This is a genomic window from Bacillus cereus group sp. TH152-1LC, from assembly GCF_027710505.1.
Classification (GTDB): domain Bacteria; phylum Bacillota; class Bacilli; order Bacillales; family Bacillaceae_G; genus Bacillus_A; species Bacillus_A mobilis.
The window spans coordinates 288,356-344,354 of record NZ_JAQFNK010000002.1; the positions used below are offsets into that span (position 1 = coordinate 288,356).

Below are 55,999 nucleotides of genomic sequence, written 5' to 3' on the forward strand. Positions count from 1 at the left end.
TACGTGTTACTTTCGTAACGAACGTCCATTTTTGAACGCGGACACGAGTACATTTCGTAACAAATGTCCACTTTTTAACGTGAGTACATTTTGTAACGAACGTACAATGTTTCACGCGAGTACACCTTGTTCTTGGGCATTTACAATCTTCGCTACACTCTATTTTTGTTGTGCAATCATCATCGCACTCAAATGTACTTGGATCTTGATGTAAGAAATCTTCCATCCCCGCACTTTTGATTTCCTCGACAGCTTTTCTAATATCACGTTTCATAGAAATCCTCCTTATCATGTATTCAGGTGAAAAGGTATTCTTTTTCCTTAACATGATATGAGATATGACGTCTTTCTGAACAGGACAAGAGTGTAATTTTATATAAATAGATGATAGCGGATGTATGGACAAGGCAAGGTGCATACATTGAATGAAGAGAACTGAGAAGGGATGAGAAAATATGCTACCTTCATATGATTTTTTTATTCATCCAATGTACTTAGTGGAATTAAAAAAAGACATTTGGTCAGATAGTCCAGTGCCAGCAAAATTAACTTATGGAAAAAAGAAGTATGACATTGATATCGTATACCGAGGGGCTCATATTCGTGAATTCGAGAAAAAGTCTTATCATGTTATATTTTATAAACCGAAAAAGTTTCAAGGTGCAAAAGAGTTTCATTTAAATTCTGAGTTTATGGATCCGTCTCTCATACGAAATAAATTATCTTTAGATTTTTTTCATGATATTGGTGTACTTTCACCAAAATCACAACATGTATTTATAAAAATTAATGGTCAAATTCAGGGTGTATATTTACAGTTAGAATCAGTAGATGAAAACTTTTTGAAAAATAGAGGATTACCAAATGGTTCTATTTATTATGCGATCGATGATGATGCGAATTTTTCTTTAATGAGTGAGAGAGATAAAGATGTTAAGACCGAGCTCTTTGCGGGTTATGAATTTAAACATTCGAATAAAAATAGTGAAGAACAACTGAGTGAATTTGTATTTCAAGCGAATGCTTTGTCGAGGGAAGCTTATGAAAAAGAAATTGGGAAGTTTCTACATGTTGATAAATATTTAAGGTGGTTAGCGGGCGTTATTTTTACGCAAAACTTTGATGGTTTTGTTCATAACTATGCGCTATATCATAATGATGAAACGAATTTATTTGAAGTGATACCGTGGGATTATGATGCGACTTGGGGGCGTGATGTACAAGGAAGGCCACTAAATCATGAGTATATTCGTATTCAAGGCTATAACACGTTAAGTGCAAGATTGTTAGATATACCTGTATTTAGAAAACAATACCGAGGTATTTTGGAAGAAATATTAGAAGAACAATTTACCGTTTCATTTATGACGCCGAAAGTTGAAGGGTTGTGTGAATCGATTCGTCCATATTTACTTCAAGATCCATATATGAAAGACAAATTAGAAACATTTGATCAAGAAGCTGAAATGATTTATGAATATATAAATAAAAGAAGAAAGTATATACATGACCACCTACATGAATTGGATTAATTTTGAAAGAGATTGGGACATTATCAATCTCTTTTTTTGTATAATAAAGATGTATCAACAGAACTGGCTTAATATTCAATTAAAAGAGGATGGGAGATGTGGAAACATGACGGTAAAATGGATTGATTGGGTAAAACAAATACAAGCTATAGCCCAAGCGGGTTTAACGTATTCTAAAGATGTGTATGATATAGAGCGTTTCCAACAATTACGGGATATTTCCATTTCGATAATGTCACATTATACAAAGACAGATTGGGAAGTTGTAGAGAAGTTATTTGCAAATGAGACAGGCTATCAAACACCAAAAGTTGATATAAGAGCAGTCGTTTTTCAAAATGAAAAGTTATTATTTGTGAAAGAAAAAAGTGATGGGAAATGGGCATTGCCGGGTGGATGGGCTGATATCGGCTATACGCCGACAGAAGTAGCTGCAAAAGAAGTTATAGAGGAGACGGGTTATGAAGTAGATGATTTTAAACTACTCGCTATATTTGATAAAGAAAAACATCAACCATCACCTTCAGCAACACATGTATATAAAATTTTTATTAGCTGTAAGATTATTGGTGGCGAAAAGAAAACGAGTATTGAAACAGAAGATGTGGAATTCTTTGGCGAGAATGAATTGCCTAATTTATCGATTGCTAGAAATACAGAAGAGCAAATTAAAGAAATATTTTCCTTCATGAAAGAACCTCAGAAAGAAACTTTACTAGATTAATAGATAATATTGTTGGAATGAAGATATTGGCAGAATGCAACCTTTATGTAATAATGGGATGGTATGTGAAGAAAAAAGGAGATAGAAAATAAAATGTTAGCAAGCATAATAGATCAGTTATTGCAATTTTTTGCAAGCTTAGGTTACTTTGGAGTAGCGCTAGCTTTAATGATTGAAATTATCCCGAGTGAAATTGTACTTTCGTATGCGGGCTTTTTAGTTGCAGATGGTAAAATTAGCTTTGTCGGTGCAGTCATTGCTGGAACAATCGGTGGTACGTTAGCTCAAATATTTTTATATTGGCTTGGATACTATGGAGGACGTCCAGTTGTAGAGAAATACGGGAAATATCTACTTATTAATAAACACCATTTAGACATAGCGGAAGGTTGGTTTAAGCGTTACGGAGCAGGAGTAATCTTTTCTGCGCGCTTTATCCCAGTCGTACGTCACGCAATCTCTATTCCAGCAGGATTAGCTAAAATGCCGTTAAAACTATTTACACTGTATACTGTAGTTGCGATTATTCCATGGTCAATACTATTTATATACTTAGGTGAAAAGCTTGGTGGAAATTGGAGACACATTAAAGAGTATGCATCTGATTACACACATTACATAATTATAGGAGCTGTTCTCTTTGTTGCTTTATACTTCGGTTTAAAGTATTTCAAAAAGAAAAAAGCAGCGCGTTAAAGTCAATGATTTTTCATTGGCTTTTTTATTTGTTTCGGCAAGAAGACTCCATCTGATTTGTGTTACGGGTGAAACCCAACAATTCAGGGGGAGTTGACTTGTTTTCGGTTCTAAAAAAACAGAGTTGTCCATAATGTATAATAATAAAGCGTAGCGGAGGAATGTGATGAAAGGGTCACCGTTTATACGTGGAACGATATTTTTAACGATGGCAACGATGATATCTAAAATGTTAGGATTTATATATGTTATACCATTTACAGCCATGGTCGGTACGAGTGGGTACGTTTTATACACCTATGCATATCGTCCGTATACGATTATGCTCAGTATTGCGACGATGGGACTACCGCTTGCAGTTTCAAAAATGGTATCAAAATATGATCAACTAAATGACTACCATACAGTTAAGAGAGTATTAAAGAGTGGCATCTTTTTTATGTTAATAATGGGAGTAATCTCATGTTTAACCCTATATATATTAGCTCCACATTTAGCTACACTCGTAATCGACGGAAATGATCAAACAGGGAATAGTGTAGCGGCGGTCACAACTAATATTCAAATTGTAAGCTTTGCGTTAATACTTGTACCGGTAATGAGTTTATTAAGGGGTTTCTTTCAAGGATTCCAATCGATGGGGCCTTCTGCTTTAAGTGTAGTGGTAGAACAATTTTTCCGAGTCTTAACCATTTTGATAGGAAGCTTTGTCGTGTTATATATTTTAAAAGCTTCTATCTCTCTAGCTGTTGGTATTTCAACGTTCGGTGCCTTTATGGGAGCGATAGGTGGATTAACGGTTTTAAGTGCGTATTACATTAGAAGGAGAAAGCACTTAAAGAAAAAAGAAATGGCAAGTATTCCGCAAACAACGAAATCTTTTTTCTCGCTATATAAGGAGCTCTTTACATATTCAATACCGTTTGTTGTCGTTGGTTTAGCAATTCCGTTGTATCAGACGATTGACACATTTACAATTAATAAACTACTTATACAAATAGGATATATGCAAGGAGAAGCGGAGAAGATTAATGCAATAATTGGTCTTGTTCAGATGGTTGTACTTATCCCAGTTTCCGTTGCGACTGCTTTTAGTATGTCTCTCGTACCTGAGATGACGAAAGCCTATACAGCAGGAAATGTGAAGTTACTGTACAAACATTTTACGAGGACGAATGTATTAGTGGTAGGTATTACGGTACCAGCAGCAATTGGGATGATGTTACTAGCAAAACCAGTATATACTCTTTTATTTGGTGCCGGCAATGACCCGGAGATGGGGAGAGTTATTTTACAGTATTACGCTCCTGCTTGTATACTATTTTCCCTTTTTACAGTAACAGCTGCGATGTTACAAGGAATTAATCAACAACAGAAAACAGTGCTAGGATTAGTGATTGGTATTATTGTGAAGATAGTTTTAAATATTGTATTGCTTCCGTATTTCGATTATGTAAGTTTTATCATTTCAACATACGCTGGTTATACGATTTCAGTTGGCTTTAACTTGTGGATGCTTTCTAAATATGTTATAAAGGCAACATAAGCTTTTTAAGGCAGAGAGCACTCTGTCTTTTTCTTTGTTTAGAATATTTTTCTTATAAAAACGTTTTCAAAATAATTTTTCTATTGAAATTTAAACGTATGTTTCATATGCTGAGAATGGCGGTTCAAAAACTGTTATGTAAGAGAGGTAGATTCCTACATGTAAAAAGAATCGGGGTGATAGTATGTTAAATATTTATTTAACAGACCGAAACGGAAAACTACAAGAGGTTGAGGAAATGCAAAAGGGTTGCTGGATTAATGTACTTCATCCAACGGAAGAAGAAATTCAATATCTAGTACAAACTTTAAATGTAGACTTAGATTTCATTAAAGACCCTTTAGATGATGAAGAACGCTCTCGTATTGAAAAGGAAGACAATAATACTTTAATAATCGTGGATATTCCAACAGTTAGACATGATGAAGAAGGAAATTCGATTTATGACACGATTCCAATAGGTATGATTGTAATGCCAGATTGCTTTGTGACAATTTGTTTAGAAGAAAACCCAATTTTTGAACGTTTTATTAATCAACGTATTAAAGAATTTTATACGTTTAAAAAGACACGCTTTGCACTTCAGCTCTTATATACGATTTCTACTTATTATTTAAGATACTTAAAGCAAATTAACAGAAAAACAATCGATTTAGAGCATCAATTAAATAAGTCGATGAAAAATAAAGAGATTTTCACATTGCTAGGCCTTGAAAAGAGTTTAGTTTACTTTACAACATCATTAAAGGCGAATAAAATTGTAATTCAAAAATTAATGCGTAACAGTACATTTTTAAAAATGTATGAAGACGATCAAGATTTGTTAGAAGATGTATTAATTGAAAATAAACAGGCTATTGAAATGGCGGAAATATATAGTCACATTTTAAGTGGAATGATGAATACTTTTAGCTCCGTTATATCAAATAATTTAAATAGTGTTATGAAGCTGTTAACATCTATCACAATCATTTTATCGTTACCAACGATGGTTTCTAGTTTCTTTGGAATGAACGTAAAGGTCCCGTTTGAAGGGGAAGCACATGGTTTTGTAATTGTACTCATAATATGTGTAACACTATCTTTCACATTAGCGTTTGTTTTTTGGAAGAAACGTTACTTTTAACGAGAAGAAAGCTGCTCTAGCATAGTTGTGTAACTGCGCTAGAGCAGCTTTTTTGCTATGAAATCCAAAGTTTTGAATAGAATATAACTTATAAAATGTAATGTATAGGAAGGGGGTGTATTCCGTATAAGTCTTGTCCAATTAATAAAATGGGGTTAAAATTACATATTGTTAATGAAAAGTTGGAGGAAATACATCATGGAATTGTTTCAATTACCGAAAGCATTCCTGCAAATGAATACAATCTTTATCTCTATTTTGATCGAAGCACTTCCTTTTGTGCTCATTGGTGTATTTATTTCAGGATTCATTCAAATGTTTGTGACAGAGGATATGGTAGCAAAATGGATGCCGAAAAACCGTTTTCTGTCTGTTTTAATGGCTACTTTTTTAGGTATGATGTTTCCAGGTTGTGAATGTGGGATTGTTCCGATCGTAAGACGATTAATCGGAAAAGGGGTTCCACCATATGCCGGGATTGCATTTATGTTAACTGGGCCGATTATTAATCCGGTCGTATTATTTGCAACATATGTTGCCTTTGGAAGTAGTATGCACATGGTATGGTATCGTTCTATTGTAGCGATTATCGTAGCAATTATCGTTGGAATTATATTATCATTTAAGTTTAAAGAACATCAATTAAGAGATGATCACTTCCCAGAAGTGAATCATAAGCGTCCATTACGTAAAAAAATGTGGGATGTATGTACGCATGCTGTTGAGGAATTTTTCTCGATGGGAAAATATTTAGTATTAGGTGCGTTAATTGCAGCTGCAGTTCAAACGTTCGTACAAACTTCAACACTGCTTGCTATAGGACAAGGGCCGTTTTCTTCACCAGCTGTTATGATGGGACTTGCTTACATTTTATCACTTTGTTCAGAGGCGGATGCATTTATTGCTTCGTCATTCCAAAGTACATTTTCAACAGCATCACTTGTCGCGTTCCTCGTATACGGACCGATGGTGGATATTAAAAATATGTTTATGATGCTTGCAACATTTAAAACGAAATTTGTAATTGTCGTTACAGTTACAGTTACACTTGTTGTTTATGCAAGCTCACTACTCATTTATGCGATGGGGTGGTAGGTTATGTTTCGAGCATATATATTATTAGGGTTTACAATCTTAATCGCGCAGCTTCATATTTCAGGTAATATTACGAAGTATATCAATATGAAGTATGCCTATTTATCAAAAACAGCAGCTATTATTTTAGGTTTTTTAACGGTCGTTCAAATTATTATCGTTTTCCAAAAAGAACATCAAAAAGAAAAAGAAAAAGAACAGCACAATTGTGGTTGCGATCATAGCCATTGTGGGCATGATCATTCAAAAGATGAGAATACATGGTGGAAAAAAGCATTTTCGTACACATTGTTTTGTTTTCCGATAGTCTCAGGATTGTTTTTCCCAATTGCAACATTAGATTCAGATATTGTTAAGGCGAAAGGGTTTCATTTTCCAGTGGCACAAGCAGAAAGTAAAGATCCATTTATGACAAGGCAATTTCTAAGACCTGATACGAGCATTTATTATGGGAAAGAAGGATACCGTGGTGTAATGGAAAAAGGGAAAAAAGAGTTCGTTACGAAAGATAGTATTACTTTAAAAGATGAAGATTTCCTAAAAGGGATGGAAACAATTTATAATTATCCTGGCGAGTTTACTGGGAAAAAATTATCTTTTAAAGGGTTTGTTTTCAAAGATGATTCTTCTAAAAAAGAACAATATTTCTTATTCCGTTTCGGTATTATACATTGTGTAGCGGATTCTGGTGTATATGGTATGTTAGTGAAAAAACCAGAAGGGGTAGAATGGAACAATGATGATTGGATTCAAGTTGAAGGAGAAATAGCAACGGAATTTTATCAGCCGTTCCATGCGAACATCCCTGTTTTAGAAGTAACGAAATGGAATAAAGTTGAACAGCCGAAAGAACAATATGTATTTAGAGGAGCCGATTGATCACATCGGTTCTTTTTTGTGGACTAAGAGTTCTGAATGTTGTTAATATTAAACGTGTAGTGATAGTAAGTTCATACTGTTCTAATGTTAATGGGAAATGGAACTCTTACCGAACTTCTTTGCTCCAGCCGAATTTTGTGGTGGGTAGTTCACTGTCTGCAAATAGTGGATTAAATAATCAAAGAGGTGATAATAATGACTGAAGTAAAGGGAAAAACAGCTAATGAATCCAGAGTGTTTAAAACGAGCCGAGTATTTCCAACAGATTTAAATGATCATAATACGCTATTTGGTGGAAAAATATTAGCCGAGATGGATATGGTTGCTTCTATTTCAGCAACGAGGCATGCAAGAAAAGAATGTGTCACTGCATCTATGGATTGGGTAGATTTCTTACATCCTGTTCGCTCTTCAGATTGTGTTAGTTATGAATCTTTTGTAATTTGGACGGGTAGAACTTCTATGGAAGTATTTGTGAAGGTAGTAGCAGAAGATCTAATTTCAGGTGAGAAACGTATAGCAGCAACTTCATTTGTTACATTCGTTGCACTTAGTAAGGAGAATAACCCGGTTCCAGTTCCTCGAGTAATCCCTGAAACAGAAGAAGAGAAAGAATTACATCGCATTGCTGTGTTGCGTGCAGAACAACGTCATATACGTAAAGCAGAGAGTAAGAAAGTAGCCACATTACTAACTTTTTGAGTTGAATATGTAGTTGTTAACGGTATTATAACGAACTGAAATGTTTTTCATATGAAAAGCGGACACCTAAAAATAGGTGTCCGCTTTTATAGTTTTTTCATCCACATATCATATGACGATAACTACTTAGCAGAAGCAAGCAGCACCGACGATGATTAAGAGGATAAATAATACGACTAATAGCGCGAATCCATTACCATGTGCGAAGCCCATTGTTATTTCCTCCTTTTATTTTAAGATACAACATACAATATGCAAATGAGCTATCGTTTGCTATGGACATATATCATGTAATGACATATTTTCTTGAATGATAATGTATTAAAAAAGGGAAGATATAGAAATAACAGTAAGTGGAGAAAGGAAAATATCCATGAAACACTTTTTCGCTGTACTCCTTTTTTTAGTAGGTGTATTCATTTGGATGAACATCGATGTGGAAATGGGGAAAAAAATGGCTAGTGAATATGAATTAGGACAAGTTCGATTAGGTGATTTTCAACTATATACGAACGGCGAAGAGTTATATAAGAATTTATTTGAGGATATACGTAATGCTGAAAAGTACATATATATCCATTTTTATATTGTAGGTAAAGATGAAATAAGCCAAGAATTTTTGCAGTTACTCGAGAAAAAGGCATCGAGTGGAGTAGAAGTGAAATTGTCAGTTGATCGAATAGGTGGATATAAGCTGAAGAAAAAGGTAATTCGTCAACTAAAAAGAAACGGTGTCCAGTTTACGTTTAGTAAAAAGCTTAAACTGAAACATGTATTCTATTCATTGCATCAACGGAATCATAGACGCATTGTTACGATAGATGGGAAGGTATCATACGTCGGCGGTTTTAATATTGGAAAGGAGTACCTTGGACAAGATCCGAAATTTGGTCCGTGGCGTGATTATCATGTACGAATCAATGGGAATGGTGCTACGGATATGGAAAGAAAATTTGCTGCTGATTGGAAAGAAGATACAGGAGAAATAATGCCTGTACATGAAAGTTTATCTGCAATAGGGAATGTGAAATATCAATATTTATTTTCAGATGGAAAAGGTTTATGGGAGAAATATGGAGCGTTTTTAAAGAAGGCTAAAAAGTCGTTAATTATTGCTACGCCTTATTTTGTACCAAGTAAAGAAATGATGGGTGAGTTAAAAGATGCATTACATCGCGGTGTCAATGTAAAAATTCTCGTGCCATTTAAAAGTGATGCGGTATTGTTAAAACAAGCGGCTTATCCGTATTTGAAAGATATGAACGATGCTGGAGCAGAAATTTCTCAATATCGGAATGGTTTTTTTCACGGGAAAGTAACAATCATTGACGGAGAAATTGTCGATATAGGTACAGCGAATTTTGATAATAGAAGTTTTTATTTAAATTGTGAATCTAATTGTCTCATATATGATAAAAAAGTTGTTGCTGACGTATGGAACCGATTAAAAGTAGATTTTCATAAATCAAAAAGATTTTCGGAAGAAGATTTTGAGAAAATTAGTAAATGGGATTGGTTTTTAGCAAGAATAGCAAATGTTATAGCATCATATTTATAGTGTATATACAAAAGAGAAGGGAGGTACTTTCATGGATTGTATGAAAGAATTAATGAGGTATAGTTATATGCTTATATATAAGATTGGGGAGTATACAGGAAAGGTAAGAGACGAAGAATTAAAGGAGCTATTACAGCAGCATTTACCTTATATGCTGCAAGCATATAATGAACAAGTAAATTTTCAAGAAGGAGAGAATGTACAGCATATAACTTGTGAACCAATTTCATTTCATTTTCATGAAATGGAAAAGGAAACTGATAGTAAATATACAGGGGATGTCCATATTGCAACTTGTTATATTTCGCATTTAAAACGGTTAGCACTAAAGTTTGCTCAAGTGGCAGTTGAAGTTGCGAATCCAGAATTTCGCTCTTTTTTAGAAAATTGCTTCCTGAAAATGAACCGTTATGCCTATAGTGTATGGCAATATGTTGTGAAGAAAGAGTATAAGATTAAACATGTATATGAAAATGAGAAGTTTGCATAAGAAACTAAGGCGGAAAGATAGGCGCCTTAGTTTTTTACTTTTCATGGAGAAAAAAGAATAGGGGGCTATGTGTATTATCAGAAAATTTACAAACATTTACCGTTTATTTACTATTTTTCAATCTTTCCTTTAAAAATAGAGAGTAATATGGGATTGTACATATTCTATCTAAAGGAGGAAACGCAAATGAACAAATGGGTTAAATCATTAACTGCTATGGCACTTGCAAGTTCTTTATTAATGGTAGGTTGTAGTAAAGGTGAGGACAAGAAGAAAGAAGACGATACAACAACACAACAAGAGGACAAAAAGGATAAAGAAACAAGTGGAACTGAGAAGTCTACGGATTCTAAAGAAAAGAAATAAAATAATAATAGAGCTTCCTCTTATAAATGAGGAAGCTTTTTTGTTGTAAATTGAGTGAGATTATTGAAAAATAGAGAAAGAATGAAATAGGGGGGAAACAAATGAAAGTATGTATATTGGGAGCAACTGGGCGAGTAGGTTCAAACATAATAAAATTAGCATTAAAGGATTTAGCGGAAGTAACTGCATTAGCGCGTGATGTAAATAGAATGGAAATACATCATGAAAGGTTACGAGTGATAGAAGGTAATGTATGGAATGAAAATGATATAAAGAAAGCTGTAAAAGGTAGTGATATAGTAATTAGTGCACTTGGAACGGATCAAAATGGGACATTAGCGAAGAGTATGCCACAAATTATAAAGCAAATGGAAGAAGAAGGAGTTCGTAAAATCATTACAATAGGAACAGCTGGTATTTTACAAGCGAGAATAAATTTAAATGTATATCGTTTTCAATCAACTGAATCAAAAAGGAAAACGACAACAGCAGCAGAAGATCATTTAGCTGCATATAAGATACTTAGTCGTAGTAATTTATGTTGGACGGTCGTTTGTCCGACGCATTTAATAGACGGGGGTGCGACAGGGGTATATCGAACTGAAAAAGATGTATTACCAGAAGGTGGAGCGAAAATAACGGTTGGTGATACAGCGCAATTTACGTGGAATCTATGTAGTGAAAACGAATATGAGAATAGTCGAGTAGGTATTTCCTATTAAAAAACCATCCCGAAACTGGGATGGTTAAAAGATGATATAACATACAAATATGATAATCATAATAATTTGGAGAATGGCTTTCGCTACTGTACTGCTTAAAAAACCAACTACAGTAGCAACTCCTACTAGAAAGGCGTCTTTTGGCGCTTTTTTATGCATGAGTTCTGTAATAAATACCGATAAGAACGGTATGATAATTAAACCGAATGGTGGGAAGAAGAAAGACCCAACAATGATAGAAATCATACCGACACGTTCGCCCCATTTAGAACTCCCGTATTTCTTTAGAAAATATCCATTCGCAATAAAATCAGCAACGAAAATGAAAAGTGTGAAAATGACTTGAATAATCCAAAAGGAAGTTGTCAATTCTCCGCCATTTATACCAAAATGGTAAATGAAATATCCAGCCCATACAGCAAGGATGCCTGGAATGATAGGATAAATAAAGGCGAGAAATGAAACAATGAAACAGGCAATGATACAGATTGTTAATAATACTGTCACTTTATAACTCCTTCTTCGTGTCTAATTTATGTACCGCAATTTTTTTCACTTGATGTCCATCAAGTTCTAGTGCTTTAAATTGAAAACCAGCAAATTCAATGAAATAACCAGCCTCAATATTTAAGTCCACTGCTTGAGAGAGGAGCCAGCCTCCAATTGTATCTAAATCGCTATCATCAATATGTAGGCCAAACATATCATTTACTTCAGAAATGAGTACTTTCCCATCTAAAACAGTAAGCTTCGGCGTACGTTTTTCAATCATAGGTGATTCATCCGCATCAAATTCATCTTGAATTTCTCCAATGATTTCTTCAAGAATATCTTCCATTGTTAAAAGTCCAGCAGTACCACCATATTCATCCATAACGATTGCCATCTGAACACGATTCTTTTGTAGATGTACAAGTGTTTTGCGAATTGGAACAGTTTCAAATACAGTTAGTACTGGATGTATGTATGATTCAAGTGGCTTATGAATGCCTTTCGTTTGATCGTGAAACACTTCTTTCGTATTGATCATACCGATAATATCATCTTTATCTTTTTCGATAATCGGATAGCGTGTAAACTTTTCAGTTGCGACGATATCCATATTTTCTTCTAACGTATTTTCAGTAGATAAGCAAATCATTTCTGTACGAGGGACCATAATTTCTTTTGCGACCCGGTCGTCAAATTCAAAAATATTATTTACATATTTATATTCGGTTTGGTTTATTTCGCCGCTTTTGAAACTTTCACCTAAAATGAGTCGTAGTTCCTCTTCTGAATGGGCAAGTTCATTTTCTTTCGCAGGCTCTAAACCAAGTAGTTTTGTGAAAAAGATTGCCGTACTGTTGAGTAGCCAAATGAATGGATACATAATTTTATCAAATAAAATAAGCGGTCTTGCAAACTTAAGTGTGATTGCTTCTGCTTTTTGAATGGCGAAAGATTTTGGAACTAATTCACCTAATACAACATGGAAAAATGTAATAAAACTAAAAGCAATAATAAAGGATAAAGTATTCGCCATTGTTCCAGTAATATTAATTTTTTCAAAGAGCGGTCGTAGTAAATGTTCCACAGTCGGTTCACCAAGCCAACCAAGTCCTAAAGAAGTAATCGTAATTCCGAGCTGACAAGCTGATAAATAAACATCTAAATTAGATAGGACACTTCTTGCAGCTAAAGCTTGTTTATTGCCTTCATTTGCAAGCTGGTCAATTCGACTTTTTCGTACTTTTACAACAGCGAATTCTGATGCAACGAAAAAGCCTGAAATAAGGATAAGTATAAAGATGAGAAAAATATTTAATATGTCCAAGTGTGTTCTCTATTCCCTAGTTTGGAATAAAGATGTCACCTCCTGCAATTATGTTATACTTTTATAATAAATCCAAACGAAAAGAATAGTCAAAGAAAAAGGGTAAATATTGGTATGTTTCTGCAATAGCTTTTGAATTTGCTGTTATTTTGTCCGCTATACAAAAGGAATAACCCTCCACTTTCAGATTCTAGAGGGTTATTTCAAATTAAGGTTTTGGAATACTTCTCGTTAAAGCGTATGATTGTTGTTTAACGTGATTTGTCGTCCATAGCGTTTGAAGGAAAGAGAGTATGCAATACGGGATATACAAAAGCAGTAAGCTAATTGTGACAATTACAGGTGCATTTCCGCCGAATTGAACGATAAATTGTAATAGTCCGCTTGCGTGAAAAACGCATTCCATAAAAACGAATGAAAGAATAATGGAACCTAGAATAGATTTATGATTTGAAGTAAGCGCCAAAAACAATGTATCTACAAGGAAAGAAGATTGTTTTATTTCATATTCATTTCTGTTACTTAAGAAAGGGACCCACTTTTTTATTGCTTGCATAACGATAATCATGGAAGTACTACAAACGATGATGAAAGATGAGTAGTAGGGAAGTTTTATAAATTTTGCGATGTATAGGAGTAGAAATAAGACTGAGCATTGTAATAATACGGTACAAAAAGAGTACGGTATCCATCTTAATAAAGAAGTGAACTTCTTAACCGAATGAGGTGCTTTAAAAAATAAATGACCGATCCCTAGACTGATGAAGAATCCGATCGCAAGAGTAAAGGTAAAACGAACAATCGATACAAAATATATTTCCCATATGTAAGGGAATAACGGTGTTGAATGATTCGAAGTATGAACCATCTGATTTGCTGAGAAAAAGATAGATTCGTTCATCCAATCAATCTTTGGAATTGTCATAGAAGAAAGTTGTGCGAAGTTATGAAAAATGCTTATAAAGCCAGTTATGTATGAGTATTTATGTGTAATGAATAAAGCAGGAATAGGACTAATGATAAAAATAATGAGAACACCGATAATAAATTTACATATATGTGAGCGCAATAAAGACATGTAATCACCTACTCTTAGAATATTCAGAAAATTCTTATTCTTATTTTAGCTTTTTTCTGTGTAAGTTACAATATATTTTTCTTAAAGAAGTTTAGTATTGTAGGGGATATAAGTGAATGAAACGTGAATAAATTATGACAAGAAAATGAATAATTTTCAGAAAAGTAAAATAAATTATTTATTTTTTTCTGAAAATATAATATAGTTATGGCACAGAAAGTATTTTAACATAAGGAGGCTGTTTATGAGGATTAAAGGGAATTATGTGCCGAAAAGGGAAGTTCTATTTTGCTCAAGTTCAATTACAATAGGGGAAGCGCTGAAGCATTTAAATAAAACTGGCTATCGTTGTGTACCAGTTTTAGATGAAAAAAAAGAGAAATATTTAGGGAATATATATAAAGTAGATATTTTAGAATATAAAGGTTCGCTGGAAGAGAGTGTAGTACAATTATTAAACGATAAAGAAGGGTATGTCAGAGAAGATTCTTCGTTCTTTAAAGTATTTTTTACAATAAAAAAATTACCTTATTTATCAGTGGTTGATGAAAAAGGAGTTTTCCTTGGAATTTTAACGCATAAAAAAGTTTTTGAGTTGTTAGAAGATGCTTGGGGCGTTCATTCTAGTAAATATTCTGTCATGATTGGGACACAGGATTATAATGGGGCCATTCAAAAATTATCGACAGTATTAAAAAAATATACAGGTATCCAAAGTTTAATGACTTTTGATAATGATGCCTTATTAGTTCGTAGAATTATGTTTACATTAGGAGAAGAGTTTAACGACGGTGAATTAGAGACGTTATTGACAGATTTAGAAGATCACGGATTTAGAGTTGTGTATGTGGAAGAGATGAAAAATCCACGTGAAGTTGAGACGATAGAGTAACATGCAAAAGCCATCTAATTATGTTGGATGGCTTTTTTGCTATGTTACGTGCATAAAGTTATTTGAAAATAATGATAGGATAAAAGGTGAGATTGTAACAATATTTGTGTAAAAGAATAAAAAATGTAGATAATTTTGATTTTCAAAAAAATCAATTTGAAAATATGTTTTTATTTTTCAACTAAATATGTTACTATATGTGTGATAAAAACAAAGAGGTCTGACAACTATACTCCACGCAATACCACTCTAATGAGTTGAAAATTCAAAAAAATCAAAAATTAATAGTTAGAGTAAGAATAAGGGGAATGGAGAAATTATGGAGAAAGACACTGCTTTGTAAGGGGCATATTTTATCATCTTGAGCAGAGAGGAGGATGCATAGCATATTGTGACAATAGAGATAAACAATGAAAAAGTGCTATGCAAATGAAAAGTATGAAGGGACGTTTAAGGCCAGGTGATACGGTAGCAATTGGTTTAATGTTATTTGCACTATTTTTAGGAGCAGGAAATTTAATTTTCCCACCAGTTTTAGGGCAACAAGCTGGAGAGAATGTTTGGGTTGCTACAATTGGATTCCTTGTAACGGGAGTCGGATTACCCCTATTAGCTGTAACAGCTGTCGCGTTTGTAGAGGGGGACTTGAAAGCGCTATCTTCTAGAGTTCACCCTATATTTGCGTTTATTTTTCCATTGATTAGTTATTTAGCGATTGGACCATTTTTCGCGATTCCGCGTACGGGAGCCGTTTCATTTGAAATGGGTATGAAGCCATTTCTATCAGAAGCATTGGTTTCAGAATGGTACATGCTGTTTTTATTCACGATAGTTTTCTTTGGAATAACGTGGTATTTATCATTAAATCCATCTAAATTAGTGGATTGGTTTGGAAAATTTCTTACACCATTGTTAGTATTGATTGTTGCTGTTATTGTCGGAAAGGCAATTATTGATCCAATTGGAGAACCAGCTGCGCCGCTAGCGGCATATAAAGAAAATGCTTTCTTTGGTGGATTTATACAAGGATATTTAACGATGGATGCAATAAGTGCTCTCGTATTTGGAATTGTTGTTGTACAAGTTATCCGCTCTAAAGGGATAAAAGAGAGTAGTGAAGTTGCAAAAATAACAGTAGTATCAGGTATTATTGCTGTACTTGGTTTAACGTTAATCTATTTATCACTTGCTTATCTTGGTTCAACGAGTACATCACTTGGTGTATCAGAGAATGGTGGGCTTATTTTAACGAATGTTGTAAATGAGTTATATGGAACAAGTGGTAAAGTTTTATTAGGACTTGTTATTATACTCGCTTGTTTAACAACTTCTGTTGGATTAACATCAGCTTGTGCGGGCTTCTTTACAAACATATTCCCAAAACTTTCGCATAAAACGATCGTAACAATGGTATGTCTGTTTAGTTTAATTGTATCTAACCTAGGTTTAACACAATTAATCGCAGTTACTTTACCAGTGTTAATGATCATTTATCCAGTTGCAATTGTATTAATTGTTCTTTCTTACTTCCATAAATGGATTGGGAAGCGTAATACCATTTATATTGGAGCTATTTTAGGTGCATTGTTAATTAGTTTCTTTAACGGTTTAGAAAGTGCGAACATTAAAATTGACGCGATTTCTAACGTATTACAAATGTTACCATTATATAAAGAAGGAATAGGGTGGTTAATCCCATCATGTATTGGCGGGATTCTCGGTTTCTTCTTCTATAAATCAAATGAATCAAGTGAACTACAAAAGAAAGGTGCTTAGGCGCCTTTCTTTTTTTAAAGGTGATTTTTATATTTTGTCTAAGTAATAAATGGGAGGAATGATAAAATGGCTAATTTTGAAGATTTTTTAACTTTGGATGTAAGAATTGGAACTGTAATACATGCAGAGGAATTTAAAGAAGCGAGAGTTCCAGCGATTAAGCTGAAAATTGATTTTGGAGAGCTTGGAGTTAAGCAGTCAAGTCCTCAAATTACGAAGAGATATACCCCAGAAGATTTAATCGGTCAGCAAATCGCTGCTGTTGTAAATTTTCCGCCAAAACGTGTAGCTGGATTTAAATCAGAAGTACTTGTTTTAGGAGGAGTACCTGAAGCTGGTGATGTCGTATTACTGCAGCCGAATATGGAATTACCAAATGGAACGAAAATTAGTTAGTGTAAAGGCGGGGGAACATGGATATTGGACGAGAGTATTTACAATGTGCCATTTCGAATTTTAAAGCAACAAAGAAGCAAGGGGAACGGGTGCTTTCACAATTATCATATGAACAAATTGAATGGTCTTCCCATGAAGAAACAAATAGCATAGCAATTATAATTAAGCATCTGCACGGTAATATGCGTTCTAGATGGACGGATTTTTTAACGTCTGATGGTGAAAAAATAGATCGTAACCGAGATGCTGAATTTGAAGGTGGCTATCATTCTAAGGAAGAGGTTCTCACAGCATGGAATGAAGGATGGGAATATGTTTTTAAAACGATGAATGTCCTAACGCCAGAACATTTATTACAGACGGTATATATTCGCAGTGAAGCACAGACTGTTATGCAAGCAATTGAAAGACAAATTTCTCATTATGCTTTGCATATTGGACAGATTATTTACATTGGGAAAATGTTAAAAGAAAATGAGTGGGAATGTCTAAGTATTCCGAGAGGACAGTCTGCACGTTATGTAGAGAAAAAACGTTCCACATAATAATAGGAAAGAAACCGATATAAAATGGGGAATAAGAAAATAACCCAAATAATAGAGGATTCTGTAATCATAAGAATGCTGCCAAAAATAAGTCCGTATATAATAAGAAAGAAATTAAAAAGCGTATTCACGGGAATAAATCGTGAGATGAACACTTGCTGTCGTTTAAAACAATCACTGTGAAATAAATATAAGCGGAAGTAAGATGTCGTAGTAATAAGATCTTTCTTTCGCGTAATTCTTTTTTTGCATATATGACAGATGAATGGTGGTCGCATTTCATTACGCTCCAGGTTTCATATTTATAATCATGTAAGACAAAAGTAAGTATAAAGTATATATCCCTATATATGCTCCTGATATAAGAAAAAATGGATTTAGTAAAATACCATGAATGCTTGTCATGAAAACTAAATCTTGTATTAAAACATCATATATATGAATAGAAATAATTGTACCGAGTACATAAAGTGCTAAGTACGCTGAAATATGTAACGCAACACGGATTGTAGGATGCTTAGCAAGCCAGTAAAAAATAAATGATAGTACAACGGGTAATGTTCCTATTAGTAGCTTCAATTCATTTCACCTCATTAACAATATAGCCGGAATTTAGACGGTCTATTCTCTAGAGCTTGTACATAACTTGAAATAGAGAGGGTGATAGTATGAATCGAGGCTTTTTTTATGTGAAATTCACAAGTGTACGTAAGTTAGTTTTATTTATTATTGCTACAGTACTAGCGACTTTTTTTCTTATTAGTATGATGGTAACTTCTATGAGAGAGACAAAGTCAACGTATTTATATAATTGGTTAAATGAGCTATCTATGAATGGTTACATGTACGTTCTTGGGAAAGAGAATCATTATTTTACACAGGAGTATCGAAATTTAAATCAGGATTTTTCGATTTCTTCTTTTCTTTTTTCGATGGCTACGAATATTCGTTTTAACGATGTACGCAGTTTTGTCGGCAAAGAGCTACCTGGTTTTGGTCAGTACGATACAGAAATTGTAATTGCGGGTGAAGGGACAAATTATTCTAACTTACCGATAGAGTCGAGCGTTCCACTTGAAGAAGTAGTAAAAGAACGGACTGGTGAAGGTGGACAGGCTCAAAAGCCAGATACGAACAAAGAGAAAAAGCAACCGGCTCAAACGACAGGGAAAAGACAAGTTGCGTTTATTTATCATTCGCATAGTTGGGAATCTTATTTGCCGTTACTAAATTTAGTAAATGACCCCAATCCAAATAAAGCGACTAGTTCTGTCACAAATATTTCAATAGTTGGCGATCGATTTCGTGAACAATTAGTAAGTGAAGGGATAGGAGCTACTAACGACAAGACTGATGTCGGTCAAAAGTTGATTAGTAAAGGGTTAAATAGTAATAGTTCTTACAAAATGTCACGGGAAATTGTACAAGAAGCAATGACGAGCAATAAAGAACTGCAGTACTTCTTTGACTTACACCGTGATAGTGCTCGGAAGGATGTTACGACAAAAACAATTGGTGATAAATCATATGCGAAGCTTGCGTTTGTAGTAGGGAAAGGCAACAAAAACTATGAAAAAAACTTGCAATTAGCAACGGCTTTACATGAGACGATTAGCAAGAAGTATCCAGGAGTGAGTCGTGGTGTCATTCAAAAAGGATTCCAAACAGGAAATGGTGTCTACAATCAAGACTTATCCGGGCAAGCGATATTAATTGAAGTTGGTGGCGTAGATAATACAGAGGAAGAACTAAACCGATCGATTGATGCCCTTGCTAAAGCGTTTGGTGAATATTTCTGGCAAGCAGAAAAAGTGAATGGATAAAGTGAAACATAAATGAGTGGAAGAGTTTGAAAAAACGTGAGTGTAATACTTACGTTTTTTTTTGTCATGATGAGACGTCACAGAATAGACATAATTTGTCGTTGTTATAGTAATATCGAAAATTGTCAAATTATACTGGGAGATTTACAAAGGGATTTTCAGGAAAGTGGAGAAAATCTTTTTACAAGGAAAACTTTTTATTATGAAATTGGTAGGGTGATTGAAGTGATTAGGGAGATTAAAATAGAAGATGCAGCACCATTTTTGCAATTAAGTAAGCAACTAGATGAGGAAACGAAATTTATGTTATATGAACCAGGAGAAAGAAAATTTACAGACGAGCAACAAGAACAGATGATTCATCGCTTTATAGAAAATAAGTATGCAACAATATTGGTAGCAGTTGAAGATGAGAGAATAGTAGGGTTTATTTTAGTGAATGGAAATCATATTCAAAGAAAAAGACATGTAGCAGGTATTGTAATTGGTATTTTGCAAGAGTATAGCGGGCGGGGTATTGGGACGAGATTGTTTAAAGAGGCTGAGAAGTGGGCAAGATTACATGATGTATGGCGTTTAGAATTAACGGTAATGGCCCACAATACAAGAGCTCAGACACTATATACAAAAGCTGGATTTGAGAAAGAAGGTGTCAAAAGAGCTGCTCTTATTATCGATGGCGAGAACATCGATGAGTATGAAATGGCCAAATTATTAAAATAAGAGGTCGTTATATGAAAAAAAGATGGACACTACTTGGTATCGTAGCGATGATACTCATTGTTGGAGTAGCAGGAATCAATTATAAAATGTATAAGGATAAGCAGGTGCGTGAGGTAAATGTAAATAACATATTTCCGAAAGCGAAAGAAACGATTGCGAATATGGATGGAGATATTGCGGTAATTAGTAATCCAAATTCGATGCTTGTGCTTGTAAATAAAAATAGGCGTTTACCAGATGGGTATAGACCGCCAGATTTAGTTATTCCGAAAGTGCGTTACTCAAGTGAAGGTGATCAAGAAAAGAAAAAAATGAGAAAAGAGGCAGCAGGAGCGCTTGAGGAAATGTTTCAGCAAGCTGATAAGGAGGGCGTTTTTCTTTTTGCGGTTTCTGGATTTAGGTCTTTTGATCGACAAAAAGCATTAAATACGATGTATAAAAAACAAGATGGAGAAGCAAAAACAGCGATGTCTAGCGCAGTTCCTGGAACGAGTGAACATCAAACTGGTCTAGCTATGGATATTACATCTCAATCTGCTAAGTTTCAATTAGAGACAATTTTTGGCGAAACGAAAGAAGGGCAGTGGCTTTCTGAAAATGCCCATAAATTTGGTTTTGTCATTCGATATACAAAAGAGAAAGAATCGCTTACAGGTTATCGATATGAACCATGGCATGTGAGGTATGTGGGAAATCCACAAGCTACATATTTATATGAAAATCAACTGACACTTGAAGAAGTAACGCAGTGAAAAATTGAGGGGAGAGAAGGATTATGACGGTGTTATATAAGAAAAAAGTACACGCATATGTAACAAGAGAAAAAGAAGGAGTTATGCAACTGCTTGTTTTTAAACATCGTGATATACCTGAAGCTGGTATACAAATACCAGGGGAAACGTTAGAAGCAGCACTTTTACGTGAAGTACAAGAGGAATCTGGATTACGCCATTTATGCATAGAAAGATTCCTAGCCGATTACATCATACTTGTGAAAGACAAAAAAGAATATCAAAAGCGCCATTTCTTCCATGTAACGTTACTAACAGATGTAAAAGATGATTGGGAACATATTGTAAGTGCTGGTGAGGAAGATGAAGGTTTAGTATTTTGCTACGAATGGATTGATATTGCAAAATGCCCTGAATTAGCTGGGAAACAAGGGGAGTTTTTACATCTGTTAGAAGAAGTATACGTGCAATAATAATAGGGTCTGAAGCGAAGGTGAACTCGTTTCAGACTTTTTTTATTTTTCAGGAAATAAAAGGTTTTTACATTGGCAAGTTGAATTCTTTTACAGGGATTGTATTTGTATATACGAGGAGCGGAGAAAATGAACAAGTAATAGATACATGATATCAATAAAAGGCTTTATAGAAGGAGAATGACGATGGAGATTCAATTCAATGCACAATTACAAAAAGAATTAACAATTCATGATATACAAGCAGCGATGGAAGCTGGACAATTAACTTCAAAAGAATTAGTTATGTATTATCTTCATAGAATTGCAAAATATGATCAAGATGGACCAAAAATTAATTCTATTTTAGAAATCAATCCAGATGCCGTTTTTATTGCAGAAGCGTTAGATTATGAAAGAAAGATAAAAGGTATAAGAGGTCCATTACATGGTATACCTGTTTTACTTAAGGACAATATTGAAACGAATGATTCCATGCATACAAGTGCAGGTACGATTGCCTTGGAACAAAATATTAGTAGTGAGGATGCATTTCTCGTTACGAAACTGAGAGAAGCAGGAGCAATCATAATAGGAAAGACAAATATGACAGAGTTAGCAAATGCAATGTCTTTTGACATGTGGGCTGGATATAGTGCAAGAGGTGGACAAACAATAAACCCTTACGGTACAGGTGAGGATAATATGTTTGTTGGTGGCTCAAGTACAGGATCTGCGATAGCAGTTGCCGCTAACTTTACAGTATTATCTGTTGGAACGGAAACAGATGCTTCTATATTAAGTCCAGCTGTTCAAAACTCTGTAGTCGGTATTAAACCGACTGTTGGTTTAATTAGTCGTAGAGGCATTATTCCGTTCACGTATTCGCAAGATACAGCGGGTCCATTTGCTAGAACAGTAACAGATGCCGCTATTTTGTTAGGGAATTTAACTGGGGTAGATGAGAAGGATGTAGCTACTCATAAAAGTGAAGGTATAGCAGAACATGATTATACAAAATATCTTGATGTTAATGGCTTACATGGAGCAAAGATTGGTGTATATAGCAATGCGCCAAAAGATTATTATGAATCTGGTGAGTATGATGAAAAATTGTTTAAGGAAACAATTGAAGTATTGCGTAGTGAGGGAGCGGTAGTAGTAGAAAATATTGATATTCCGTCTTTTCATAGAGAATGGAGCTGGGGAGTACCGCTTTATGAACTAAAGCATAGTTTAGATAACTATCTTTCGAAATTATCTCATACTATTCTGGTGCATTCAATTTCGGAGTTAATGGAGTTTAACGAGAACATAGCAGAAAGAGCTTTGAAATATGGGCAAACTAAGTTAGAAAGAAGAAAAGATTTTCCCAATACGTTAAGGAATCCTGAATATATAAACGCAAGATTAGAAGATATATATTTTTCGCAAGAACAAGGTATTGACTTTACACTGGAAAAATATAATCTTGATGCAATTTTATTCCCTTCCTATATCGGCTCCACTATATGTGCGAAAGCAGGTTATCCGTCTATAGCAATACCGGCGGGATATATGGATAACGGGAGACCGTTTGGAATTACTCTTGCAAGCACGGCTTTTTCTGAGGGGATCTTGATTAAACTAGCATATGCTTTTGAACAAGCGACAAAACACCGGAAAATTCCGGGTTTGTCATAAATAGAATAAAGTAAAAAGGACAGGAGTTCCTGTCCTTTTTACTTTATTGATTACATCGAAATATCTTTCTGGTCGGTCTGATTATATTTTAATAGGCTAAAAGATAAACAAGCGGAACATAAAATAAGAAAAGCAGCGATGATATAAATCGTACGAACACCAAATAAATCGGTAATAATTCCAACGCTAAGCATAGAAAGACCAGAAGCTGTCGAGAGGAGTGCACCATGAGCTGTATACATTTTTGATAATAAAGTAGGAGCGACACTTGATTGTAGCACTGTCGTTTGAGAAATATCTCTAATTTGATAACATGGCCCCATTAGAACGCATAGAAAAAGCGCAATAAACCCGCTACTTGTCATTCCATATAAAAATGTAAGAATACTAAACATAAGAGAGCCTATCGCCATGGAGCGTATTAAATTGTTTTGAATGTATGTACTCATTTTCCACGCTAATATCCCGCCAATTAACGTCCCCACATAATAACTTGTATTAATATATCCCCACCATTCTTCGCCTTTATGAAGGACAGTCGTTACATAAGCCATCGTAATAGCACCGATCCATATCGTCCCTGCGAAAGTTTCAATTAAGTCCATACATGTAACGATACGGAGAGACGGGTTCTGAAATAAGAGTTTCCAACCTTCCAATAAAGCAGTGCCTTTTGAAGAAGAAGGTTCTATTACTTGTTCATTATGTATGGAACGTAATGAAACGTGTAGTGCAACACACCCAAAAATCATCAATATGTTATTCATCATAAGTGTAGAAGTGGCGCCGATTAGAAGAACAATAACACTTGTAAATGAATAAGCAGCGGCCTGCGCAATTTGTGTGGAAAAGGAAAAAATACTATTTACTTTTACTAATTTTTCTTTTCGTGTAAGGCGAGGCAGGATACTGTATAATAATGGTGCGCTCCAGCCGCTACATAATGAAATGAAAAAAATGAAAATGAATAGTGCTACAACGTTTGTGGACAGGAATGGGAATAATATCATTAATAAAAATAATAGAGCAGTTTTTGTCCATTGTAGTGTAAAAAGTAATGAATAAGATGGAAAACGATTCATGATAAGTGGTGCAGATGTATTTGCTATAAGAGTAGTTATGACTTGGAGTAATGGAAACAGAGCAGTTAATGTTGCTGATTTCGTTGTGATATACATATGGGTTGTAATAATCATAATGTATACGATGTCAGCGAGAGTAATGCATATTTTTGATCCTAAATAGTAAGTTAATGAACGACTATGCAACAAGCACACCACCTTCCTAAAAAATAATATTTTAGTAGTTAAAATAAGTATAAATTGAAAGTTAAATTTTCGAAAGAATTTCATTTTTTGTCGCTTTTTGAAAGGGATTTTCATGTATAATAAAGAATATATTAATATAGTATTTTAAAAATACTCATTATAACAGTGAATAGGTACAATAGCTTGTAGTAAGCGCCCATGTATAAGAAAGGGCGGATAAACCATTCTTTTCTTCATATACATATAGAAAATGAGAAAGAAAGTGAGGGTTGCATATGGCTGCTTGGGTAATTTGGTTTATAATAGCTGGTATTTTATTTATTGCGGAAATGTTATCGATTACGTTTTACATGCTTTGGCTTGGAATTGGAGCTGTTGTCGGAGGTCTAATTGCTTTATTTGCTCCTGATGCACTACTGTTACAAGTTATTGCTGGTGCGATTGTAAGTTTAACATTGACTTTCTTTACAAAAAGAATTTCAAAAAACTTTCGAGAAGCAAAAGGTTTTACTGATACAGTAGATTTGCTAGTTGGTAAAAAAGGGATTGTTATGCAAGCGATTACAAATGAAGCGAATGGTATTGTGAAGGTGGATGGAGATACTTGGACAGCTATTGCAGATGATCCAATTGATGCTGGAGAAAAAGTTATTGTTATAAAGAGGAATAGTACTATATTACAAGTGAAAAAGGAGAGTGAATAAATATGGCAGTAGCATTGACATTAACGATTATTTTCGCACTAATTGTTGTTACATTTATCGCATTAACAATTAAAATTATTCCACAGCAAAAAGTTGGAGTCGTTGAAAGATTTGGTAAGTTTCAGCGTATTATGGAGCCGGGATTAAATTTATTAATACCAATTGTAGACCGCGTTCGTGTATATCATGACTTACGTATTCAACAAACGAATGTACCACCGCAGAAGGTAATTACGAAAGATAATGTACAAGTAGAAATTGATACAATCATTTTCTATCAAATTGTGGAACCAGAACTTGCGACATATGGTATTTCGAACTATGAATATGGTGTTCGTAACATTACTTCTGCAACGATGCGCCAAATTATTGGTAAAATGGAACTGGATGAAACGTTATCTGGTCGTGAAAAAATTTCAACAGAAATTCGCTTAGCACTTGATGAAGCAACAGAAAAATGGGGCGTTCGTATTGAACGTGTTGAAGTTGTTGATATTAATCCGCCAAAAGATGTGCAAGCATCAATGGAAAAACAAATGAAAGCAGAACGTAATAAACGTGCGATCATATTAGAAGCTGAAGCCGCAAAACAAGATAAAGTCCTTCGTGCTGAAGGGGAAAAGCAAAGTAAAATATTAATGGCTGAAGGGGATAAAGAAGCACGTATTCGAGAAGCTGAAGGTATAAAAGAAGCAAAGGAACTAGAAGCACAAGGGGAAGCAAGAGCGATTGAGGAAATTGCAAAAGCAGAACAAAATCGAATTGAATTACTTCGTGCAGCAGATTTAGATGAACGCGTACTTGCTTATAAATCATTTGAATCATTGATTGAGGTTGCGAAAGGACCAGCAAATAAAGTCTTTATTCCGTCTAATGCAATTGAGACGCTTGGTACTCTCGGGGCAATTGGAGAAATCTTTAAAGAAAAACAAGCGAAGAAATTGCCTCCTTCAGATACACCAAAAGAACAATAAGAGTGAAAAAGAGAAATGGGATGCCATTTCTCTTTTTATTTTTTATAGATTACAATGTTCATTCTTAGATTGATGGGGATTGCTTTATTATTTTGAAAAATTTAAATAATATGTTAAAATTTAACCTTGGTTTTAAGGAGAGAAGGGGGAATAAGATTGCAAATATTACTAATACGCCACGGAGAATCTGAAGCAGATATTTTACATGTACATGAAGGACGAGCTGACTTTGAATTAACAGAAAAGGGAAGACAGCAAGTGCAAAGGCTTGTACAGAAAGTGAAAGCAGATTTTTCGCCAGATTTCATTTGGGCAAGTACGTTAAAACGTGCTCGTGAAACGGGTGAAACGTTAGCTGAAGGAATTGGATGCCCAATTCAACTAGAAGAGGAATTAATGGAGTTTAATAACGGAGTGCAAGCTGGCTTATCTTTTGAAGAAGCAAAGAAATATCCAGAGCCAAAGTTTCTTCATGACCGTTTTGAAAACGGGGAATCATTTATTGAATTTAGAATGAGAATAGAGGGAATCTTTTCTAAAATCGTGACAGAGAATACATATGACCGAATTGCAATCGTTGCACATGGTGGTGTAATAAATAGTCTATTACGTGCATTTTTCAAAATGCCAATCTCAATGGATTATTATTTTAAAATGGGAGATACGGGAATAAGTTTAATTGAAATTGATGGCGAACAAAAAACGGTACATTTCATTAATGATACGAGTCATTTAGACGGGATGTAAAGACCTATGTACAAAGTAGTGTTCTTTGATGTTGATGGTACGCTTTTAAGTGAGATTGATAGAAGTATGCACGAAAGTACAAAAGAAGCGATACAAAGATTAATAGCTAAAGGGATTCACGTAGTTGTTACAACAGGGAGACCATATAGCTTATGTACGCAATTTATGGAACTAGGCATAAATACGTTTATTTCTGCAAATGGTGCACATATTAAGTGTGGAGAAACAGTCCTACATAAATCGGTACTTTCTAGTGAAATCGTTCATGATATCTCGAGATTTGCTGCATTACATGGTTACGGTATTTCTTATTTTACCGAGGATTTTGCAATGAACGGAATAGACTCGGATAATGAGCGTGTAATGCAAGCACTTAGCGAGACGTTGAATTTAGAGAAGTATCCTGAAAAAAGCAGAGATTTGTCAGAAGAAATCTATTGTTTATGTCTGTATGCTGATGAAACAGAAGCTCAAAAGTTTATTGAAAGATATCCATTACTTACGTTTGACCGTTTTCATAATTACGTTATAAATGTATTGGAAGATAGTAAAGTATCAAAATTAACTGCAATTCAAAAGATATTAGATCACTTAAACATTTGTAAATCAGAAGCGATTGCATTTGGCGACGGTGGAAATGATATTGAGATGTTGCAGTATGTAGGATTAGGTATTGCGATGGGGAATGGCGGAGAAGAGTTAAAAACAAGAGCTGATTTCGTTACAAAGAAGGCGAGTGAAGGTGGTATTTCCTTTGCCTTAAAGGAGTTTCGTCTTATTTAAAAATAATAGCTAGTCAGTTTGAAAAATCCTGTTTTAATTACAGGATTTTTTTGTCTAACAATATTCTTGCAATAAAAGGAAAAATGTGAGTATAATGAAAAGTAGTTAGGTAAGCTAATTAATTGAAGAGAAAGGAGAGTGAAGATGAATGGATTCAAAAAAAGATTCTCTTCCTTTAGGGATTGGGCCGTATGCTGAGCTAATAAAAAAGACAGCATCAGCGGATACGGATCCAATCGCAGCAAAAATTGGTTTGTTAATGTTATGGACGTCTGATAATGTTCTTGATTCTGTTGACGTTGATTTAGCTCCGCTTGGTATTTCGGAAAGTAAATTAGATTTTTTACTGTTGTTTATTTTACGTGAAATGGAATCCAATGGGGAAGAAGTGAATATGAGCCCTTCTGATATTGCGAGTCGATTAGGGATAACACGTGCTTCTGTCACTGGTCTATTAGATTGGATGGAGAAACGAGAGTTAATCGTAAGATTCCATCATTCTAAAGATCGAAGAAGATTAAAAGTGAAAATTACTCCAAAAGGAAAAGAATTAGTTACGCACTCTTTACCAACTTTTTGGTTATCTTGCGCTTCGTTAGTTGACGATTTTAATCAAGAAGAGCGTCAAGTTTTAGAAAGGTTATTAAATAAAATGCAAGTAAATATGCAGGTGAAATTAGGAGAAGGTAGGTAAATAAGTTGATTATAAGGGTCAACTTATTTATTTGGAAATATAATTAGCTTACCTTATTATATGTTTAACTAATTTCATGATCTGTCATGTTTTTTACGATGTAATTAAAATAAGTAAGCGTGCTTTAGAGGTTTTAAATTGATAAAAAATTGTAATAAGGGAGAGATATTATGATGGAAATAGGAAAGGAAATAAATAGTGAAAAGAATTATACAATAATGACCGTTGTATTATGTTGGTCGGGTATGGTAGTGATGTCTAGCTTATATGTAACAATCCCTTTAATTGCACTATTTTCAGACCTTTTTAATGTTTCACTAGCACAAGCTGCAGCTACAGGCAGTATATTTTCTGTTGGCTTTGCTATAGGTTGCTTGTTATTTGGGGCAATCTCTGATAAATATGGGCGGAAGCAAGTAATCTTCATTGGATTACTTGCTCTGTCGATTATTTCGTTTTCCTTAGGATTTGTGGATAGTATATTTTGGCTTGTTATTTTTAGGGGCTTACAGGGTATTGCAGCAGCTACATTTTCTCCGGTAGCGTTAGCATACGTTGTAGAAATGTTTCCGGTAGAAAAAAAGGTTACAACAATAGGATTTGTTAGTACCGGTTTTCTAGTAGCTGGAATTGTAGGTCAGGTAATAAGTACGGTTGTTAGTCAACATTTTGGATGGCATATGGTGTTCTTTCTTCTTAGCGTTGTCTATATGATTACTGCTGTATGGATTCAGTATTCTCTTCCGAAAGGGGAGATATCTCAATCTTATACTGATATTTTGGGACCGATTAAACAGATGGGTAAAGTCTTTACACATAAAAGCTTAGTATTGGGCTATATGATTGCGTTTGTTTTATTAATGGCTTTTGTTAATATGTATACTGTTTTAGGGAATTATTTGAGCTCTCCTACTTATAATTTAACTTCAGAACAAATTCTTTATTTTCGCTTAGCGGGGCTAATTGGTATGATTCTATCACCAATTGCGGGTCGTTTAACGAAGAGGTTCGAAGTAAGGAAAGTTCTTCAAGGTGGATTGCTGGTCGCTATTTTTAGTCTAAGTGCAATGGGCTTTGTTTCGTATTTGCCTCTTCTTGTCATAATGAGTGTCTGTTTTGTAATAGGTATTGCTATATCCGTTCCGTCTTTAGTTTCTCTTGTTGGCCAACTAGGAGGGAAAGCAAGGGGAATAGCAGTTTCTATTTATACTTTTATTTTATTTTTAGGCACTAGTATAGGACCCGTCATTTCTATTTATCTTATGAAAATAGGAAGTTATGCTCAAACGTTTATTTTATTAGGAATGATACTTTTTATTGGTTTTATCGCTTCTCTATTTATAAACAACGAAAGTGTACTGGATAATGAATGAGTGGAAAATCACTCAAATAAAGCAATGTGAGGATCTTTCGTATGCTCACATAATAAAATATGAATTTGCCCACGATGATGATAAAAGTGTGCAACAATTTCAAGCAACCATTCAAAGCGTGAATAAGAAATACCCCAATAAGCAGTCTTAATTTCTGCTAATTGTTCATTGGAATAGGATAAAAAAGTTTTAGAAAGTAAATCGTAGCCCTGTATCATCGTTTGTTGTATTTGCGTAATTGTTTCGGGTGTTTGTTCTTTATAGAAAGTATGTAGTTGTTTTTCCGTAATCCCATTTAAAATGAGGAGATCTGCATGGCAAATAAGAGAAAGATGTGCACAAATTTCAAATAAAGATCGCTTTGCGTGAATGGGTTGTATTTTTAATTCTTCTTCATTACATTGGTTAAGCATTTGAATAGAAGTATCAACAGCAACTTTAAGTTGATGCAAGGCAGATTCTACAAACATTGTAATTCTCCTCATCTCCGTATATAATAGTTTCTTAAGGGTATTATATCATACTCAAAATTCCGAAAATTCTAGTAGTTTGACTAGCATATTGAAAAGTATTATATTGTAAAAGGTCATATGAAACGTGAAATAGAATGGAATGCAATTATTGAGTTAGGAGTTAGACCAATGAGTTTGAAATATGGAAGAGATACAATTATTGAAGTTGACTTAAATGCAGTAAAACATAATGTAAAAGAATTTAAAAAACGAGTGAATGATGAAAATATTGCAATGATGGCTGCTGTAAAAGCAAATGGGTATGGCCACGGGGCAGTTGAAGTTGCGAAAGCTGCTATTGAAGCAGGAATAAATCAGCTTGCAGTTGCATTTGTAGATGAAGCGATAGAGTTAAGAGAAGCAGGAATTAACGTGCCGATTTTAATTTTAGGTTATACATCAGTAGCAGCTGCTGAAGAGGCAATTCAATATGACGTTATGATGACTGTTTATAGAAGTGAAGATTTACATGGTATAAATGAAATCGCAAACCGTCTTCAAAAGAAAGCGCAAATTCAGGTGAAAATTGATACAGGAATGAGTCGTATCGGTTTACAAGAAGAAGAGGTTAAACCATTTTTAGAAGAATTAAACCGTATGGAGTATGTAGAGGTAGTAGGAATGTTTACACATTACTCTACGGCAGATGAAATTGATAAATCATATACGAATATGCAAACAAGTTTATTTGAGAAAGCTGTCAATGCAGCAAAAGAATTAGGAATTCATATTCCATATATTCATAGTTCAAATAGTGCAGGTTCAATGGAACTAAGCAATACATTTCAAAATATGGTTCGAGTAGGTATTGGAATTTATGGAATGTACCCTTCAAAAGAGGTAGATCATTCAGTTGTTTCTTTACAGCCTGCGTTGTCGTTAAAATCAAAAATAGCTCACATTAAACATGCGAAGAAGAATCGTGGTGTAAGTTATGGGAATACGTATGTAACGACTGGTGAAGAATGGATTGCAACTGTACCGATTGGCTATGCTGATGGCTATAATCGTCAGTTATCTAATAAAGGGCATGCATTAATAAATGGAGTTCGAGTACCTGTTATTGGCCGTGTTTGTATGGATCAGCTTATGTTAGACGTTTCAAAAGCAATGCCAGTACAAGTTGGGGACGAAGTAGTATTCTACGGTAAACAAGGCGAAGAAAATATTGCAGTAGAAGACATCGCGGATATGTTAGGTACCATTAACTATGAAGTTACATGTATGTTAGACAGAAGAATCCCGCGAGTGTATAAAGAAAATAATGAAACGACTGCTGTCGTAAATATACTAAGAAAAAACTGAATCGTTATGATTCAGTTTTTTTATTTTTGGCAAATGAAAAATGCTCTATTTGTACCGTGTATTTGAATGTTTTTAAAACCTACAGATTCCAATGAAGAAATTATTTCTTCATTGGAATAACAAGCTTCCTCAAAAGAAAAGTCACTTCTTGTCCAAGCGTTATCTAGATCATGTTTAAATAGTATAAAGTTCATTTCTGCTTTTTTATTTTCATTATCATAGGAAGAATCAATCGTACAAACATATTCTTCCGCTGAAATATGAAATGAAGCAACCCAATTTTCAAGAAAACCTTTCTCCATATTCATATCAAATACGAATGTACCTTCGTTATGTAATACGGAGTAAACATTACGAAAAACGCTTTTTAATTCATCTAATTTTAAAATATGGTTTAAGCTATCGCCAGTAGAGATAACATAGTGAAAATGCTTATTTATATTGAAATAACGAGCATCATCGACGATAAATGTTGCGTCTGGCGCGTTTTGACGTGCGTATTCAATCATTTGAGCAGAACCATCTATACCAGTTACTACAAAAGTATTATCAATTAATTTCTTAGTAAGGTGACCAGTCCCGCAGCAAAGATCTAAAACATGAGAATGTGGTGGTGCATATTGTAAAACGAGTTTTTCCAAAAGTAGATAGGAGTGTTCAGCATAATGCCCCCAATGTTTATTATAGATGTCTGCAAAAATATCATAATTAGAATAAATTAGTTTTTTAGACATATGTATTCACATCAAGATTCATTACATTATAGTAGTCATGCTTCGTTTTTATTTCAAAACCACATTGTGTATATAGTTTTAAAGCATTGTTATTTTTCGTTTCGACGTCTAATTCAATTGTTGATATTCCTTCTGAAATAAGGGTATATACCATATAACTAAGAATATCTTTTCCGTATCCTTTACCTTGATAAGAAGGATGAACGGCGAAGCCTGATAGTGTAGTAGATTGCTCTTGCTCAGAAACTGTAATCGTTCCTATCACTTTTTCGTCGATAAGAGCACTGTAAACTTGATGGGAAGGTGAATTCATCATCTTTTGTAACCATGTAGCGGTATTTTCTACTGAATCTCCAAAAGCTTTACTGGAAAGTTCAATAAGATCAAGAAGTGATGCTGAAGATGCAAGAGTGAGCTGTATAGTATTCTTTGTTGTTTTTTGCACTTCTTTTGCTTTGAACTCCATACTATATTCACTATATAAATAAGGTAACTTCATATGCTTTGTAAATTCTTTCCCAGAAGCAGACGCCCCATTTATAATAATAAGAGCTTCATCTGCCCCTTTTATTCGTATTTCTTTCATTGCGGTTTGTAAAAGAGTAGTGCCTATATGTTGCTTCCTATAGTTCGGGTGAACAAAGCCTATTAACTCCAATTTTGTCGGTCTTTCAAAGTCATACATACTTAATGCACCAATTAATTTAGTATTATCATAAAATAGGAGATCATATATCTCTTCATTATTACGTGTAGTTAAAAAGTTTACATGTAAATCTGACGAGTAATCAATTTCATCGTGTTGCCCACAAATGTGAACTAAATCTTTCATTTGCTGAATTTCGTTCGCTGTTAAAGATTTCTTTCGTTCAATATTCATTTCATAATCCCTCGCATTCATATTTAAAAATAGGATGGATGACTTAGCCATTTTGTTAACTCCACACTGCCCTGAACAGATAATAACCGGTACAAATATCGATAGGGCGGTCTACATTCTGTAAGATTAGGAATGGGCATAATGGTTTCGTAACCTTGTTGAAAAGCTTGAGCCTCTTTTTCAGTAAATATATATTCTAAGCCGATAAAATCAAACTCCCTTGGAGCAACTGCATAGGCTTCTGTATCTACTAATCCCGTAATAGTTGTACCATCTGTTAAAAACTGAGTAGGGTCCATATCAATTAAAACGAGCGTCGATTCTTTTGGTGCTGGTAAGGAAGAGAGTTGTGATTCGAAAGTAGGAAATACATTTTGTATGCATTCATTATCGGAATAAAACATATTCACAAGCTCTTTACTCACATTTAAAATGTGTGATTGGAATTCATCTAGTGTAATTTGGAAGGAACCTGACACATTTCCGATGTAATCAGCTTTAAATTTATGTATTTCGGCTAGCCCTTTTCCTAGACTGAATAAAATAGAATCTGGTTGCCCGATAAAAGATTGAACTGTGTTACCTACTAACTTTTCGGCTACAACGAATTCACGCCCATTTAAAATATATTTTTCTAATATTGCTGGGATAGGAAGGTTAGTATGTTCTTGCAGCAATGTATGCACAGCTTCTAAATGATGTACGTTCTTTGGATCAATTCCAAATAGGTTTTTACATCCCCACCAAAAATCATTATTTGGTTCTTCATTGATTTTAGAAGAACGAACGATAACTTCTGCATCTTCTGTTCGGACGAGAAACACATCGCTTGCATGGTCTTCATAACCTGGGTGTAAAGTTTGAACAGATAAAATAGGTGAAGTGAATAGTTGTTGTAGCATGAAGTTACTCCTTTTTCTGTAAATTCTATAAATTCATTATATAACAGAATATGTTCCAAGTGGATAATGATGAGGACAACATAGAACTTAAATAAATTTATAGTGAGAAATCAGTATGGAAATATTATTTTTCTAGTTTTGTATGAATTATCAAAATAATATTCCGGTGATAAATCTATAAAAATGCCCGAATGTAAATCTCGTATTTTTCAGTAAATGAAGAGTTAATCGTGTTTTTATGAGAGTTATAATGTAGGTTATGAAAAATATTTCTCAATAATAAAATGAAGAGAAATATATGAAGAAGTAGAATAGATTCCTTTATAATAGTTTTAAATTAATTAATATAATTAATTATTAATAATATTAGATAGGAGAGAATATGATGGCAAATGTACTCGTAATAAATTTCCCTGGAGAAGGTCATATAAATCCGACTTTAGCTATTGTAAGTGAGTTAATTCGGCGAGGAGAGACAGTTGTTTCGTATTGTATTGAAGATTATAGAAAGAAGATTGAAGCAACAGGTGCAGAATTCCGAGTGTTTGAGAATTTCCTCTCTCAAATTAATATTATGGAGCGAGTAAATGAAGGCGGGAGTCCTTTGACGATGCTATCTCATATGATTGAAGCATCAGAACGTATTGTTACTCAAATTGTAGAAGAAACAAAAGGGGAAAAGTACGATTACATGATATACGATAATCATTTTCCGGTAGGACGTATTATAGCCAATGCTTTAAAATTACCTAGCGTTTCTTCTTGTACAACGTTTGCTTTTAATCAATATATTACTTTTAACGATGAACATGAATCAAGAAAAGTAGATGAAACGAATCCATTGTATCAATCTTGTTTAGCGGGAATAGAAAATTGGAATAAACAGTATGGAATGAAATGTAATAGTATGTATGATATTATGAACCATCCTGGTGATATTACGATTGTATATACTTCAAAGGAATATCAGCCGCGTTCAGATGTATTCGATGAATCGTATAAGTTTGTCGGCCCATCCATTGCTACGCGTAAAGAAGTAGGCAGTTTTCCTATGGAAGATTTAAAAGATAAAAAATTGATTTTCATTTCTATGGGAACAGTTTTTAATGAACAACCTGAGCTATATGAAAAATGTTTTGAAGCGTTTAAAGATGTAGAAGCGACAGTCATATTAGTTGTTGGAAAGAAGATAAATATAAGTCAATTTGAAAACATTCCGAATAACTTTAAGTTGTTTAATTATGTGCCCCAATTAGAAGTATTACAGTACGCTGATGTATTCGTGACACACGGTGGTATGAATAGTTCAAGTGAAGCACTATATTATGGTGTCCCGTTAGTTGTAATTCCGGTAACAGGAGATCAGCCTTTAGTTGCGAAACGAGTGAATGAAGTAGGGGCTGGAATAAGGCTTGATCGTAAAGATTTAACTTCTGAATCGTTACGTGAAGCCGTAGAGAAAGTAATGGATGATGTAACGTTTAAGGGGAATAGTCGTAAAGTTGGAGAGTCACTTCGAAATGCTGGTGGGTATAAGAGGGCAGTTGATGAAATATTAAAAATGAATTCATACTCAAAACTTAAATAAATGTTTGGAGCACACTTACTGTAATATGTAAGTGTGTTTCTATAAAAAAATTACATAAAAAATCACTGTAAAGGTGAAACTTTTGTGTATATAAACTCATATCTTTGAATTAGTAGTAAAATTACGTTAAAATAATACTAAGAAAATATATAAGTTTTGGGGGTAATGAATGAAAAGGTTATTTGAATACATATTATTAACAATTGGCTCAATTATTGTAGCGGGTTCATTAGAGCTTATTTTAGCACCTAATGGATTAGTAGATGGCGGGGTAACGGCCATTGCTATCATGGCAAATAAAGTTGCTGGATTACCGCTGTACGGAGTGTTTTTAGGACTTAATATTCCTATCCTGTTATTTACCGCAAAAGTAATGGGGAAGAAGTTCTTCATCCGTACATCTTATGCAAATGTAGTTACAACACTCGGATTAATTTATTTAAAACCATTTCCTGCGATTACAACTTCTGAACTATTAATTGTACTTTATGGCGGAGTATTGTTTGGAATTGGCGTTGGGATTGTTGTCAAAATGGGCGGAGCAATAGACGGATCAGAAATGTTAGCAGTTTGGATGAACAAACACTTTAAAGTACCGATTAGTACATTTTTACTTGCTGTAAATGCAGTTATTTTCACATTTGTAGCGATTTTATTTTCAATCGAACAAGCGATGTTCTCATTAGCAATTTTCTATATTGTTACGAAGATGATTGATTTCATATTAGATGGTATAAATCAAGGAAAGAGCGTTATGATTATTTCTGGTAAAAATAAAGAAATAGGCGATCTACTTATGAAAGAATTGCAATTATCTGTTACGTATCTACATGGAGAAGGTGGTTTTTTAGGAGAAGAAAAGAGAATTATTTATTGTATTACAAACCGTTTCATTTATCCGAAAATGAAAGATCTCGTTCTCTCTGTAGATCCAACTGCTATCATTGAAGCTTCCTATTCAACAGAAACAACAGGTGTTAAACGACCAGGAAGAACAGCGAAATCAGAAAAATAGTGAATGAAGATAGCTCCACGTAAATATAACTTGCGTGGAGCTATTCTTATTTAGGGAACCGGGCTTTTTTCAGTAATTGGACAACAGTTTCGATACGATCCTCTGGAATACTGCCAAAACCGAGTAATACATACGACTCCTCTCTTATATTATGAACAGAATCGTATGTGGAGAGAGGGTATAACTTAATACGTTGTTTCGCAGCCGCATGAATAAGTTCTTGTTCATTCATCCCATTATGAACGTGAAGTACGATATGAAGTCCGGATTGTTCACCGAGTATACGAATGTTATTACCCATTTCGTTTGTAATAGATTTAATTAAAGAAATATGTTTTCTTTTATATAACGTGCGGCTGCGGTTAATATGACGTTCCCAATCACCATTTTGAATAAAGGTAGCAAAGGTAAGTTGTTGCAACGTAGAGACTGTTTGTTTAAACATACCACCAAGTTCTTGATAAGCACTTAATAGATGAGGTGGTAAAACGATATATCCCATTCGTAAAGAAGGTAAAAAAGATTTCGAGAAAGTTCCCATATAAATAACACGTTCAGTTGAATCTAGCCCTTGTAAAGAAGGAATAGGTTTTCCTATATAGCGAAATTCCCCGTCGTAATCATCTTCAATAATATAGCCTTTACAATCATTCGCCCATTTTAATAACTCGAGTCTTCTAGATAACGGCATAATGATTCCAAGTGGAAATTGGTGAGATGGAGTGACATACGCTACATTGGAACCCGATTCACGTAAAGCGGAAATATGAATCCCTTTATCATCTAAAGGGATAGGGTGAACGGGAAGGCCAGAACTTTGAATCATAGCAGGGATACGGTGAAATCCAGGATTTTCGATTCCATATTCCTTTTTGGAACCAAGTAGTTGAAGTAGTAGCCAAAGAAGAGGCTGCGTGCCTGCACCGATAATAATTTGATCAGGTGAAGAATGTACCCCGCGAGCATGATATAAATACTTTGAAATATGTTCTCGTAGAACGAGCTCACCTTGTGGATCTTCTTTAGCAAATAATTCATTTTCATACTGAAATAAAGTTTCTTGTATTGCTCTTTTCCAGTTTGTTATCGGAAAAGCTTTTTGATCAATAAGTCCTTGACTACAATCATAATCATATTGTTCATTTTCTTTATTGTTAGCACTGTTTGACGCAATTTGCTGTGTCTTTTGAATGACATCGATATCAACTTCTGCAACAAAAATCCCGCGTTTCGGTTTGCTTTCTACATACCCTTCAGCTAGTAATTGTTGATAAGCAGATTCAACTGTAATACGACTCACATTAAGTTGCATAGCTAAATTTCTGTGAGAAGGAAGGCGTGTACCGGCACATAGTGATCCACGAGAAATTTCTCGTTTCATATATTCGTAAATCTGTATGTAAATGGGTGTTTTACTTTGCGATTGTAATGGGATAGTAAGATCCATTCGTAGACGCTCCTCTTTATACTGGCCTTATAAAAAAGAATAGAACTGTCACTTAAGTTAAGGGCAGTGGTTTTCTATAATGATGATATAACATTTAGAAAATTTTATAAATAGTAAGGAGAGATTCATAATGAATATTAGAGCGGTAGTAACAGAGGCAGATTTACATGATGTATTCCCAGTATTACAGCAATTACGAACGAAGCTTTCAAGAGAAGAAGCGAGTTCTTTATTTCAAAAAATGAAAGAAGAAAATTATAAACTACTCTCGTTACGTAATGAAGAGGATGAAGCTGTGAGTCTGGCCGGTGTAGCAATTTGTACGAATTTTTATAATGAGAAACATGTTTTCGTATATGACCTTGTAACTGCGGAAGCTCACAGATCAAAAGGTTATGGTAAGGTTCTGCTGTCCTATGTAGAAAAATGGGGGAGAGAAAAAGGGTGCGGTTCTATCGTTCTAACATCCGCGTTTCAAAGAATTGAAGCACATCGTTTTTACGAAAGAGAGGGCTATGATAAGGTAAGCTATTCTTTTTATAAAGAGTTATAATACTAAGTAGGTTCCGTGTGTGAAAATATATGGAGCCTATTTTCTTTTCCAGATTTGAGCTAGGAACAGGTCTAGTAATATAATTTGTCGAATATTAGAATTTAACAAGGAAATGTTGAATTTAGAGCATGTTAGGAGCGTTTATACTTGGAAAAAATAAAGAAATTATCTATACCAAATGATGTAAGAGTCATCATTATTTCTGATATTCATGGGGAATTAGATCTTTTTAAGGAACTACTACATAAAGTTCATTTTAAAGATGAAGATTATTTAATTATTAATGGTGATCTTTGTGAGAAAGGAAGAAATAGCATTGGCGTCGTAAATTATGTGATGGACCTTATAGTTAGCAAGCCAAACGTTTATGTAATTGAAGGGAATTGTGAAGTTGTAGTTGAAGCGCTTGTAAATGAAAACCCTGCGCTAATACATTATTTATGTACGCGAAAGAATACAATTTTTAATGAGTGGCTAGGGCAATTGAACGTTACTGTTAATGGAGAAAGTGATATTTGTGAAGTGAAAAACATACTGATGAGCCATTTTTCAAAAGAAATAAAGTGGCTAACAGAATTGCCAACAGCGATTGAAACTGAGGATTATATCTTTGTACATGCTGGCCTTGAAAATAGAGAAGATTGGAAAGAAACAGAACGGAAAAATGCGATAGCAATGCCGGAGTTTTATAATAAATCACATAGAGCAAATAAGTACGTAGTTGTCGGTCATTGGCCTGTTGTAAACTATTCAGACAACGCACCATCAAACAATCCAGTTATTGATAAGGAGAAAAAGATTATTGCAATTGACGGTGGAAATGCGATTAAAGAAGCAGGACAATTAAACGCATTTATCATTCAGAGGACAAGAGCAGGTGATACGTTTTCTTATACATATGTAGACTATTTTCCAGAGTTTGAAGTGATAGCAGATTTTAATGCGAACTCAGAAATGCAGGGCGGGGTGACATATCCGTATTATTACATAGAGCCTATGGAGAAATTGAAAGATTATACGATATGTAAGCAAAGAGAAACGAATAAATTATTCTCTGTGAAAAATGAATATATTAGGCAACTTGATTCAGGTGAATGCACAGTGAAAACCGATATTTCTTGTGCACAAATAAGCGTAAGAAAAGGGGACATTGTTTCTCTCATTGATGGCAGTTGTTCAGGATATGATTTAATTAAAAGAGATGGAGTAGAAGGCTGGATAGAGAAAGGTATTTTAGTTGAGATAGAAAGGATGAAATAGGAGGTATGGAGCCTTCTATTTTTTTATTATCTTTTTATAATCAATATTTGTTTTGATTTTTCTGAAAAAACATTATAATAATATATGAAATAAAGAGGATTGTAGGAGGTAATTATGCAAAACGTAATAGTAAAAGGGGATAAAGTTACAATTCGTACAATTGAAGAGTCGGATATAAAAACATTATGGGATCTCGTATTTAAAGAAGAAAATCCAGAATGGAAAAAATGGGATGCACCGTATTTTTCGTTTTCAATGCAAGAATACCCATCTTATAAAGAGGGGATGCAAACACATTTAAAAGAAGAACCTCTATCTAAATTAATTATAGAAAATAACGGCCAAATTATAGGAACAATTGGGTTTTATTGGGAGTATAAACCGACGCGTTGGTTGGAGATGGGGATTGTTATTTATAATCCAAATTACTGGAATGGTGGCTACGGTAGAGAAGCGTTAACGCTATATCGAGATTTACTATTTGAAAACATGGAAATTGGTAGGGTAGGAATCACGACTTGGTCTGGTAATGAACGAATGATGAAAGTAGCGGAGAAAATAGGAATGACTTTAGAAGGTAGAATGCGCAAATGCCGTTATTATAACGGAACATACTATGATTCTATTCGAATGGGAATGATTCGTGAAGAATGGGAAGCACTATATGTAATAAAGGGGTGAGGAAGTATGTACGCTATTATTGCTACATTTGATCGTGTGTTTACTAATAAAATTATAGAATTGCAAAATGAAATAACAAATATCATTGGCACAAATCAATTAGCAGGAGTAGAACCTCATATTACATTAGCTGATTACCATGAGTTAGACGTTCATTTATGCAAGGGTAAATTAGAGGAGTTTGTAGCAGTTCAAGAGAATATGGCTGAGGTAACTTTTCCTTCTGTTGGAACTTTTCCTACTAACGGAACGATCTTTTTAGCACCGACCATTACAGATGAATTGTTAAAACTTCATCATTCTTATCATGATTATTTAAATTCATATTATGTGCCTGGAAAATGGGTTCCGCATTGTACAATTGCAAATAAGCTACATGTAAATCAGTTTTTAATTGCAATGGAATATATTTATGGAAAATTTAATTACGCAACAGCTTCAATTGAGAAATTAAAATTAATTAAAGTGAATTATGAAAATGGTTCTGCCATTTCTTCTAGTATATTAGCAGAATATAATTTTAAGAGAATGGAGACATCGAGATGACATATGTAATTAGAGAAATGAAGCAAGAAGACATTCACGCTGTACAATCAGTAGCGAAAATAGCTTGGCATGATACGTACGAAGGTATTATTCCGAGAGAGATTCAAGACAGTTTCTTAGACGAGGCTTATTCTGATGAAAAAATGAAATATCGTCTCGAAAATACACATTTATTCGTTGCGGAAGAAGAGGGAGAAGTAATTGGCTTTGTGAATTTTTCACCTGTTAGACTGCAAAACGAAGCAGAATTAGGCGCGATTTATTTGTTACCCGATCAGCAAGGGAAAGGGATAGGAAGTGCTTTATTACAAAAAGGGTTAACGGCATTAAAAGGAATTCGGAAATTATATATTCATGTAGAAGCAGCGAATGAAAAAGGAAAACGTTTTTATGAAGCGAAAGGTTTTGCACAATTAGAGGAATTTGAAGAAGATTTTGAAGGACATATGATGCAGACAGTAAGGATGGTTTTATACGTATAAGGAGGACCAGTAATGAAGATTTTTGATTTTAGTGAAAAAGTAGGAAAGCAAATCTCAGCATTTCAATCTAATTTCATAATGTCGAAAATATTAAACCATAAAGGAAATGTACATATCGGTGCCATGCATTTACAAGAGAATGGAATAATTGGATATCATGAAGCAGTTGTATCGCAACTGCTTCTTATTGTGGGCGGCGAAGGATATGTATGCGGAGAAGATAAAGAAAAAGTGAAGGTGGAAGCGGGACAAGCTGTGTTTTGGGAGAAGGGCGAATTTCATGAAACGAGTACGGAAAAGGGATTGATGGCAATTGTGGTTGAGTCGGAGGAACTTGAACGAGCGATATTAATGCCTATTAAAGAGGAGAGTTGTGAAAAATGATAGAAAAGGCAAATCGGGAAGAAACGGACGAAATAATACAGTATGCAGCTCAATCGCTTTTTGAGGGCACGAGAGGGAATTGTCAGTTAAGTACAGAGAAAGCAATTGAAATTACAAGGCCGATTGTAGAAAAGGGAGCATATTATTTAGTTGTTAAAGAAGAAAACAATGTAATGGGGTGGATATTAATAGGAGGAAATACGGACTATTTTTCTCGTGAAAAACTAGGGTTTATATACGAATTGTATGTTTTTCCAGAGTACCGCGGGAAAGGGTTGTCAAGAAAGTTAATGGGGGTTGGTATTAAGGAATTACAAAAGAATTATTCAGAAATTCGTTTGAATGTATTTGCTGGGAATTTTGCGAAAGAGATGTACGAAGAGTTTGGTTTTGTTGAAAGACAGGTAATTATGACCTTGAAGTGAGAACGATAGCTTGAACGGGAGAGGGGAAAGAATGAGGAAAGAAAATGAGTACGTTTCGTATTTACAAAGAGTGTATCCTGAATTGCAAATAAGATCCGCTCTCTTTAAATGCTCCCCATAATTCTTGAAAATCTGTGTCATAACCGAAAGCTTCAATATCTCCAATAATAAACAAGTTAAGGATTGCTTCTTCTTTTAGGTAAGCGAATACTTGTTCATAATCTTTCTTTGTTAATTTTCTCATCATAAAGAATTGACCTCTTTCTTATTTTTCTGAGTATTACAACTTAAGTTTTTTGAAATCAATATAAAATTTTATGTTTAGTTCACCAACTTTCGGAAAAACTAGGAAAGATATGACAAAGGAGGTTATGAACGGTGGATCATCCAATTCAAGGGTTAATGAAAGCGGCAATGGAAAATTTAAAAGAAATGGTCGATGTAAATACGATTGTTGGAGAGCCTGTTCAAACGGCTGACGGTGGTGTAGTGTTAACGGTTTCTAAAGTAGCGTTCGGGTTTGGAGCAGGAGGTTCTGATTTCCAAACGAATGATGGACAAAGAGCGAACGGTAACCCTGCATTTGGTGGCGGTAGCGCGGGTGGTGTTTCTATTACACCAGTAGCATTTCTTGTAGTGAATAAAGATGGAGTAAATATTCTGCATCTACAAAATGCGACACATTTAGCAGAAAAAATGATTGAATTAGCTCCACAAACAATTGATAAAATTCAATCGATGTTCCAAAAAGATGAAAAGAAAGAGGGAAATCATCATCCTCAAAACCCAGATGAAATCCTTTAAAAACGCCTGCTCACGAGCAGGTGTTTTTTCTTGTAATCACTATGTAATAAAACACATGAAATTGTAAATAGTTTTTGAATTTTTTTCTATGTTTCTAAAATTTTTCATGTTAAAATATGCTATAGAATTGAAACATATAAAACGAAGGTGGCTAGGTGCTTTGTCTGGAGGATCTGACCAAGTAAAGAATATGATATATATTAATGGTAATCGTCGAGGTCATTGTTTTATTACATCAGGAATTACGTTTAAAGAGTTTGCAAGTAACATCCCTTCACCGCTTCATCAAGTGTTGCTTTTGAAGCATAACTTTGAATGGACAGATTTTCATTATCATACTTTATTTGAATATGTTGAGGAAGAAAATATACATAAGCTAATTCAAGCAGAGATTGATGAATTTGATGAATTTTGTTGGGTAGATTTTGATGATGCAAGCGATTTAGATGAGTTAGAGCCAAAAGAAATTGCAGAGCTTTTATATTTGGCTCACAAAAAAGAACCACTTGCAAGAACATTCTTTCCGCTATTGAAAAATAGATTTGTTTATTTTTCACATGATGATGGATGGTACAACAAAGTGTATTATCGTAGAATTGCTGATTTTGTAGGCATGTTAAGTAAAGTCATTCCTTATAAACTCGGTGCTTTCGGTAAGAAACGTTTTTCTTTGTTCCAAAAATCAAAAATTTTCCCAGCAATTTCGAAAGAATTGATCATGGGGCTTATTCCATTAATGGAAGACGGTCTTTATATTGATCTAGCAGGGAAAATTGAGTCAAGAAGGGGTCTTGAAATTCCGGTATATGTAGTTGGTTCGTATGAAAGTACGGATGAGGTGCTAGATAATATTGATGAATTGAAAGAAGAAGCAACAGAGACAGGTTGGCTCATTTTTGATAAGAAAGAACAAGAATGGCAATGGGTTGTGGACTAAGAAAACTTGGCGCATGAAGTCAAGTTTTCTTGTCATTTGAAAGGAGTACAAATGAAGAAATATTATACAATTGTGGGTATGATAAGTATTATTCTCGTGGCGATTTTACTTATTACTTGTCCAAAAGAATCAGATTTTAAAGTGTATGTAGAGGATAAGTATGCGTTGAAATGTGATGAGAGTAGTTTTGAATGCACACAAAATGTAGATGGTAAAAAAGAAAAATTAAAATTTGAAAGTACAGATGCACGAAATGGTGTATTTTTTATGACTGTAAAGCAAACATTTAAGACAGAAGCTGGTGTTACGAAAGAATATAGCGGAGTAGGAATGTTTGGTACATTTCTTTTTGTTTCAGAAAAGACTTTCTAGTAATAGAAGGTCTTTTTCTTATGCTTATGTTCATATAGATGAAGTAAGACAAGCATAGGAGGGGTAGTAATGAAGAAGACATGTATCGTTTGCGGTGGTGAGGAGTTTTTTTCTTCAACTTTGTATGCACGTACGAAACAAGATTGGGCGTATGCACAAAATATGTATCGATTTGAAAAGGTGTTTATTGAGCATCGAGATGAAGAGAATTATCCAGTGTTTCAAGAAATTACAGCGAAACATTGCTGTGGATGCGGACATATTATGTTGTATCACGAATGAACACACCAAGTATAACTTGGTGTGTTTTTTTTAAAACGCTGACAAAGCAAGCGGATAGAGTAAAGTAAATAAAACAGAAAAACTACCAAAACCAATCGCAGTATATCCAAGTGTTCTTGCTCCGAAATTGACAGCTAATAAGCCGACTAAAATCGCAAGAGAGCCGAGTGTAACCGGATAAAATGCAATTGAGAAAAGCGAAAGAAATAAAGCGACATAGCCTACCATTGCACCGGTATTTGTACCTTCTACTTCATTTGCAATTTCTTTACGGTTATGTCTAATCGGAATGCCAGCTGGTGATATTTCAGCTGCATACTCTTCGTTTTTTTCACCACTTTTAAAATGATGATTTCTCTTTCTTCGCATGTACATCCCTCTCTTTCAATTGGGTGTACCTATAGTATCTTACATAAAGAGAAGAACATGAGTATGAGTTAAACCCAAGTAAAGCAAAAATTGGAGAATAAAGATTCCATTATTAGCTTGTACATCTCCTAATGAAGATAAACAGGGATTTTGGAAAATGATGTAGAATGAAATGAGTGATAAAACGTGAAGGCAGGGGAATGTATGACGAAATTTAATTGGCATGAATCAGCAGAGAAAAAATGGGATAGTAGTGCAGAATTTTGGACTCAGAATAGTCAGGAGATGTGGGACAGCGGGAGCAGAAGTACAATTATTCCATTTTTTGAACAGTATGTGAAGAAAGAAGCTCAAGTACTCGATGTTGGTTGTGGAGATGGATACGGTACATATAAATTAAGTCACGCGGGCTATAAAGCAGTTGGAGTAGATTTATCAGAAGTGATGATTCAAAAAGGGAAGGAACGCGGAGAAGGACCGAATTTATCTTTTATAAAAGGGGATCTTTCTTCTTTACCATTTGAAAATGAGCAATTTGAATCAATTATGGCAATTAATTCTTTAGAATGGACCGAGGAGCCATTGCGAGCATTAAATGAGATAAAGCGCGTTTTAAAAAGAGATGGGTATGCATGTATTGCAATTTTAGGACCGACAGCCAAGCCTCGAGAGAACAGTTATCCTCGTTTATACGGCAAAGACGTTGTTTGTAATACGATGATGCCTTGGGAGTTTGAACAGTTAGCGAAAGAACAAGGTTTTGAAGTTGTAGATGGCATCGGTGTATATAAGCGCGGAGTAAATGAGAAGATGCTAGGTCAACTACCTACAGAGTTACAACAATCATTAACATTCTTATGGGTATTTATGTTAAAAAACATATAAAGAAATGATAGAATTTTTAGGAGGTAAATAAGTGCAGAAAATACAAAAAACTGATACAATATCATCAGAACCAATTAAAGGGGGACTAGGGTATATGACAACTACTACAACAGTTAAATCCGATATTGAAATCGCGCAAGAAGCGAGTATGAAGAAGATTCAAGAAATTGCAGCTGAATTAAATATTTTAGAAGATGAATTAGAGCCATACGGGCATTATAAAGGTAAGTTATCTCTTGACATTTTTAAGCGCTTACAGAACGAGAAAGACGGTAAAGTTGTTTTAGTAACAGCGATTAACCCAACTCCAGCTGGAGAAGGAAAATCAACAGTAACAGTTGGTTTAGGTCAAGCTTTTAATAAAATTGGTAAGAAAACAGTAATCGCACTTCGCGAACCATCTCTTGGACCAACGATGGGACTAAAAGGTGGGGCAGCAGGTGGTGGTTTTTCACAGGTTGTACCAATGGAAGACATTAACCTTCACTTTACTGGAGATATCCATGCGATCACAACTGCTAATAACGCGTTAGCGGCGTTTATTGATAATCATATCCAACAAGGAAACACACTTGGAATTGATACGCGTAAAATCGTTTGGAAACGCTGTGTTGACTTAAATGATCGTGCCCTACGTAACGTAGTAATTGGTCTTGGTGGACCAGTTCAAGGTGTACCACGTGAAGACGGTTTCGATATTACAGTAGCATCTGAAATTATGGCTGTATTCTGCCTTGCAACAGATATTCAAGATTTAAAAGCGCGTCTATCTCGCATCGTAGTTGCTTATAACTTTGCAAATCAACCTGTAACGGTTAAAGATTTAGGTGTAGAAGGTGCGTTAACATTATTATTAAAAGACGCATTAAAACCAAACTTAGTACAAACGTTAGAAAATACACCAGCTATCATTCACGGTGGACCATTTGCGAATATCGCTCACGGTTGTAACAGTGTTATCGCTACAACAATGGCGGCAAAATTAGGTGATTATGTTATTACAGAAGCTGGATTTGGTGCTGATTTAGGTGCAGAGAAGTTTTTAGATATAAAAGCTCGTGCAGCTGGCATTAAACCCGAAGCTGTTGTTATTGTTGCGACTATTCGTGCGCTTAAAATGCATGGTGGCGTGGCAAAAGATCAATTAAAAGAAGAAAATGTAGATGCATTAGCAAAAGGTATGGAAAACTTACAGAAGCATGTTGAAACAATTCAAAGCTTCGGTGTGCCTTTCGTAATTGCAATTAATAAATTTATTACAGATACAGATGCAGAAGTTGCATACTTACAAGAGTGGTGCAATGAGCGTGGCTATGCAGTATCCTTAACTGAAGTTTGGGAGAAAGGTGGCCAAGGCGGAGTTGACCTTGCTGAGAAAGTGTTAAAAGAAATTGAAAAAGGTGAAAACAAATACGCACCACTTTATGAATTAGAATTACCATTAGAAGAAAAAATTCGTACAATTGCTCAAAAAGTGTACGGCGCAAAAGATATTGAATTTGCTCCGAAAGCACGTAAGCAATTGGCTCAATATGAAGGAGAAGGATGGAGTAACCTACCAATTTGTATGGCGAAAACACAATACTCTCTTTCTGACGATGCAACAAAATTAGGTCGTCCATCAGACTTTATCGTTACAATTCGTGAGCTGAAACCATCAATTGGTGCAGGATTTATCGTTGCGTTAACAGGAACAATGTTAACAATGCCAGGCCTTCCAAAACAGCCAGCAGCACTACAAATGGACGTAAATGAAGATGGAAAAGCAGTAGGTTTATTCTAAAAGGTTGTAATTCATCTCGTTTATCTGTAAACTATATATACATCAAGTGGCGCCTTTCTATCGAAAGGCGCCTGTTTTTTGGAGGAAATTATGTTTGATCCAACTGCTTTTGATAATTTAAAAGTAATCGTAGAAGGTGCTGTATATGATTTTGATTTACATGGAGATATTCTTGTAACAGATCGAAAAGATATGATGGACCTTGCCTCATTAAGTCGTATATACAATATTTCATTTCAATTAACAGAGCCGTTCGAACAGTTAGTAGAAGCAACATTTTCACTATCTGTAGATGCAAAGAACTTATCTGGTGAAATATTGGAAGTACCACAATTTACACCAGGTTGTGAAATGAAGTTAGCATTTTCATTCCCGATAGAAAAGCCAGAGGTAGTGTGCGAAGAAATTGAAACTTTCATGCATTCTATATGGGGAAAAGAAAGAATGATTACGCAAAAACTTTCATACGAATATAATAAGCAAGCGATTTCATATCATAATAAGGTAGAGGTTCTATTTCAAAAAGCGATTACAGAAGACCATGTTGATGATTTAATAGCTGTTATTTCACACATGATAGAAACGGTGCGAACAATACAACATTTTCTTCAAAAATAGAGATAAAGGAGAAAAACAAATGATAAAAGATATGCAACCATTTTTACAACAAGCTTGGGAGAAGGCTGGTTTTAAAGAATTAACTGAAATTCAAAAACAAGCGATTCCAACTATTTTAGAAGGACAAGACGTTATAGCTGAATCTCCAACTGGAACAGGAAAAACATTAGCGTACTTATTACCCCTTTTACATAAAATTAATCCTGAAGTAAAACAACCACAAGTTGTTGTTTTAGCGCCAACACGTGAGCTTGTTATGCAAATTCACGAAGAGGTTCAAAAGTTTACAGCAGGGACTGAAATTTCAGGTGCATCTTTAATTGGTGGTGCAGATATTAAGCGCCAAGTTGAAAAATTAAAGAAACACCCGAGAGTAATTGTCGGTTCACCAGGACGTATTTTAGAATTAATTCGTATGAAAAAGCTAAAAATGCATGAAGTGAAAACAATTGTATTTGATGAGTTTGATCAAATTGTAAAACAAAAGATGATGGGCGCAGTACAAGATGTAATTAAATCAACGATGCGCGACCGTCAATTAGTATTCTTCTCAGCGACAATTACCAAAGCTGCAGAAGACGCGGCACGTGATTTAGCAGTTGAACCACAAGTGGTACGTGTAACTCGTGCAGAGTCAAAAAGCTTAGTTGAGCATACGTATATCATTTGTGAGCGACGCGAAAAAAATGATTACGTAAGAAGAATTATGCATATGGGCGATGTAAAAGCAGTTGCTTTCTTAAATGCCCCATTCCGTTTAGATGAAATTACTCAGAAATTGCAGTTCCGTAAAATGAAAGCAGCAGCTCTTCATGCAGAAGCAGGTAAGCAAGAGCGTGAAGCAACGATGCGTGCTTTCCGCGGCGGGAAATTAGAAATTCTACTTGCTACTGATATTGCAGCACGCGGTATTGATATTGATGATTTAACACATGTAATCCACTTGGAGTTACCAGACACAGTAGACCAATATATTCACCGCTCAGGACGTACAGGACGTATGGGTAAAGAAGGAACAGTCGTTTCTCTTGTAACACAACAAGAAGAGCGTAAATTACTTCAATTTGCAAAAAAACTAGGTATCGTATTTACGAAGCAAGAAATGTTCAACGGATCATTTGTAGAAACGAAACCGAAAGCACCAAAGAAAAAGAAACCAGCGTTTACTGGGAAGAAAAAGCCTAGATAAATAATGGGGAAGGCGTAACTACTTGTAGTTGCGTCTTTTTTGTTTTTAATTGAATGAAAAAGGAATAATAATAGCATCTGTAGAAAGCTACATAGAATATAAAAACCATTAGGGGGAAATGAAATGATTCATAAAGTTGGACAAATTATGTTATATGTAAATAATCAAGATGAGGCAGTAAATTTTTGGACGGAAAAGGTAGGGTTTCATGTAGTTGCAGAGGAAGGTAATAAGCAAGGAATGAGATGGATTGAAATCGCTCCGGCTAACGGTGCAGAAACGAGCATTATATTACATAATAAAGAAGTGATTTCGAAAATGAACCCAGAATTAAATCTTGGTATACCGTCCTTAATGTTCTTCTCAGAAAATCTTGATCAACTATATACAGATTTAAAAAATAAAAATGTTACTGTTGGAGAAATGGTAACTATGCCTTCTGGTAAAGTGTTTAACTTTGCTGATAGTGAAGGGAATTATTTTGCGGTTATGGAAAAGAACAAATAATAATATTGCTTTGTAAAAACCCCCCTCAAATATATTGAGGAGGGTTACATGTTTGAAGTGGATTTTTCATTAGAGAGTTGATTAATAAAAAATACGCCTTTTTCAATAGCTGTTTCAATATAACCAACGATTTGATCAAACGTAAATACTTGTAAGTCTTCATGCAAATGTTGCTCTGGATACAACATATCTTCAAAAAGATACTTTCGAAAAGCTAAAACGTTTTCTTTAGAAACCTCTTCAATATCCACAATGTGAGCCTCTTGATTGAGAAGAGAGAAGAGCTGCTGTTCTTTATCGTAATGATGAAGCAACTTTGCATTTAATAATTTAAAATCGTTATAGTACATAGGTGCGATAGTTTCGTCATTTTCTATTCTATTTTTTAGCCAAGGTAGAAAAAAACCACTTAGCCAATTATCATCGGCAATGAGATGGGTGTAATAGCCTAAGAGAAAAGGGGAATCCATATGAACTTTATATTTTTGAAAAAAAGAATTGAAATCTATCCTTCTCGTATAGTTTTTCGTTGTGCCAGCGTAAAAGTGTGAAGCGCCTTTTTCTGCTGCTGAATGAACAGCATCAGGTGCTACACCTCCAAGTATGAAAGAATTTTTATCTTGAATAGATAATTTCTCGGCAATCCTGTTAGCGATAATAGCATGCATAATTCGTGATCCCATGAATGACACCTCGGTTCCAAGTATTCATTTCAGGAAGGGGACTGAACAGTTAGTATTACTTTCCCTGTACTTTTTCTACTTTCGACCCATTCCTGTGCTTTCCCTGCATCTTGAATTGGAAAATTATATAATAGTTATGCGACTTTATCAATTTAGCCAAGAAGACTCCTTCCTCAAGGAGCGTGAAGGACGTAGCCCAGCGAGTAGGTGGGAGATGAATTGGCTTCGAACAAGAGATGACAGGAAGTCATCTTAATTGTTCGACATATGTAAAGTGTTACCGGACAATTTGTCATAATCACTTCACTATAAATAGAATATATGTTTGGTGTATAATAGACATATACCGAAATGGAGGTGAAACGAAGGATGATCAATAAAGCGTATAAATTTCGTATCTATCCAAATAAAGCACAAGCGATTCTGATCAATAAAACGATTGGTTGTTCTCGTTTTGTATTCAATCATTTCCTATCTCTATGGGATAATGCATACAAAGAAACAGGAAAAGGTTTGACATATGGTACATGCTCTGCCAAACTTCCTGCCATGAAGAAAGAGTTTGTTTGGCTAAAAGAAGTGGATAGTATTGCTATTCAAGCGTCTGTTCGCAACCTTGCGGATGCTTACACACGCTTTTTTAAAAAACAAAACAGTGTCCCGCGTTTCAAATCTAAAAAGAACAACATACAATCTTATACGACAAAACAAACAAATGAAAACATTGCTGTTGTGGGGAACAAAATGAAATTGCCGAAACTAGGTCTTGTTCGATTTGCAAAAAGTCGTGAAGTAAAGGGACGTATTTTAAATGCTACGGTTAGACGGAACCCTTCTGGCAGATACTTTGTGTCATTGTTAGTTGAAACAGAAGTGCAAGAACTTCCGAAAACACATTCTTATATTGGAATGGATGTAGGATTAAAAGATTTCGCCATTTTGTCAGATGGAACAACCTATAAAAACCCTAAATTTTTTTGCTCATTGGAAGAGAAGTTGGCAAAAGCACAGCGTGTTCTTTCTAGAAGAATGAAAGGATCTTCTCGCTGGAATAAACAACGAGTAAAGGTAACTAGAATTCATGAACACATAGCTAATGCTAGAAAAGATTACTTGGACAAAATCTCAACTGAAATCATCAAAAACCACGATGTTATCGGTATAGAAGATTTGCAAGTATCGAATATGTTAAAAAATCATAAGTTAGCAAAAGCGATTAGTGAAGTATCTTGGTCACAATTTAGAACGATGCTAGAATACAAGGCAAAATGGTATGGAAAGCAAGTCATTCCGGTATCCAAAACATTTGCTTCAAGCCAATTATGTTCTTGTTGTGGGTATCAAAATAAAGACGTTAAGAATCTAAATCTTCGTGAATGGGATTGTCCTGCGTGCAATAGTCATCACGACAGAGATATTAACGCAAGTATCAATCTTAAAAATGAAGCTTTAAGGCTTCTAACCGTAGGAACTACGGGGATAGCCTAATGAATTAGAAGCCGCTAGGCTTCTGTACTTAGGAATCTTCCACTTCAAACAGTCCGTAAGGACGTTAAGTGGTGAGTAGTTCAAAAGTGAAGCTTATGAACTCATTGAATCATTATATTAATTTATATAAACAACCTTTAAAAAAATCGAACGAAATATCAATTACTTGCCAATATATAGTGTAAGACAAAGGAGGGGTGGTATATGAAGGATGAAACAGTGTATATAAATTTAATCCATTTAACTTTATCAGGCAATAAAGAAGCATATAGAGAGTTGTATGATAAAACGATTCAAGAAGTATATAAAACATCACATTTTTTAATAGATGATAAAACAGATGTAGATGATGTCGTTCAAGAAATATACATACAGCTATATGAATCGCTTCGTAAGTATGATAGCAAGAAACCATTTCGCCCTTGGCTAATTGGACTTGCGATTAAACAAATTCACTCTTATAGAAGAAAGAGGTGGATGCGATTACGAATTATAAAAAAAGCAGAAGAGCAAAGAAAACCAGTACAAATTGATTTTTCTAACGATGTTGTAAGTAAAATATCAAACCAAAAACTAATCGAACTCATTCATAAATTACCGTATAAATTGAAACAAGTTATTATCTTAAGATACTTACACGATTATTCACAAGAAGAAGTAGCACAAATAGTACATATCCCGATCGGTACTGTGAAATCTAGAATTCACGCGGCATTAAAAAAACTACGTCAAAAAGAGCAAGTAGAAGAAATCCTTTTAGGAGAGGTAGGGAATGTGAAATGAGTTTAGATTGTAGAGTTAGAGAATCTATACAAGAAGAAGCGAAGGGGATTATTGCCCCGCCGGAGTTAAAAGAAAAAGTAATTGTTCAAATAAAAATGAAGAGCGGGGGAAGTAAAAGGAAGAAGCGTCTTATCGCAGGAGTGCTTGCAGCGGCTTTTTTAATCCCGACGACTGGTTTTGCGTATCAATCTATTATGGCGGATGGTATATACGGGTCTTTTGAGAATTTAAAAAAACATGCCGGAGCGATGACATTAGAAGCGTATATGCGTTTGAATGCAAAATTATCAGAAGCGAAAGATGAAATGGGTGCGAAGGAATATGAAGAGTTTACAAAAGAACTAAAAAAATTAACAAATGCAAAGCTGGTATACGGAGATTCGAACGGTAATATTGATTATGATCAATTATCACCAGCAAAAAGAGAAGAGATGAAGAAGGTAAGTATGGGGCTTCAACCATACTTTGATAAATTAAATGGTCATAAATCTAGTAAAGAAGTATTAACACAAGAAGAGTTTGACCGTTATGTGGAAGCTTTAATGACATATGAAATCGTACAAGTAAAGACAAAATCAACTGGTGGAATGAAAGTAGAAGACGTACCTGAGGCGTACAAAGAAAGATTTATTCAAGCAGAGCAGTTTATGGAGTATGTAGATGAAAAGGTGAGATAAGTAAAAAAGCTCATAGCTTAAGCTTGAGCTTTTCTTATTGAAACGTAAATATATTAACCACCTATTCCTTTTGCTAGCAATAAGAAATATACAACTACTAATATTACGCCATTTAATGCTGTACCAACTATTCCGAATAACCAATTCTTTGATGCGATTGCAAAAATAATACCGAGTAATGAAAGTATAGCTAGAATCGTAATAATTAAGGTTAAATTTGCATGAGGCCCTCTTAAAATAAAGAAAGAACATATACTTGCGAGAAACATTAGACACGAAAATCCAAAAAGTTTATACATAATAATGCTCCCTTAGTTGAAGTGTTATTTAACTTAGTACACGATTTTCTTTAGTTTAACATAAATTTCCTAGTACATATTGAATATATAAACAATAAAAAACGAGTATAAAATCTATGTGATTGTATACTCGTTTTATTATTATTTAAATTTCCTTACCGCATGAATAGCGACTCTTACAAGTAATATCGCACTTATAAATAAACCACCGTAACCAACGACACTTAAAAATTGATTATTTGGCTCTGTCGCACTGTTTGCTAAATGCAATTATTCTAACAACAAGCCAAGGAAGTACAAACCTTGGCTTGCACGATTCAATAGAGTACTCAATTATATTTTTTCATATTTGCAGTATCTTTTTGTATAAAGCAATCTAAAAGGGAATAACCAGCTATTAAACTAATTATCGTAACAAAGGTTGTATTTATAAGAATAATATTAGCTAAATAAGGTAGATATTGGCCAAGCGGTGAAAAGAGTAGAGCTGGAGAAAAGGAAATTAATATTGTAGGCACTGTAATTGCGATAAATTTATCTGGTTGAAAGCTCCAGCTTTGTTTACTCGTTTCGCGATTAATCGATTGAAGGAATCGTAATAATATGCCAACGATAAGAGGGAAGAGTGTAAAGTAGAATAATCTTGGATACACGTTAAAGTTTGCCTGCGCATCTGTATCTAAATAAAATTGAATTTTCACTCCGACAAATAATAATAAGACGATAAATAATGTAAAACAGAGGTATAACATCACTTTTTGCATTGCATTCCACCATCCTTTATTAAAGATATATTCAAAGAAAAAAGAGATATACAATAACTACTGTTGTATATCTCTTCTTTTACGGTTAGTTAATAGTGGAGTTTGCTTTTTCTTGCTTCGTGAAATAATCAATAATGCCCATCGCGCTAATTTCTATATCTAGATGTAAAATGTTATAAACGGAATGATCTGATGGAACGTTTAACTTTGTAAGGTGGGAAGAGATCTTATCCATTAATACAGTTTGTAAAGCTTTAGTCGCTTCATCGAAATCATTATACTGTTCAAAGACCTCTTTACCAGTATGAACGAAAATAGGTAACCAATGTTCAAGCTGGTTATATACTTCTGTAACATTGGATGATGTACCGTAATGACCGAAATAAATAGTATCTACATTCATACTTTGAATGTGATTTTTAGAAGCAATCATCGAATCTGGTTCGAATTGTGAAGGAGATGTTGATGGGAGATATAGTTCTATACCAACGTCTGCGAGTTCTCTATAATAAATGCCAATTGTATCGCCAGTAAAAATGCCGTTTGTTAATGAATCGTGAATGCTAATATGGTGCTTAGCATGCCCCGGTGTATCGTAAAATGTAAGTGTACGATCTTCGGCAATTTGTAACGTATCACCATTTTGTACAATACGAACACGTTCTTCTTCTATAGGAAGAATTGGATTAAAAAGTTTATTGAAATCTTCTTTGTATACAGCTTTTGCGCCTAAAATGAGTTTTGTTGGATCAATCATATGACGAGCACCGCGAGAATGCACATATAAAGTAGCATTTGGGCACTTTTCCATCATTAAACCAGCAGCCCCGGCGTGATCTAAATGAACGTGTGTTACGATAATGTTTTTTACATCGTTTAAATCAATATGTAATTGTTGTAAGCCGTCTAAAATATACGGAAGAGAAGGGGCTGCACAAGTTTCAATTAAAG

The 55,999-nt window shown here is 34.6% G+C and carries 68 protein-coding genes and 1 pseudogene (2 of these 69 cut by a window edge); 49 read left to right on the plus strand and 20 right to left on the minus strand.

Annotation, left to right across the window (positions count from 1 at the left end):
• Positions 1–274 carry the 5' portion of an exosporium protein ExsB gene (gene exsB, locus PDL00_RS08010; RefSeq protein ID WP_270728280.1) on the minus strand. It extends 269 nt beyond the left edge of the window, so 274 of the gene's 543 nt are visible here — the first part of the coding sequence; it begins with the start codon at positions 272–274; its stop codon lies off the left edge, out of view.
• Positions 275–455: 181 nt separating this feature from the next.
• On the opposite strand from exsB, the gene cotH reads away from it, so the two are divergent.
• From cotH to PDL00_RS08050, 8 genes are all read left to right on the plus strand, one after another.
• Positions 456–1,532, plus strand: a complete 1,077-nt coding sequence (gene cotH, locus PDL00_RS08015; protein ID WP_242254028.1) for a spore coat protein CotH — start codon at positions 456–458, stop codon at positions 1,530–1,532.
• A gap of 106 nt (positions 1,533–1,638) precedes the next feature.
• Positions 1,639–2,256, plus strand: a complete 618-nt coding sequence (locus tag PDL00_RS08020; RefSeq protein ID WP_242254029.1) for an NUDIX hydrolase N-terminal domain-containing protein — start codon at positions 1,639–1,641, stop codon at positions 2,254–2,256.
• 93 nt (positions 2,257–2,349) lie between these two features.
• Positions 2,350–2,952 (plus strand): DedA family protein, encoded by a 603-nt coding sequence (locus PDL00_RS08025; RefSeq protein ID WP_000881202.1) that lies wholly within the window; start codon positions 2,350–2,352, stop codon positions 2,950–2,952.
• Between the two features lie 166 nt (positions 2,953–3,118).
• On the plus strand, positions 3,119–4,498 hold the full coding sequence (locus tag PDL00_RS08030; protein WP_242254030.1) for a putative polysaccharide biosynthesis protein: 1,380 nt from the start codon (positions 3,119–3,121) through the stop codon (positions 4,496–4,498).
• 184 nt (positions 4,499–4,682) lie between these two features.
• Positions 4,683–5,624 carry a magnesium transporter CorA family protein gene (locus PDL00_RS08035; RefSeq protein WP_000932392.1) on the plus strand — a complete coding sequence of 314 codons (942 nt, stop codon included), beginning with the start codon at positions 4,683–4,685 and terminating at the stop codon, positions 5,622–5,624.
• 198 nt (positions 5,625–5,822) lie between these two features.
• Entirely contained in the window at positions 5,823–6,719 is an 897-nt protein-coding gene (locus tag PDL00_RS08040; RefSeq protein WP_061676438.1) for a permease, read from the plus strand.
• Positions 6,720–6,722: 3 nt separating this feature from the next.
• The gene (locus tag PDL00_RS08045; protein ID WP_242254031.1) at positions 6,723–7,598 is read left to right on the plus strand and encodes a TIGR03943 family putative permease subunit; all 876 of its coding nucleotides are present in this window, start codon (positions 6,723–6,725) and stop codon (positions 7,596–7,598) included.
• A gap of 195 nt (positions 7,599–7,793) precedes the next feature.
• On the plus strand, positions 7,794–8,300 hold the full coding sequence (locus PDL00_RS08050) for an acyl-CoA thioesterase (protein WP_000141167.1): 507 nt from the start codon (positions 7,794–7,796) through the stop codon (positions 8,298–8,300).
• Between the two features lie 126 nt (positions 8,301–8,426).
• On the opposite strand, the gene PDL00_RS08055 is transcribed toward PDL00_RS08050, so the two are convergent.
• Positions 8,427–8,513, minus strand: a complete 87-nt coding sequence (locus PDL00_RS08055) for a YjcZ family sporulation protein (RefSeq protein WP_000505094.1) — start codon at positions 8,511–8,513, stop codon at positions 8,427–8,429.
• 160 nt (positions 8,514–8,673) lie between these two features.
• Here PDL00_RS08055 and cls point away from each other — a divergent pair, with 160 nt between their 5' ends.
• The 4 genes from cls to PDL00_RS08075 all read left to right on the plus strand — a co-directional run bounded on the left by cls (position 8,674) and on the right by PDL00_RS08075 (position 11,436).
• Positions 8,674–9,858 carry a cardiolipin synthase gene (gene cls, locus PDL00_RS08060; protein WP_270728285.1) on the plus strand — a complete coding sequence of 395 codons (1,185 nt, stop codon included), beginning with the start codon at positions 8,674–8,676 and terminating at the stop codon, positions 9,856–9,858.
• 31 nt (positions 9,859–9,889) lie between these two features.
• A complete protein-coding gene (locus tag PDL00_RS08065; RefSeq protein WP_242254034.1) occupies positions 9,890–10,348 on the plus strand; it encodes a spore coat protein in 459 nt (152 codons plus the stop codon).
• A 186-nt stretch (positions 10,349–10,534) separates the two neighbouring features.
• Complete coding sequence (locus tag PDL00_RS08070) at positions 10,535–10,714, plus strand: hypothetical protein (RefSeq protein ID WP_001045960.1); 180 nt, start codon at positions 10,535–10,537, stop codon at positions 10,712–10,714.
• A 101-nt stretch (positions 10,715–10,815) separates the two neighbouring features.
• The gene (locus tag PDL00_RS08075) at positions 10,816–11,436 is read left to right on the plus strand and encodes an NAD(P)-dependent oxidoreductase (RefSeq protein WP_270728288.1); all 621 of its coding nucleotides are present in this window, start codon (positions 10,816–10,818) and stop codon (positions 11,434–11,436) included.
• Positions 11,437–11,460: 24 nt separating this feature from the next.
• Here PDL00_RS08075 and PDL00_RS08080 read toward each other — a convergent pair whose 3' ends face one another.
• The 3 genes from PDL00_RS08080 to PDL00_RS08090 all read right to left on the minus strand — a co-directional run bounded on the left by PDL00_RS08080 (position 11,461) and on the right by PDL00_RS08090 (position 14,330).
• The gene (locus tag PDL00_RS08080; RefSeq protein WP_000217326.1) at positions 11,461–11,943 is read right to left on the minus strand and encodes a DUF456 domain-containing protein; all 483 of its coding nucleotides are present in this window, start codon (positions 11,941–11,943) and stop codon (positions 11,461–11,463) included.
• A gap of 1 nt (position 11,944) precedes the next feature.
• Positions 11,945–13,252 carry a hemolysin family protein gene (locus PDL00_RS08085; RefSeq protein ID WP_270728291.1) on the minus strand — a complete coding sequence of 436 codons (1,308 nt, stop codon included), beginning with the start codon at positions 13,250–13,252 and terminating at the stop codon, positions 11,945–11,947.
• A 208-nt stretch (positions 13,253–13,460) separates the two neighbouring features.
• Complete coding sequence (locus PDL00_RS08090; protein ID WP_242254041.1) at positions 13,461–14,330, minus strand: hypothetical protein; 870 nt, start codon at positions 14,328–14,330, stop codon at positions 13,461–13,463.
• Positions 14,331–14,574: 244 nt separating this feature from the next.
• Between PDL00_RS08090 and cbpA the strand changes: the two genes are divergently transcribed.
• The 4 genes from cbpA to PDL00_RS08110 all read left to right on the plus strand — a co-directional run bounded on the left by cbpA (position 14,575) and on the right by PDL00_RS08110 (position 17,939).
• Positions 14,575–15,222, plus strand: a complete 648-nt coding sequence (cbpA, locus tag PDL00_RS08095; protein ID WP_061676430.1) for a cyclic di-AMP binding protein CbpA — start codon at positions 14,575–14,577, stop codon at positions 15,220–15,222.
• 438 nt (positions 15,223–15,660) lie between these two features.
• The gene (gene brnQ4 / locus PDL00_RS08100) at positions 15,661–16,998 is read left to right on the plus strand and encodes a branched-chain amino acid transport system II carrier protein BrnQ4 (protein WP_396022448.1); all 1,338 of its coding nucleotides are present in this window, start codon (positions 15,661–15,663) and stop codon (positions 16,996–16,998) included.
• Positions 16,999–17,064: 66 nt separating this feature from the next.
• Entirely contained in the window at positions 17,065–17,394 is a 330-nt protein-coding gene (csaA, locus tag PDL00_RS08105; RefSeq protein WP_270728295.1) for a chaperone CsaA, read from the plus strand.
• A gap of 17 nt (positions 17,395–17,411) precedes the next feature.
• Complete coding sequence (locus PDL00_RS08110) at positions 17,412–17,939, plus strand: DUF1572 domain-containing protein (RefSeq protein WP_270728297.1); 528 nt, start codon at positions 17,412–17,414, stop codon at positions 17,937–17,939.
• Here the strand turns inward: PDL00_RS08110 and PDL00_RS08115 are convergent.
• A complete protein-coding gene (locus PDL00_RS08115; RefSeq protein ID WP_270728300.1) occupies positions 17,912–18,217 on the minus strand; it encodes a permease in 306 nt (101 codons plus the stop codon). The genes PDL00_RS08110 and PDL00_RS08115 overlap by 28 nt on opposite strands.
• 4 nt (positions 18,218–18,221) lie before the next feature.
• The gene (locus PDL00_RS08120) at positions 18,222–18,518 is read right to left on the minus strand and encodes a hypothetical protein (RefSeq protein WP_270728303.1); all 297 of its coding nucleotides are present in this window, start codon (positions 18,516–18,518) and stop codon (positions 18,222–18,224) included.
• A gap of 89 nt (positions 18,519–18,607) precedes the next feature.
• Here PDL00_RS08120 and spoIIP point away from each other — a divergent pair, with 89 nt between their 5' ends.
• The 5 genes from spoIIP (at position 18,608) to PDL00_RS08145 (ending at position 23,351) form a co-directional block, all read left to right on the plus strand.
• A complete protein-coding gene (spoIIP, locus tag PDL00_RS08125) occupies positions 18,608–19,762 on the plus strand; it encodes a stage II sporulation protein SpoIIP (RefSeq protein ID WP_270728306.1) in 1,155 nt (384 codons plus the stop codon).
• A 225-nt stretch (positions 19,763–19,987) separates the two neighbouring features.
• Positions 19,988–20,485, plus strand: a complete 498-nt coding sequence (locus tag PDL00_RS08130; protein WP_242254053.1) for a GNAT family N-acetyltransferase — start codon at positions 19,988–19,990, stop codon at positions 20,483–20,485.
• Between the two features lie 11 nt (positions 20,486–20,496).
• On the plus strand, positions 20,497–21,237 hold the full coding sequence (locus PDL00_RS08135) for a M15 family metallopeptidase (protein WP_270728311.1): 741 nt from the start codon (positions 20,497–20,499) through the stop codon (positions 21,235–21,237).
• 23 nt (positions 21,238–21,260) lie between these two features.
• Positions 21,261–21,689, plus strand: a complete 429-nt coding sequence (locus PDL00_RS08140) for an NUDIX hydrolase (RefSeq protein WP_270728314.1) — start codon at positions 21,261–21,263, stop codon at positions 21,687–21,689.
• A gap of 186 nt (positions 21,690–21,875) precedes the next feature.
• Positions 21,876–23,351: an amidase family protein gene (locus tag PDL00_RS08145; RefSeq protein WP_270728316.1), complete on the plus strand. Its 1,476-nt coding sequence runs from the start codon at positions 21,876–21,878 to the stop codon at positions 23,349–23,351.
• A 50-nt stretch (positions 23,352–23,401) separates the two neighbouring features.
• Here PDL00_RS08145 and PDL00_RS08150 read toward each other — a convergent pair whose 3' ends face one another.
• Positions 23,402–24,619 carry an MFS transporter gene (locus PDL00_RS08150; protein WP_270728319.1) on the minus strand — a complete coding sequence of 406 codons (1,218 nt, stop codon included), beginning with the start codon at positions 24,617–24,619 and terminating at the stop codon, positions 23,402–23,404.
• A gap of 275 nt (positions 24,620–24,894) precedes the next feature.
• On the opposite strand from PDL00_RS08150, the gene PDL00_RS08155 reads away from it, so the two are divergent.
• The 6 genes from PDL00_RS08155 to PDL00_RS08180 all read left to right on the plus strand — a co-directional run bounded on the left by PDL00_RS08155 (position 24,895) and on the right by PDL00_RS08180 (position 29,894).
• A complete protein-coding gene (locus PDL00_RS08155) occupies positions 24,895–25,323 on the plus strand; it encodes an NfeD family protein (RefSeq protein WP_242254064.1) in 429 nt (142 codons plus the stop codon).
• Positions 25,324–25,325: 2 nt separating this feature from the next.
• Positions 25,326–26,297, plus strand: coding sequence for an SPFH domain-containing protein (locus PDL00_RS08160; RefSeq protein ID WP_270728321.1), 972 nt, complete (start codon positions 25,326–25,328; stop codon positions 26,295–26,297).
• Positions 26,298–26,453: 156 nt separating this feature from the next.
• On the plus strand, positions 26,454–27,044 hold the full coding sequence (locus PDL00_RS08165; RefSeq protein WP_097864404.1) for a histidine phosphatase family protein: 591 nt from the start codon (positions 26,454–26,456) through the stop codon (positions 27,042–27,044).
• Between the two features lie 6 nt (positions 27,045–27,050).
• The gene (locus PDL00_RS08170) at positions 27,051–27,827 is read left to right on the plus strand and encodes a Cof-type HAD-IIB family hydrolase (RefSeq protein WP_242254068.1); all 777 of its coding nucleotides are present in this window, start codon (positions 27,051–27,053) and stop codon (positions 27,825–27,827) included.
• A gap of 148 nt (positions 27,828–27,975) precedes the next feature.
• A complete protein-coding gene (locus tag PDL00_RS08175; RefSeq protein WP_242254070.1) occupies positions 27,976–28,521 on the plus strand; it encodes a MarR family winged helix-turn-helix transcriptional regulator in 546 nt (181 codons plus the stop codon).
• A gap of 173 nt (positions 28,522–28,694) precedes the next feature.
• On the plus strand, positions 28,695–29,894 hold the full coding sequence (locus PDL00_RS08180; protein ID WP_270728326.1) for an MFS transporter: 1,200 nt from the start codon (positions 28,695–28,697) through the stop codon (positions 29,892–29,894).
• A gap of 8 nt (positions 29,895–29,902) precedes the next feature.
• Here PDL00_RS08180 and PDL00_RS08185 read toward each other — a convergent pair whose 3' ends face one another.
• Positions 29,903–30,364: a DinB family protein gene (locus PDL00_RS08185; protein ID WP_270728329.1), complete on the minus strand. Its 462-nt coding sequence runs from the start codon at positions 30,362–30,364 to the stop codon at positions 29,903–29,905.
• 171 nt (positions 30,365–30,535) lie between these two features.
• Here PDL00_RS08185 and alr point away from each other — a divergent pair, with 171 nt between their 5' ends.
• Complete coding sequence (alr, locus tag PDL00_RS08190) at positions 30,536–31,711, plus strand: alanine racemase (RefSeq protein ID WP_242254136.1); 1,176 nt, start codon at positions 30,536–30,538, stop codon at positions 31,709–31,711.
• Between the two features lie 20 nt (positions 31,712–31,731).
• Here the strand turns inward: alr and PDL00_RS08195 are convergent, their stop codons facing one another.
• Genes PDL00_RS08195 through PDL00_RS08205 form a run of 3 tightly spaced genes read right to left on the minus strand, consistent with a single transcriptional unit; the run spans position 31,732 to position 34,227 of the window.
• Positions 31,732–32,445 (minus strand): class I SAM-dependent DNA methyltransferase, encoded by a 714-nt coding sequence (locus PDL00_RS08195; RefSeq protein ID WP_270728333.1) that lies wholly within the window; start codon positions 32,443–32,445, stop codon positions 31,732–31,734.
• Positions 32,438–33,325, minus strand: coding sequence for a GNAT family N-acetyltransferase (locus PDL00_RS08200; RefSeq protein WP_270728803.1), 888 nt, complete (start codon positions 33,323–33,325; stop codon positions 32,438–32,440). Before PDL00_RS08200 ends, PDL00_RS08195 begins: the two co-directional genes overlap by 8 nt.
• A 23-nt stretch (positions 33,326–33,348) precedes the next feature.
• Positions 33,349–34,227 carry a nitrate reductase gene (locus PDL00_RS08205; RefSeq protein ID WP_270728336.1) on the minus strand — a complete coding sequence of 293 codons (879 nt, stop codon included), beginning with the start codon at positions 34,225–34,227 and terminating at the stop codon, positions 33,349–33,351.
• Between the two features lie 385 nt (positions 34,228–34,612).
• Here PDL00_RS08205 and PDL00_RS08210 point away from each other — a divergent pair, with 385 nt between their 5' ends.
• Positions 34,613–35,815, plus strand: coding sequence for a macrolide family glycosyltransferase (locus PDL00_RS08210; RefSeq protein WP_270728339.1), 1,203 nt, complete (start codon positions 34,613–34,615; stop codon positions 35,813–35,815).
• Between the two features lie 169 nt (positions 35,816–35,984).
• Positions 35,985–36,830 carry a YitT family protein gene (locus PDL00_RS08215; protein WP_242241671.1) on the plus strand — a complete coding sequence of 282 codons (846 nt, stop codon included), beginning with the start codon at positions 35,985–35,987 and terminating at the stop codon, positions 36,828–36,830.
• A 46-nt stretch (positions 36,831–36,876) separates the two neighbouring features.
• Here the strand turns inward: PDL00_RS08215 and pdxR are convergent, their stop codons facing one another.
• Entirely contained in the window at positions 36,877–38,277 is a 1,401-nt protein-coding gene (gene pdxR / locus PDL00_RS08220; protein ID WP_270728343.1) for a MocR-like pyridoxine biosynthesis transcription factor PdxR, read from the minus strand.
• A 130-nt stretch (positions 38,278–38,407) separates the two neighbouring features.
• Between pdxR and PDL00_RS08225 the strand changes: the two genes are divergently transcribed.
• The 7 genes from PDL00_RS08225 to PDL00_RS08255 all read left to right on the plus strand — a co-directional run bounded on the left by PDL00_RS08225 (position 38,408) and on the right by PDL00_RS08255 (position 42,608).
• On the plus strand, positions 38,408–38,830 hold the full coding sequence (locus PDL00_RS08225) for a GNAT family N-acetyltransferase (RefSeq protein ID WP_242254083.1): 423 nt from the start codon (positions 38,408–38,410) through the stop codon (positions 38,828–38,830).
• A 147-nt stretch (positions 38,831–38,977) separates the two neighbouring features.
• On the plus strand, positions 38,978–40,090 hold the full coding sequence (locus PDL00_RS08230; protein WP_270728346.1) for a metallophosphoesterase: 1,113 nt from the start codon (positions 38,978–38,980) through the stop codon (positions 40,088–40,090).
• Between the two features lie 114 nt (positions 40,091–40,204).
• Entirely contained in the window at positions 40,205–40,771 is a 567-nt protein-coding gene (locus PDL00_RS08235; RefSeq protein ID WP_270728349.1) for a GNAT family N-acetyltransferase, read from the plus strand.
• Between the two features lie 6 nt (positions 40,772–40,777).
• A complete protein-coding gene (locus PDL00_RS08240; RefSeq protein WP_270728352.1) occupies positions 40,778–41,317 on the plus strand; it encodes a 2'-5' RNA ligase family protein in 540 nt (179 codons plus the stop codon).
• Positions 41,314–41,799: a GNAT family N-acetyltransferase gene (locus PDL00_RS08245; RefSeq protein WP_270728355.1), complete on the plus strand. Its 486-nt coding sequence runs from the start codon at positions 41,314–41,316 to the stop codon at positions 41,797–41,799. The genes PDL00_RS08240 and PDL00_RS08245 overlap by 4 nt, the downstream gene beginning before the upstream one ends.
• Before the next feature lie 12 nt (positions 41,800–41,811).
• On the plus strand, positions 41,812–42,183 hold the full coding sequence (locus PDL00_RS08250) for a cupin (protein WP_270728358.1): 372 nt from the start codon (positions 41,812–41,814) through the stop codon (positions 42,181–42,183).
• Positions 42,180–42,608, plus strand: coding sequence for a GNAT family N-acetyltransferase (locus tag PDL00_RS08255; RefSeq protein ID WP_270728360.1), 429 nt, complete (start codon positions 42,180–42,182; stop codon positions 42,606–42,608). Before PDL00_RS08250 ends, PDL00_RS08255 begins: the two co-directional genes overlap by 4 nt.
• A gap of 91 nt (positions 42,609–42,699) precedes the next feature.
• On the opposite strand, the pseudogene PDL00_RS08260 reads toward PDL00_RS08255, so the two are convergent.
• Positions 42,700–42,855 (minus strand): annotated as a pseudogene (locus tag PDL00_RS08260) (GNAT family N-acetyltransferase); the annotation flags it as partial.
• 131 nt (positions 42,856–42,986) lie between these two features.
• On the opposite strand from PDL00_RS08260, the gene ytfJ reads away from it, so the two are divergent.
• The 4 genes from ytfJ (at position 42,987) to PDL00_RS08280 (ending at position 45,003) form a co-directional block, all read left to right on the plus strand.
• Positions 42,987–43,412: a GerW family sporulation protein gene (ytfJ, locus tag PDL00_RS08265; RefSeq protein ID WP_000349987.1), complete on the plus strand. Its 426-nt coding sequence runs from the start codon at positions 42,987–42,989 to the stop codon at positions 43,410–43,412.
• 160 nt (positions 43,413–43,572) lie between these two features.
• Entirely contained in the window at positions 43,573–44,349 is a 777-nt protein-coding gene (locus PDL00_RS08270; RefSeq protein ID WP_061678612.1) for a hypothetical protein, read from the plus strand.
• Between the two features lie 51 nt (positions 44,350–44,400).
• Positions 44,401–44,721, plus strand: coding sequence for a hypothetical protein (locus PDL00_RS08275; RefSeq protein WP_242254102.1), 321 nt, complete (start codon positions 44,401–44,403; stop codon positions 44,719–44,721).
• A 69-nt stretch (positions 44,722–44,790) separates the two neighbouring features.
• A complete protein-coding gene (locus PDL00_RS08280) occupies positions 44,791–45,003 on the plus strand; it encodes a hypothetical protein (protein WP_151630658.1) in 213 nt (70 codons plus the stop codon).
• A 30-nt stretch (positions 45,004–45,033) separates the two neighbouring features.
• Here the strand turns inward: PDL00_RS08280 and PDL00_RS08285 are convergent, their stop codons facing one another.
• The gene (locus PDL00_RS08285; protein WP_242254104.1) at positions 45,034–45,372 is read right to left on the minus strand and encodes a permease; all 339 of its coding nucleotides are present in this window, start codon (positions 45,370–45,372) and stop codon (positions 45,034–45,036) included.
• A gap of 204 nt (positions 45,373–45,576) precedes the next feature.
• On the opposite strand from PDL00_RS08285, the gene PDL00_RS08290 reads away from it, so the two are divergent.
• The 5 genes from PDL00_RS08290 (at position 45,577) to PDL00_RS08310 (ending at position 50,354) form a co-directional block, all read left to right on the plus strand.
• Positions 45,577–46,257 (plus strand): class I SAM-dependent methyltransferase, encoded by a 681-nt coding sequence (locus PDL00_RS08290; protein ID WP_242254106.1) that lies wholly within the window; start codon positions 45,577–45,579, stop codon positions 46,255–46,257.
• A 94-nt stretch (positions 46,258–46,351) separates the two neighbouring features.
• Positions 46,352–48,040 carry a formate--tetrahydrofolate ligase gene (locus PDL00_RS08295; RefSeq protein WP_333563531.1) on the plus strand — a complete coding sequence of 563 codons (1,689 nt, stop codon included), beginning with the start codon at positions 46,352–46,354 and terminating at the stop codon, positions 48,038–48,040.
• Between the two features lie 90 nt (positions 48,041–48,130).
• Positions 48,131–48,658 (plus strand): hypothetical protein, encoded by a 528-nt coding sequence (locus tag PDL00_RS08300; RefSeq protein ID WP_061678609.1) that lies wholly within the window; start codon positions 48,131–48,133, stop codon positions 48,656–48,658.
• A 19-nt stretch (positions 48,659–48,677) separates the two neighbouring features.
• On the plus strand, positions 48,678–49,847 hold the full coding sequence (locus PDL00_RS08305) for a DEAD/DEAH box helicase (RefSeq protein ID WP_270728369.1): 1,170 nt from the start codon (positions 48,678–48,680) through the stop codon (positions 49,845–49,847).
• 123 nt (positions 49,848–49,970) lie between these two features.
• On the plus strand, positions 49,971–50,354 hold the full coding sequence (locus PDL00_RS08310; protein WP_270728371.1) for a VOC family protein: 384 nt from the start codon (positions 49,971–49,973) through the stop codon (positions 50,352–50,354).
• Positions 50,355–50,398: 44 nt separating this feature from the next.
• Here PDL00_RS08310 and PDL00_RS08315 read toward each other — a convergent pair whose 3' ends face one another.
• Positions 50,399–51,037 (minus strand): zinc dependent phospholipase C family protein, encoded by a 639-nt coding sequence (locus PDL00_RS08315; protein ID WP_270728375.1) that lies wholly within the window; start codon positions 51,035–51,037, stop codon positions 50,399–50,401.
• 369 nt (positions 51,038–51,406) lie between these two features.
• Between PDL00_RS08315 and tnpB the strand changes: the two genes are divergently transcribed.
• The 3 genes from tnpB (at position 51,407) to PDL00_RS08330 (ending at position 53,985) form a co-directional block, all read left to right on the plus strand.
• Entirely contained in the window at positions 51,407–52,525 is a 1,119-nt protein-coding gene (gene tnpB / locus PDL00_RS08320) for an IS200/IS605 family element RNA-guided endonuclease TnpB (RefSeq protein WP_270728377.1), read from the plus strand.
• Positions 52,526–52,729: 204 nt separating this feature from the next.
• Complete coding sequence (locus tag PDL00_RS08325) at positions 52,730–53,308, plus strand: sigma-70 family RNA polymerase sigma factor (RefSeq protein WP_270728379.1); 579 nt, start codon at positions 52,730–52,732, stop codon at positions 53,306–53,308.
• Positions 53,305–53,985, plus strand: a complete 681-nt coding sequence (locus PDL00_RS08330) for a DUF3600 domain-containing protein (RefSeq protein WP_270728381.1) — start codon at positions 53,305–53,307, stop codon at positions 53,983–53,985. The genes PDL00_RS08325 and PDL00_RS08330 overlap by 4 nt, the downstream gene beginning before the upstream one ends.
• A gap of 53 nt (positions 53,986–54,038) precedes the next feature.
• Here PDL00_RS08330 and PDL00_RS08335 read toward each other — a convergent pair whose 3' ends face one another.
• The 4 genes from PDL00_RS08335 to PDL00_RS08350 all read right to left on the minus strand — a co-directional run.
• A complete protein-coding gene (locus PDL00_RS08335; RefSeq protein WP_270728383.1) occupies positions 54,039–54,284 on the minus strand; it encodes a hypothetical protein in 246 nt (81 codons plus the stop codon).
• A gap of 141 nt (positions 54,285–54,425) precedes the next feature.
• The gene (locus PDL00_RS08340) at positions 54,426–54,554 is read right to left on the minus strand and encodes an ABC transporter (protein ID WP_097858475.1); all 129 of its coding nucleotides are present in this window, start codon (positions 54,552–54,554) and stop codon (positions 54,426–54,428) included.
• A gap of 59 nt (positions 54,555–54,613) precedes the next feature.
• Complete coding sequence (locus PDL00_RS08345; RefSeq protein WP_270728386.1) at positions 54,614–55,048, minus strand: hypothetical protein; 435 nt, start codon at positions 55,046–55,048, stop codon at positions 54,614–54,616.
• Between the two features lie 85 nt (positions 55,049–55,133).
• A protein-coding gene (locus tag PDL00_RS08350; protein WP_270728389.1) for an MBL fold metallo-hydrolase crosses the window boundary here: on the minus strand, positions 55,134–55,999 show its 3' portion. It continues 106 nt past the right edge of the window; only the last 866 of its 972 coding nucleotides appear in the window; its start codon lies beyond the right edge, outside the window; the stop codon is at positions 55,134–55,136.

Coding starts and splice junctions, on each gene's coding strand:
- PDL00_RS08305 (WP_270728369.1), top strand. CDS start 48,678: ATGATAAAAGATATGCAACCATTTTTACAACAAGCTTGGGAGAAGGCT.
- PDL00_RS08025 (WP_000881202.1), top strand. CDS start 2,350: ATGTTAGCAAGCATAATAGATCAGTTATTGCAATTTTTTGCAAGCTTA.
- csaA (WP_270728295.1), top strand. CDS start 17,065: ATGGCTAATTTTGAAGATTTTTTAACTTTGGATGTAAGAATTGGAACT.
- PDL00_RS08050 (WP_000141167.1), top strand. CDS start 7,794: ATGACTGAAGTAAAGGGAAAAACAGCTAATGAATCCAGAGTGTTTAAA.
- PDL00_RS08030 (WP_242254030.1), top strand. CDS start 3,119: ATGAAAGGGTCACCGTTTATACGTGGAACGATATTTTTAACGATGGCA.
- PDL00_RS08175 (WP_242254070.1), top strand. CDS start 27,976: ATGGATTCAAAAAAAGATTCTCTTCCTTTAGGGATTGGGCCGTATGCT.
- brnQ4 (WP_396022448.1), top strand. CDS start 15,661: ATGAAGGGACGTTTAAGGCCAGGTGATACGGTAGCAATTGGTTTAATG.
- PDL00_RS08335 (WP_270728383.1), bottom strand. CDS start 54,284: ATGTATAAACTTTTTGGATTTTCGTGTCTAATGTTTCTCGCAAGTATA.
- spoIIP (WP_270728306.1), top strand. CDS start 18,608: ATGAATCGAGGCTTTTTTTATGTGAAATTCACAAGTGTACGTAAGTTA.
- PDL00_RS08200 (WP_270728803.1), bottom strand. CDS start 33,325: ATGAATATTGAACGAAAGAAATCTTTAACAGCGAACGAAATTCAGCAA.
- PDL00_RS08275 (WP_242254102.1), top strand. CDS start 44,401: ATGAAGAAATATTATACAATTGTGGGTATGATAAGTATTATTCTCGTG.
- PDL00_RS08235 (WP_270728349.1), top strand. CDS start 40,205: ATGCAAAACGTAATAGTAAAAGGGGATAAAGTTACAATTCGTACAATT.
- PDL00_RS08240 (WP_270728352.1), top strand. CDS start 40,778: ATGTACGCTATTATTGCTACATTTGATCGTGTGTTTACTAATAAAATT.
- PDL00_RS08330 (WP_270728381.1), top strand. CDS start 53,305: ATGAGTTTAGATTGTAGAGTTAGAGAATCTATACAAGAAGAAGCGAAG.
- PDL00_RS08055 (WP_000505094.1), bottom strand. CDS start 8,513: ATGGGCTTCGCACATGGTAATGGATTCGCGCTATTAGTCGTATTATTT.
- PDL00_RS08180 (WP_270728326.1), top strand. CDS start 28,695: ATGGAAATAGGAAAGGAAATAAATAGTGAAAAGAATTATACAATAATG.
- PDL00_RS08290 (WP_242254106.1), top strand. CDS start 45,577: ATGACGAAATTTAATTGGCATGAATCAGCAGAGAAAAAATGGGATAGT.
- PDL00_RS08250 (WP_270728358.1), top strand. CDS start 41,812: ATGAAGATTTTTGATTTTAGTGAAAAAGTAGGAAAGCAAATCTCAGCA.
- PDL00_RS08215 (WP_242241671.1), top strand. CDS start 35,985: ATGAAAAGGTTATTTGAATACATATTATTAACAATTGGCTCAATTATT.
- PDL00_RS08145 (WP_270728316.1), top strand. CDS start 21,876: ATGGAGATTCAATTCAATGCACAATTACAAAAAGAATTAACAATTCAT.
- PDL00_RS08090 (WP_242254041.1), bottom strand. CDS start 14,330: ATGTCTTTATTGCGCTCACATATATGTAAATTTATTATCGGTGTTCTC.
- cls (WP_270728285.1), top strand. CDS start 8,674: ATGAAACACTTTTTCGCTGTACTCCTTTTTTTAGTAGGTGTATTCATT.
- cbpA (WP_061676430.1), top strand. CDS start 14,575: ATGAGGATTAAAGGGAATTATGTGCCGAAAAGGGAAGTTCTATTTTGC.
- PDL00_RS08285 (WP_242254104.1), bottom strand. CDS start 45,372: ATGCGAAGAAAGAGAAATCATCATTTTAAAAGTGGTGAAAAAAACGAA.
- cotH (WP_242254028.1), top strand. CDS start 456: ATGCTACCTTCATATGATTTTTTTATTCATCCAATGTACTTAGTGGAA.
- PDL00_RS08300 (WP_061678609.1), top strand. CDS start 48,131: ATGTTTGATCCAACTGCTTTTGATAATTTAAAAGTAATCGTAGAAGGT.
- PDL00_RS08195 (WP_270728333.1), bottom strand. CDS start 32,445: ATGTCTAAAAAACTAATTTATTCTAATTATGATATTTTTGCAGACATC.
- PDL00_RS08205 (WP_270728336.1), bottom strand. CDS start 34,227: ATGCTACAACAACTATTCACTTCACCTATTTTATCTGTTCAAACTTTA.
- PDL00_RS08280 (WP_151630658.1), top strand. CDS start 44,791: ATGAAGAAGACATGTATCGTTTGCGGTGGTGAGGAGTTTTTTTCTTCA.
- PDL00_RS08115 (WP_270728300.1), bottom strand. CDS start 18,217: ATGCGACCACCATTCATCTGTCATATATGCAAAAAAAGAATTACGCGA.
- PDL00_RS08135 (WP_270728311.1), top strand. CDS start 20,497: ATGAAAAAAAGATGGACACTACTTGGTATCGTAGCGATGATACTCATT.
- PDL00_RS08315 (WP_270728375.1), bottom strand. CDS start 51,037: ATGGGATCACGAATTATGCATGCTATTATCGCTAACAGGATTGCCGAG.
- PDL00_RS08225 (WP_242254083.1), top strand. CDS start 38,408: ATGAATATTAGAGCGGTAGTAACAGAGGCAGATTTACATGATGTATTC.
- PDL00_RS08020 (WP_242254029.1), top strand. CDS start 1,639: ATGACGGTAAAATGGATTGATTGGGTAAAACAAATACAAGCTATAGCC.
- PDL00_RS08160 (WP_270728321.1), top strand. CDS start 25,326: ATGGCAGTAGCATTGACATTAACGATTATTTTCGCACTAATTGTTGTT.
- PDL00_RS08045 (WP_242254031.1), top strand. CDS start 6,723: ATGTTTCGAGCATATATATTATTAGGGTTTACAATCTTAATCGCGCAG.
- tnpB (WP_270728377.1), top strand. CDS start 51,407: ATGATCAATAAAGCGTATAAATTTCGTATCTATCCAAATAAAGCACAA.
- PDL00_RS08245 (WP_270728355.1), top strand. CDS start 41,314: ATGACATATGTAATTAGAGAAATGAAGCAAGAAGACATTCACGCTGTA.
- PDL00_RS08110 (WP_270728297.1), top strand. CDS start 17,412: ATGGATATTGGACGAGAGTATTTACAATGTGCCATTTCGAATTTTAAA.
- PDL00_RS08070 (WP_001045960.1), top strand. CDS start 10,535: ATGAACAAATGGGTTAAATCATTAACTGCTATGGCACTTGCAAGTTCT.
- PDL00_RS08035 (WP_000932392.1), top strand. CDS start 4,683: ATGTTAAATATTTATTTAACAGACCGAAACGGAAAACTACAAGAGGTT.
- PDL00_RS08255 (WP_270728360.1), top strand. CDS start 42,180: ATGATAGAAAAGGCAAATCGGGAAGAAACGGACGAAATAATACAGTAT.
- PDL00_RS08065 (WP_242254034.1), top strand. CDS start 9,890: ATGGATTGTATGAAAGAATTAATGAGGTATAGTTATATGCTTATATAT.
- PDL00_RS08170 (WP_242254068.1), top strand. CDS start 27,051: ATGTACAAAGTAGTGTTCTTTGATGTTGATGGTACGCTTTTAAGTGAG.
- PDL00_RS08185 (WP_270728329.1), bottom strand. CDS start 30,364: ATGTTTGTAGAATCTGCCTTGCATCAACTTAAAGTTGCTGTTGATACT.
- PDL00_RS08310 (WP_270728371.1), top strand. CDS start 49,971: ATGATTCATAAAGTTGGACAAATTATGTTATATGTAAATAATCAAGAT.
- PDL00_RS08140 (WP_270728314.1), top strand. CDS start 21,261: ATGACGGTGTTATATAAGAAAAAAGTACACGCATATGTAACAAGAGAA.
- PDL00_RS08325 (WP_270728379.1), top strand. CDS start 52,730: ATGAAGGATGAAACAGTGTATATAAATTTAATCCATTTAACTTTATCA.
- PDL00_RS08155 (WP_242254064.1), top strand. CDS start 24,895: ATGGCTGCTTGGGTAATTTGGTTTATAATAGCTGGTATTTTATTTATT.
- PDL00_RS08210 (WP_270728339.1), top strand. CDS start 34,613: ATGGCAAATGTACTCGTAATAAATTTCCCTGGAGAAGGTCATATAAAT.
- alr (WP_242254136.1), top strand. CDS start 30,536: ATGAGTTTGAAATATGGAAGAGATACAATTATTGAAGTTGACTTAAAT.
- PDL00_RS08075 (WP_270728288.1), top strand. CDS start 10,816: ATGAAAGTATGTATATTGGGAGCAACTGGGCGAGTAGGTTCAAACATA.
- pdxR (WP_270728343.1), bottom strand. CDS start 38,277: ATGGATCTTACTATCCCATTACAATCGCAAAGTAAAACACCCATTTAC.
- PDL00_RS08040 (WP_061676438.1), top strand. CDS start 5,823: ATGGAATTGTTTCAATTACCGAAAGCATTCCTGCAAATGAATACAATC.
- PDL00_RS08345 (WP_270728386.1), bottom strand. CDS start 55,048: ATGCAAAAAGTGATGTTATACCTCTGTTTTACATTATTTATCGTCTTA.
- PDL00_RS08295 (WP_333563531.1), top strand. CDS start 46,352: ATGACAACTACTACAACAGTTAAATCCGATATTGAAATCGCGCAAGAA.